Genomic DNA, 56,335 nt, shown 5'->3' with positions numbered 1-56,335 from the left:
CCAGGCAACGCGTTGCGCCACAAGCTCACAGATATCGGCTTGCGTGAGCGGGTGGACGTGATTCTGAGCAATCCGCCCTTCGGCGGCGAGGAAGAAAAGGGTATTCAAGGCAACTTTCCTGACGATAAGCAGACCTCGGAGACTGCGCTTCTCTTCCTGCAACTCATCATGCGGCGCCTGCATCGCAAGCCCAGCAGTGCAGGGCGCGCGGCGCGCGCGGCGGTCGTTGTTCCCAACGGCACGCTGTTTGGTGACGGCGTGTGTGCGCGCATCAAGGCTGAATTGCTGCGTGACTTTAATCTGCACACGGTCATTCGCTTGCCCAACGGCGTGTTCTCGCCCTACACCACCATCCCTACCAATGTGCTGTTCTTCGAGCGTGGCGGGCCGACGCAGGACGTTTGGTACTGGGAACACAAGCTGCCTGAGGGGCGCAAGAACTACACCAAGACGCAGCCGCTGCAGTTTGAAGAGTTCGCGCCGCTGATGGCGTGGTGGAGCGACCGGCGGGAAGGCGAGCAGGCCTGGAAGGTGCCGGCGGTCGAACTGTTGGCGGCCAACTGCAACCTAGATCGGAAGAACCCGCGTGCGGCGGATGACATCAGGCATCGCGCGCCGGAAGAGCTGGTGGCGAGCATCCTGGAGAAGGAAGCGGAGATCGCGCGAATCATGGGACGGATTCAGGGCCTCTTGAAGCAGGAGGTCGCGTGAGTGCCGAACAATCGTCTTGGGAGCTGGTAAAGCTGGGGGAGGTGCTGCGTCATGTTGCGCGCCCGCTGACAGTGAAAGCGGGTGTCACATATCGCGAGATTGGGATTCGTAGCCACGGTAAAGGGCTGTTCCACAAAGCGCCAGTGTCTGGCGCCGCCCTCGGAGACAAGCGTGTTTTTTACGTCGAGCCTGGCGACTTCGTACTGAACATCGTATTCGCTTGGGAAGGTGCTATCGGCGTGGCGTCCGAGGGCGAGCGCGGAATGATCGCGTCACACCGGTTTCCCTGCTTTCGTGCAGTTGAAGGCCGTGTGGACCTGCATTATCTTGAGCGGTTCTTCCATACCCCCGCTGGGCTAGAACTACTTGGTCGGGTCTCGCCCGGCGGCGCTGGACGAAATAGGACGCTCAATCGCACATCTTTTTTGCAGCAGGTGATTCCGCTTCCACCGCTACGCGATCAGCAGCGCATCGTTGGTGAAATCGAATCGGTGCACTCGTTGCTCGACGACGCGCTTGCGCGACGCCGACGGGCCGATGCCGAAGTGAAGGCGTTGAGGTTTGCTTTCCTAAATGCGCGCATCGGACTTGAGCCGCAACCGAACTGGGTGCCCCTGACGAGCGTCATTTCCGGGTTTGAAGCGGGGTCCAGTCCGCAGTGCGAGGCGCGCCCTGCGTCCGCAGACGAATGGGGTGTACTAAAGGTCGGTGCGGTTTCGTTCGGTACCTTCGACGAACGACAAAACAAGGCGCTCCCTCAGGGCATGGTTGTGGATCACCGTGACGAGGTTTGTGAAGGTGACTTCCTGGTGAGTCGGGCCAACACGCCTGAGCTGGTCGGCGCTTGCTGCATCGTGGGCGATGTGAGAGCACGCTTGTTGCTGAGCGACAAGACGCTTCGAGCAAAGTTCAGGTCTTCCGCGCCCGTGTCGCCAGCTTGGCTAAATTGGATCCTAAAGTCGCCGGCGCTACGAAGCCAGATCGAACGCTCGGCGAGTGGCACCTCTCCGACAATGAAGAACATCTCGAAGGCCCGAATACTGGCCCTTCTAGTTCCGGCGCACACCGAGGTTGAGCAACGGAAATTGGTGTCCGAAGTTGACGAATTGGACAAAGAGACGGAGCAACTCAAGCGACTACAGGCGCGCACCCGTACTGAACTCGATGCCCTTCTCCCCGCCATCCTCAATCGCGCGTTCGCCGGCGCACTTTAGCGCCTTCGCCCGTCAGCGCTTTGGGCCGAGATCTTTGCTGGCGCTGAGTGTCGGGCCTCGCGCCAAGTGGCTGGCGTGCAGTGCCAACGCTTGTAGCGAAGGCAGCAGCCATGCAGACTAAAGCAGCATGACTGTAGGAGCTGGCCAAGACCTATCCGGCAGGATCCAGGCGTGAAGTGACATCGACAAAGCTTTGCAGGTCCGAAACGCGCCAGCGAGTGATGCCCGCAATCTTTACCGGCTGGGGAATCTGCTTGAGCTTCACCTTGTTCCAGAAAGTGGAGCGGCCCATGGACAGCATCTTTGCGGCCTCTGCCGCGGGGACGAGAAGTTTTTCGTTCATTTGAGTTTCCTGATTCTTGATTGAGGTTGGGATGCGCGGCACGCGCACAGCGGGAAACGGCTTCGTTGCGATGAATTCGGGTGGACTCATGAGGGTTCCTTGCTCGCAGGCAAGCTCAGTGAATGGCGAAGGGCTGTGTCGGTATTGGTCGTCGCCAATCCTGCGAGGGTGCGCTGCACCTGCAACTCGAGAAAGCGACTGCGGAACTGCTCGCGCCAGTCCTTCCACGTTGCTGCTTCGCGCTCGGGTGTGTCGAGACGAACCCAATCGGCGGGTGCCACGGGTTGCACCGTGTCGTCGCCCAGCACCGCCCACGGCAGATGTCGCGCCGGATTAAACGGCGTGAGATCGCGCCGCGCGGTGGCGAGCGCCTGCGAGTCGATAGAGCGCAAAAGCGTCCTGTGTCCGGCGAACACGGAAAGCAGCTTGAAATGCTCACGAACGGTCTTCGCGTGCTCGGCTTCGAAGAGCCCCCATGCGGCGACGCCGCCAGCGCCCATACTGAAGCTGTTCACGGCGAGCTTCGCCGGGCTAATCAGATCGTTGGTGTATGCCTCGTGCGCGTCATGCATCAGCGCGGCCATCTCCACAAACACCGAGGCGCCTGCACGGCGCGCGATGTCGGCACAAAGCAAGCTGTGTTCCGCGACGCTGTACGGGCGCGAGGTCGCGCCGTTGAACTGGGCCACGATGGCGAGGTGGTGGGCAACGTCCTCGATCTTCACGGGCCGCCCGCACGCGGCGAGCGAGGTAGGGCCGGCGAGGTGGTACTCGGCGCCGCTGGCAGTAAGCATCCACGTCATTGGGGCACCTCCGAGGCGAGCTGCGGCGTCGCGCCTTTCAGGGCTGCGCGGTGCTCGTTGTAGATGCGCATGAACGCTTCGCCGGCCGGGTCGCCGAAGGGGTAGCGGCATGCTTCGTTGGGGGTCTGGCCTTTCTCGGCGGCGGCCTTGGCCTCGCGCTCGATGGTGGCGAGTGGGGTGATGGGGAATGGCATGTTGTTGCGCTGGTGGTGCAGGGTTAGGCGGCTTGGGCCGCGGCGCGTGCGCGTGCGGGCTGCAGCTCGCACGCGCGAATGGCGGCGTGGATTTCCGGCTGGTGAACGCCGGGCATCGAGCGGGGATTGATGAGCTCAAGGCGCAAGGCATCGCCGGCCTTGAGGCTGCTGTGCTGGGCGCGCCAGGCGGCGGCCTCGGGGCCGACCCAGCGCACGACGTAACCCTCGACTGCGCGAGGGCCTTGGTTGTCGATAACGCGCATCTTCAGCACGAAGTCGCCGGCATCGTTCTTGTGCTCGCTGATGGCGGGGCGCGAAGGGTAGTCCTTGCCCACGAAGAAAAGTCCGGTGGTGGTCGTCGTCACGCCTGGGCACCCCTCTGCTCGGCGCGGATGCGCTTGAAGGTCTTGCTGATGTCGGTGGCGACGGCCGGCGTGTAGCGAAAGCGGCTGTCGGAGAGGCCGCCGATGGGGCCGGCATGCTGCGGCTGTTTGGGGCGCCGCGGGCGAGGGGAGGTAATCACGATCATGGAGTGCTCCAGCCGTAGACGCACATCGCGGCGAGCACGATGGGCAGGACGATGAAGTCTGTTCGTCAAGGGCGGCTATCGGGCCGAAGAGTACGTGCGTAACCCCCGAGGGCTGAGCATGCTCCGCTACAAGGGCTTCCACGGCCGCGGCCTTATCCAGCTCACCTGGGAAGATGCCTATATCGCCGCGGGCCATGCGCTCGGCGTTGACTTCCGCCGCAATCCCGCGCTGCTGCTGCGGCCGCAAGACGCGGCGCAGTCGGCGTGCTGGTTCTTTGCGGTGTTCAAGGACTGCTTGCCGGCGGCCGAGCGGGGCGATGTCTACGACGTGACGGGGCGGGTCAACGGTCCGGCGCGGCTGAAGCTCGCCGAGCGCAAGGCGATCACGGCGCGTGCGTACAAGGTGCTGAGCCAATGAAGATCCTCGACATCGTGCCGTCGTGGCTGTGGGCACTGCTGCTGGTACTGGCGCTCGCCGCGGCAGGTATCGAGCGCACGCAGGTGCTCAAAGCGAGGGCCGATGAGTCCAAGGCGCAGAAAGCCGTCTCCGATGAAAAGCTCGACCGTCAGGCCGAGAACACCCGCCGCGCGCTCGCCGCGCTCGAAGACCTGCAGCGCGTGCTCGTGATGCAGGCCGCCCATGCCAAAGCCCAAAAGGAAAACGTCGATGCCTACGAAAAGAAGCTGGCCGTGCTCGACGGCCGCCGCCACGCTGCTGCTGGCGATGCTGAGCGGATGCGCAAGCAATTCGCCGACTTCGCCACCCGTGACCGTGACCAAGCCGCAAGCGACCCCGCTGCCTGCCAGCGTGTCGCGGATCGATCCGCAGTCCTCGCAGACCTGGCTGCGCGAGGCGCAGAGCTACTTCGAAGCGGCCGAATCATCGTTGAGCAGCGAGACGCCGAAGTAGATCTGCTGCTGAGCATTGTCGGGAATGATCGAGCGCTCATGGCTCCAGCGCCTAATTTCGCAGGATCGCCGTGATCTTCTCGATCTTCGTCTCGTCCGAGAGGTTCTTGCCACTAACCACTGCCCTCACCTCGGCCAGTTTTGTCTGCTGCCCAGCTAAGTGGGCCACGAGCCCGTTAATCATAGGCATGAGGTCGGCGTCCTCGAAGCGAGCGGTACACACTGACTGTCGCTCGGGGCCGTCCTTCGTGACGTTAAATCGGATCAACGCGCCCGACTTGACGCCTGCTTCAAGCTGTTTCGACGTGATTGTCGAAACAAGTTCGTGCGTGTCGTCGTAGAAAGGCTTTGATTTCGGGCCTCGATATACCTTCACGGTGTTTCCTTCACTTTTGTAGATTGGCGCGCAGCGGGGTCATATTGCGAGCACATGATGACCTATGCCAAGCGCAAATCACTAGGGATATACGCATCTACTAATGACAGTCGTCGTAGCTGACATGGAAGCCTGACGGAGTTGCGTGCGTTTTTGCATGCCCGCGCCTCAAAGACGCGCCGAATGTCACGAGGTCACGAGGTCACGAGGTCACGCGGCCAAGCGGCCAAGCGGCCAAGCGGCCAAGCGGCCAAGCGGCCAAGCGGCCAAGCGGCCAAGCGGCCAAGCGGTCGGCTGCCCGAAGAACATGGCGGGTGGCTGGAGGACACTCGCCCCCGCATTGCTGTACCAAGAGCCATGGTCCGTACGGGGCTACGAGCGACGCCTAGGGTTCATTTGCGAACTTCTCGACGATATTCTTAACAAAATTCTGAATATCGTCGGAATGCTTGGCGTACTCAGCTGAAGCTTTGAATTCGGTGTAGCAACGATTGCGTGCGTCCAAAGCATCGGCAGCTAAGCCGAGTTGAACCATGTAGTCAAAAAGCAGGTGGTGATCCATATGCTCAAGAGCAGCTTCCAAAATCTCGTTTTGATTGGTAGCCAGGTAAGCTCTTATTAAAAACTTCTCAGGCTTGTCGTACGGATAAAGAAAGCTTGTGCCTTCGGCGGGATTCAAGTAATAGTTTGAATAGTGCGCGTCGTCCTTGTAGTCTCCGTCAAAGATCGCGCAAAATCCCAATTTGCTTCTAAGGAATGAATAATTTCGCTTGTGGCGTTCGTAATCGTTTTTGACCTGATCTATGGGGCCTGAAGGGACGATGTTTATTAAGCGCCCGAAATAAGCGTCTGCCCGCGTAAGCTCAACGAGTTGTTGAGAAATCAGAAAATCGGCTAGATCGTCTTCGCAGTAAAGCTGCACTAATGGATATCCCACAGAATCCATTTTGCTGCTAGCTGCTTGAACGGATATGTCCGACAAGCACCGATACAAGCCGCCAGAAATTTCCAGAAACTTCCTGGAGGATTTTTCGACGCTTGAAAGTACGGTTGGGGAATGCGTCGTAAAGACGACCTGCTTTTTGTCTGTCCAAGAAATGATATGGACGATATCAAGAAGCTTCCTCTGAACTGACGGATGAATCCCTGCTTCTATCTCGTCAATTAAGATCAAACTCCCCTTGGGACTTTCAATTAAGTCCTTTAATAGGTAGATGACTGCTTCTTCCCCTGAAGCAGCGTTATAGGTTGAGTAAGTGTTCCCGGCTCGTTCGATCAGAAAGCAACGCCTATTAACGTGTCCGCCCGCCTCGGAAATAGAAGTTATGGGCGTATCGAACACGTATGCAAACGCTTGCGCGATATGTGCGTGCAGCGGCTGTGCGACAGCCAAATTCGCTTTTCGATAGAGAGAATCAGAAAATGCACGGGCCGGAAGTAACCGTTCAAGATCGACTAGTCGAACTTCTCGCCCTCGGATTTTTGCATTGATTCGTTTAGCGTCGCTGCTTTTCTTGCCTAGGCCGCTCCACGCGCGGGATGTATGAAGGCGCTTTCCGATGCCAGAGCGATGGGCTTTTCCTTGGCGCCAATCCATCTCATACTGGTAGTCGACTAATACGGTTTCGTGCGAAGTAAAAGAGAGTACGTCGTTCCATGCGTGATCTCTCATCCCTACGGCTGACGAGCTTGCATCGAGTCGACGAAAATCTTCATGGCTACATGCCAGTAGCAAAAGTACGCTCGTTTTGCCGATCCTGTTTGAACCCGCTATGGCAGTTACTGGATGAGAAAAATTGATCGGTAAGTTTCTTATGTGGCGAAACTGAGTGATGTTCAGCCTTCGTGTAAACCATACAAAGCTATTGTCGATATTCTCGAACGTACTCGTGTCGCAATTCCTCAGTTTGATTTTTGTGGTATTTAGATTTTGGATTTGCAGTGCCACGATTCCCTCTACTTTGGTTGGTTATTTTTTAGTGCGAGGCCTCTCTCGCGCGCGCCATTGTTTCTCAATGTAATCCGTTCGGAAAGGGGGTATACGCGAGGTGCATTACGGAGTTCTTTCGCCCAGCCTAGGTGGAGTCCGCAGCTCTTTAATCTCGCACACTACCGCGCCTGCGGAAACGAAGCCAACGAAGGAGCACGACATCGGTGCTTGGGCTGGCTTTTTCCGAACGGCCCGCCATGGGACCAGATCTCTGGACCATCAGGGGCTGAAAAGCCGCATTTCCCAGCGTTGTTGCTGCAGCTGCGGAAAAGTGCCCCGCTGGCTCATGTTTTTTGAATGCGCAGGCGGAGTCGATAGGTTTTTTTGTCCCGCGCCTGTCCCGTCAAATAAAAAAGCCCTTGGATATCAGCGGCTTTCTGGTGCCTTCGATAGGAATCGAACTGTCATTTTGGGAAGGGGATTTCCGTTCGGTTTCCGGTCCTGAAGGTGCTGCTGTCAATATCCATTTTTGTCATTAGGTCATGGATAAAGTGCGAGAATACTGTGAAAAAAGATCAGAGCAAGTAATTGAGGGGAGAGTTATTTGCAAAGGGCTGCCGAGTCGATCATTGAGGTCATCCGATATGACTTCAATGTCGCTGTTTGATAGCCCGAAAGCAGTTCCCACGACCCTTTGCATTTGATCTTCGCTGGCGGTTCCTTTGGGAGCCAAAAGCTCCATATTTAAAGGGTGAAAGGCAAAGCCCAAAAAGAATATTCGACTGCTTTGCTGCATCACTTGCCGGATGCGGATAATTTCGCTTGCTGCTTCATCGGTGCCTTCTGTGAAGGTTTTTATCTTGGACGCGATAGCTAGTAAATTTGATCCATGTAATTCTTCGCCAAAGGGTGTTTCATTCTCGTGATTTTTTTCTATTTCTGGCAAAACGCCCACAGAGCCATATGGATAAAGAATTTCTAATTTGTTAATTATTGGTTCAATCTTTTGTCGAGATGCCTGATAGTAGTTTTGCATGCTGTGCAAAAGAAAGTGCCGCAGGCATCTGTCGTAGTTAAAGCTAATAATTGAAACTGCACTGATTCGCTCGGGCATATCGTCGAGCCTGCAATTTTCCGTTAGTACTTGAAAAAACTTGTTATACCAGGTTCCGTCGAGGTTGCCGAAATTTAATTGAGAGTTGACGCGATTTACGTAAAGCTTGCTTTTTGATTCGGCCGCAAGTATTGCGCGTGTGATAGCAATCTTCCCTGCTATTTCAATTAAAATATTTCCCCGGTGGGCGTCTAGAAAATTGTCTATCGAAATGGCTTGTGGCATCGCATCTCTAATGCCCCATGCGGCGCGAAGTAAGTTGTTTACATCGATGCGATTTTCGCGACCGTAAGACCTGAATGCTTCCATTACGGCGTAATCGCCAGTGTGATCGTGATGCCCTCCGCTAAAGCGAATGTCAATGAGTTTGGCGATTCGATTTTTCAGTTCGGCGCCAACTGGCAGCCCAGCTTCAAAGCTCGCGCCGGCGCCAAGGACGAAAACGGTATGTGGTTTTTTTTCTGAATCGATGGTCATGGTGGATAGGCCGAGATGATGGCGTGATAGTGGCGCAATTTTCCCAAGACTGCTACTCGTTTGAGTGGCTTTGGCCTTAGCCCGATCTATAGCGTTGGCATTTGCGGATCAATGCGGTCTTGCTCCCGCCTCCGCTACAGGCGTCCACTATCGTGGGGCGTTTCTATGATCGCGCTGGAATTTCCACGACTTCGGCTTCGATGTAGTTTGAGATGACTTGTCGGGCGAGGGCTATAGCGGGCTCGAAGAGGGTGGTTGCCTCCGGGGTGAACCGGCCGTGCCGAATTCGAGTGGCGATTGGCTGCAAGGCGCTGAGCGCCCAGGCCCGCTTCGGGTCACTCGACAGCCCCACACGATCCCAGAACACGGACCAGTCGGCGTGGCTAAGAGAAGCCTTGTCTTCATCCGCCACGTAGCGCCACGCCAATGTCTCCAGCAGGCGGTGCACGAGCATCGGCGCACGTTCACGCTGCGTGAGGGCTTGGCGGAAGTCGTCCAGGGCGCTTTGTAAGCATCGAAGCGCTTTCCCGTCGAGCTTTTGCATCAACGACCAGTCAACATCGACTCGATCCGTCGCCTCCGTGATTCCGTGAACGTCGGCACCAAAGAACCACCGTGTTTCCGCATCGTCCGCGGCAAGAATTTCGACTTGGAAGGTCCGGAGTGCGAAGAAGCCGAGAAGGTTTGTGATCGTCAGTGAAAGACGAAAGGCAATGTCCTTGACCTTGTCGATCGCTGGGCGCTCTTCGCCTGAAAACACTGCGGAGATCATCAGTTGCGACCCGTGGCCGTAGATGGCCCACGTGGAGTCATTCACGTTTGCTGTGGGCGATTTCACCAAAAACTGGAGTGGAGGAATGACGACGGCCGCTTGTTCCGGATAAACTCTGCCGAAGAGTTTGATGCTGTAGCTCATTCGCATTCCTTGTTGGAGGGTAGAGCTTGCCACCAACTGCTGAATCACCTTGGCGGCTCCCCTAGCTCACCTAGCGATGCAGCCTACAAGGAAACGGCAAACGCTCGCAGCCAGAGGGGGTTCATGGTATTTCGAATGGTATCCATGGTCTAAGTAATTGCGATATTGAGAGATTCCGCTCTCACACTCTCCGCCAGATCGCCATTGAAAATCAACGACTCAGGTTGATTTTGGAGTTGGCCCACATCAAAGCCGCTGCTCTCAGGAGCAGCGGCTTTTCTTTTTGGACCCTCGCATGAGTCCAGCGCGCCTCAGTTCAGCCGCTGCCCACCCGCCGCATCGAAAAGATGCGCCTTCGCTGCCACGGGCCACAGCGGCAGCCGCTCGCCGGGGCGGGCGTCGATGCGGTCGCGGAAGGCGGCCATCACCGGGTGGCCGCCCAGGCGCAGCGCGACTTGCGTTTCCGAACCCGTCGGCTCGACCACCACCACGTCGGCGGGCAGGCCCTGGCCGGCGTCGAGGGTGAAGTTCTCCGGGCGCGTGCCGTAGAGCACGCGGTCACCGTGTGTGCCGCTCGATGCGTTGGCCAGCGGCAGCCGCAGGCCGTCGTCCGTCAACACATGCGGTGCGCCGTCGAGCTGCAACCGGCCCGGAATGAAGTTCATCGCGGGCGAGCCGATGAAGCCGGCCACGAAGGCGTTGCGCGGGCGGTCGTACAGGGCGAGCGGCTCGCCGATCTGTTCGACCTTTCCGTCCTTCAGCACCACGATGCGGTCGGCCATGGTCATCGCTTCGACCTGGTCGTGGGTGACGTACACCGTGGTCGTGCCCAGCCGCTGGTGCAGTGCCTTGATCTCGGTGCGCATCTGCACGCGCAGCTTGGCGTCGAGGTTCGACAGCGGCTCGTCGAACAGGAAAGCCTGCGGCTGCCGCACGATGGCCCGGCCCATGGCCACGCGCTGGCGCTGGCCGCCCGAGAGCTGGCGCGGGTGCCGCTGCAGCAGCTCGCCCAGGCCCAGCGTGTCGGCCGCCTGCTGCACGCGGCGGGCGATCTGGTCTTTTGCGATGCCCTGGATCTTCAGGCCGAAACCCAGGTTCTGCGCCACGGTCATGTGGGGGTAGAGCGCGTAGTTCTGGAACACCATCGCCACGTCGCGCTCGCGCGGCGCGGTGTCGTTGATGCGGCGGTCGCCCAGCAGGATGTCGCCGCCCTCGGCAGTTTCCAGTCCGGCAATCACGCGCAGCAGCGTCGACTTGCCGCAGCCGCTCGGACCCACGAGCGCCACGAACTCGCCGTCGCGGATGTCGATGTCGATGCCGCGGATCACCGGCGTGCTGCCGAACTGCTTGAAGAGCTTGCGGATGCTGATGGAGGCCATGAGGTTCTTGTCTGTCTGTGTTGCTGTTCGCGAAGGCCTGCATCAGTCCTTGACGCCGCCGGCCGTCAGCCCGCGCACGAGGTACTTGCGCACCAGCACCGTGAAGACGATCACCGGCAGCATCACCAGCGTGCCGCTCGCGGCGATCTTGGTCCACTCCCAGCCTTCGTACTGCAGGAAGTTGACGATGGCCACGGGCGCGGTGATGGCGTTGGTGCGCGTGAGGATCAGCGCGTAGAAAAAATCGTTCCACGAGAAGATGAAGCACATCACCGCGGTGGCCACCAGGCCCGGCGCTGTGAGCGGCAAAGCCACGCGCCAGAACGCCTGCCAGACGCCGCAGCCGTCGATCCACGCGGCCTCTTCGAGCGATGCGGGCACCGCCTCGAAGAAGGTCTGCATGAGCCAGATGACGATCGCGAGGTTGAACGTGAGGTACACGATGGCCAGCCCGATCACGGTGTCCTGCAGCCCGAGGTACTGGTAGGCCAGGAAGAACGGAATGGTGAAGGCGATGGGCGGCGCCATGCGTGTCACCAGGATCCACAGCGCGATGCGGTCGCGGCCCTTGAATTTCCAGCGCGTGAGTGCATAGGCCGCGGGCACGCCGATCACCAGTGAGAAGCCGGTCGACAGCGTGCTCACCAGCAGGCTGTTGCCGAACGACTTGAGGAAGTTGCCCTGCAAGAGGCTCGCGAAGCCGTCCAGCGTGGGCACGAAGAGCAGGGCGTCGTCGAAGATGTCGGCCGCGGGCTTGAAGGCGAGCTGCACCAGCCACAGGAAGGGCGACAGCACGAGCAGCACCAGCAGGGCGACCATGAGTGAGCGGCTGTGGGTGTGCCACCACGGCGCGCGGCGACGGCCCGCGGTGCCGATGCCGGCGAAGCGCGCGCGTTCTGCGCCTTCTTCGTGCGCGCCCGCCAGGTCGGCGGCGGCTAGCGTGCGGCTAATGCTGTTCATGGTCGCTCCATCCGAGTTTGCCGACCAGCCAGCTCAACACGAACACGCCCACCAGCATCACAGTGGCGATGGCGCTCGCGTAGCCCCAGTACGAGAAGTTGAAGGCCTGGATGAAGCCGTAGTAGTTGGTGACCTCGCTCACGTTGCCCGGCCCGCCGTTGGTCAGCACGTAGATGAGCGGAAAGGCCTTGAAGCTGTCGATGAGCCGGAAGAGGCCGCACACCACCAGCACCGGCCGGATGTAGGGGAGCACGATGTAGCGGAACAGCTGCCAGCGGTTGGCGCCTTCGAGCCGTGCGGCTTCCAGCGGGTCGTCCGGAATCATCTGCAGCGAGGCCAGCACCATCAGCATGGTGAACGGAAACCATTGCCAGGTGTCGGCCAGCGAAATGGCCCAGAGCGCCGTGTCGGGGTTGGCGATGAGCGAGCGCACCGGCCAGCCCAGGTGCTCCAGCACGCGGTGCATGGGGCTCACGTCGGGCGTGTACATGATCTTCCAGATCAGCGCGACGACGATCGGCGGCAGCACCATCGGAATGAGGAACAGCGTGCGCGCGCCGTCGAGCACGCGCGACTTGCCGTTCAAGAGCAACGCGAGCCCAAGTCCCACCAGCAGCTGCAGCACCACGCTCGATGCCGACAGCTTGAACTGCACCGCGATGGAGCCGAGGAAGCGGTTGTCGTGCAGCAGCTGCCGGTAGTTGACCAGCGGATCGTCGAAGCGGAAGGTGGCCGCCGGGTCGGTGAGGCTGAGCGGCGTGAAGCTCGCCACCAGCAGCGCCACGGCCGGCACCAGCGTGATGACGAGCAGCACCGCCAGCGACGGCGACAGGCCCAGCAGGAAGGCCCGGCGCCGCTCGGCCTGCCAGCCCGGCGCGGAAAGAGCGAAGGCCATGGCTCAGGGCCTCACAGCTTGATGCCGGCGCGCTTGAGTTCGGCAATCGAATTCGCCTGCGCCTGCTGGAACGCCTGCTTGGCCGACAGCTGGTTGCTCGCGATCAGTTCGATGGCCTTGTTCAGTTGCTGATCGATCTGCGGATAGACCGACACGGTGCGGTACTTCATGTGGCCCGTCTTCGAGGCCAGCTCGATGGCGTCGAGCGAGAGCTTGGCCAGATCGCTGCCGTTGATGACCTGCTTCTGGCGGAACTCTGCCGAGTCGATGTCCGAGCGCCGTGCCGGCGAGCCGTAGCCCGCGGCCACCGCCTTGCGCGTGGTCTGCTTGCTCAGCGCCCATTGAATGAAGGCCCACGCCGCTTCCTTGTTCTTCGAGCCGGCCGGAATGCCCAGGCCGTGCACCGCGGTGCCCGGAAAGCGGCCGGCCGGCCCCTTGGGCACCTGGCCGAACTTGACGGTCTTCAGCGTCTTGCTGGTCGCCGCATCGCCCAGTTGGGCGAGGTGCAACTGCCCCGCATCGGTGAAGTTCACGCGGCCGAGCTTTAATGCTTGCGTGACCTGGTCGGGCTGGTAGGTGATGGCGCCGTCGGGGCCGAACTCGCGCAGCAGGTTCGCGTAGTACTCGCCGGCGGCAATCGCCTCGGGCGTGTCGAGCGTGGGGAACAGGTCGTCGGGCGCCTTGCGGAACACGTCGCCGCCGAACGCGTGCAGGTAGGGCACGAAGGTCCAGCCGTAGTGGTTGTCGGCCACGAAGCCGGCCACGCGCTCTTTCTTGTGGACCGCGCGCAGCACCTTCACGAGGTCGTCGGTGGTGTCGGGGAATGCGAAGCCCGCCTTCTCCAGCAGGTCGAAGCGCGACGAGGCCGTGAGCAGCGCCTCGGCGGTCCAGGGAATGCCGTAGAGCTTGCCGTCCTTGCCGGTTTCGGGCGCGCGTGCGCCGGGCAGGAAGTCGTTCAGGTCCCAGTCGGTGCCGGTGAGGTTGGGGTTGCGGATGTAGTCGTCCAGCGGCGTGAGCCAGCCCGAGTTGATCCAGCGGCTCGAGTAGATGAAGGTGACGTTGACCACGTCGTAGGCCGAACCGCGCGTCGAGAGCTCCAGGTCCACGCGCTGGTTGTAGACGGGGAATGAAGGCGCATCGAAGTTCACCTTGGCGCCCGTGAGCGCCTCGAACTCGGGCAGCCATTGCTGCAGCAGCTTGGGGTAGGTGGCGCTGAAGGTCGACACGTTCAGCGTGACGCCGGCAAATTTCTTCGCGCCGCCTTGCGCTGCGGCGAGGCCCGAAAGTCCGGGGAGCAGCGATGCGGCGCCGAGCGCGGCCGAGGTCTTGAGCAGGCTGCGCCGCTGCAGGCCGATGAGAGAGGGGTGTGTCATGGGATGCGGTGACTTCATTCAGGCCGTGGCGGAAATCACTGCGTCGATGCGCGCGTCGTTCGTCGCCTCGGGCCGGCTGCGCGTGCGGCTGCGTTGACCGTCGATGGCCACGGCGGCTTCGCCATGCACCGTCACGCGGCGCACCAGGCGCGCCTGGTTGCCGTAGTCGTTGATCGCGAAGTGCTGCGTGGCGCGGTTGTCCCAGATCGCCACGTCGTCCTGTTGCCAGCTCCAGCGCACGGTGTTTTCCAGGCGTGTCACGCGGTTCTGCAGCAGCTCGAAGAGGCGCGCCGACTCGGCACTCGACAGCCCCACCAGCTTCTTCACGAAATGCCCGAGCAGCAGCGCACGCTCGCCCGACACCGGATGCACATGCACCACCGGATGCTCGGCCTCGTACACGGCCGAGACGAACACGTTGCGGTGGTGGCGCAGGCGCTCTTCTTCCACCACCACGCGGTCGGCGCCGTAGTCGTAGTCGTTGCTGTGCACGGCCCAGAGCTGGTCGGCCAGTTGCTTGAGCTGCGTGGGCAAGCGCTCGTAGGCGACGGCCGTGTTGGCCCACACGGTGTCGCCGCCGTAGGCCGGAATCTTCACGCCGCGCAGGATCGATATCTTGGGAAATGCATCGACGAAGGTCACGTCGGTGTGCCACGAATCGGCGCGCCCGCCGCCCTTGGAGGCGTCGAGCTCGAAGAGCTTCGTGCCCGTGGGCGAGGGCACCGTGGGATGCGCCACCGTGCGGCCGAAGCGCACGCCGAAGGCCTGGTGCGCGGCGTCGTCCAGATGGTCCTGGCCGCGGAAGAACAGCACCTTGTGCTTCACGAGGGCGGCCTCGACATGCGCGATCTCTTCCGCAGACAAATCGGCCGAGAGCTTCAGGTTCTGCACCTCGCCGCCGATGTGGCCCGCCACGCGCCGGATGCGCAGATCGCCAAAGCGCGTGTCGATGGATGAAGGGGGCGCGCTGTCGCTCATCGGGGACTCCTCTGTTCGTTCGTGACGTGGGCAGGCAATGCCGGAAGCCGCAAATTCTGTGGTGGCGTGCGGCAAGCGCGAACAACGGAATCGTTGTTTCGACATGCGTGAATCTTCTTTGGCGCTGCGGCATCTGCCGCACATTGCTTGCAGTCGGGCTTCCGGCCCGATGCGCTTGTGGTCGACTTGCGGCTCGGCGCGCAGGCGAGCGGCATCCAGGCCATCGCAGATCTGCGCCTCGCATTGAACGAGGCGGAACTGCCTGCGTTGGTCGTGACCGGCGATGTGGGCGGCGATTACCTGGCGGGGGCGCTGCCGGTACTCGTCAAGCCCGTGCGGGCCTTCCTGGGCCATGCGCAGGCCCGCAGCCGCGAGCGCATGCCCGACTGATCAACCGGCCGATCGATCAGCGGGCCGCAACCGCGTGCCCCGCAATCGCATCGATCACCGGCGTCCACGTCACTTTCGGCAGCGCATGCCCCATGCCCTCGATGGTCACCATCGTGGCGCCGGGCACATGCCGCGCCACGTCCTTCCCGCACTCGATCGGCACCAGCGGATCGACATCGCCATGGATCACCAGCGTCGGCACCTTTAGCGACGCGAGCCGCTCCCTGCGGCTGCCTGAGGCGATGATCGCCGCGAGCTGGCGCGCGTAACCGGCCGGGTGCAGGCCGCGTTCGAAGGTGCGTTCCGCGCGTGCGGCATCGAGCGCTTCTTCGTCCGGGTGCGACCCGGCGCGCAGCACCTTCATCACCTGCTGCTGGCGCGCGATGTAGCCGGCGCGGTCCAGCGGCGTGGGCGTGAGCAGCACCTGCAGCGCCTGGGGGTGGGGCGGCGGCAGATCGGGGGCGCCGCTGGTCGCCATGATCGACACCAGCGTGCGCACGCGCGCCGGGTGGCGCAGAGCGATCTCCTGGCCGATGGCGCCGCCCATCGATGCGCCGACGATGTGCGCGCTTTCAATGTCGAGCGCATCGAGCAGGCCGACGGCATCGTCGGCCATCTCGGCCAGCGTGTACGGCACCTGCGATGCGCTCACGGGCACGCCGGCGAGGGCCTGCCCCAGCAGCTTCGCCACGTCGGGAATACCCGCGAAGGTCAGGCGCGTGGACAGCCCGATGTCGCGGTTGTCGAAACGGATCACGCGGTAGCCGCGCGCGGCAAGGCGTTCGCAGAAGGCCTCATCCCACGCAATCATCTGCGTGCCCAGGCCCATGATCAACAGCAGCGGTGGCGCGGCCGGATCGCCGAAGCAGTCATACGCCAGCTCGATGCCATTGGACGAAGCGAACAGGGTGGAGGCGAGGTCGCGGTGCATGGTGCGTGGAAATGAAAAGGAAGGGGAGAGAAACGAAGAGAAGCGAAAGGCAACCGTCGCGCGTTGCGCTTTGAGCCCTGCGGCCGCGCCGGTGGTTCGCCAACGATCTTTCCGTGGCGTGCCGCAGCGAGAAAGGTTCGTACAGACCATCCGCGAGTGACTTCGGGACAATTCCGCACCATCGGGAAACTCCGAGTCTGCGCGGGCAGAACGCTTCGATATCCTGCGACGACCTTGGAGTGCGAAGCCAGTGGCGGCTTTGCAATCGAAGGCACGTGTTCTGAAGGGATTGAATCGCCGTGCATCGTTCGCCACCCGACTTCGCGTCACGCGTCTACGGACCCCAGCGCGTCGCAGCCATCGTCGCCACCCTGGTCGAAGAAGGCATCACACCGGGACACACCCTGAGCGGAAGCGGCCTGACGGAAGAACAACTGCGCGCACCCGCGACGCGGATTTCCTACGAGCAAGCGGCCATCGTCTTCCGCAATGCGGTGCGTCTTGCGCCCGGCCCCACCATCGCATTTCGCGCGGGCATTCGCATGCACCTCACGGCCTACGGCATGTACGGCTACGGGTTGCTGAGCAGTCCCACGCATGCCGACCTGATGGACTTCAGCATCAAGTACAACCGCGTTATGGGCCCCGTGGCCGGGCCGGTGTCGTACACATGCAGCGGTGGCACCGCGGTGCTGCCCTACGAGGTGCTGCTGTCGTCCGATCCGCAAGACCCGCTGTACCGCTTCGCGCTCGAGTTCGCCTTCGCGGTGCACCTGCGGCTGGGCCGCGATCTCTTCGGTCCTTCGTTCGGGCTCTCTGCATTGCATGTGCGCTTTGCCGAGCCCGAAGACCTGAGCGCCTACCGCACCCTGTTCGGATGCCCCGTGGCGTTCGGGCAGCCGCGCGACGAACTGCGCATCGGCTCGCCGTGGGTCGACCATCCGCCGCGGCTGCCCGACTCGGTCACGCATGCGATGGTGAGCGAGATGTGCCAGCAGGTGCTGACCGACCTGCCGCGCTCGGGCGGTGTCTCGTCGGTGGTGCGGCGCACGCTCATCGACCACATGCCGTGGCGCTTTCCCACCATCGAGCCGATGGCCTCGGAGCTGTCGATCCATCCGCGCACCTTGCGCCGGCGGCTCGAAACCGAGGGTACGACCTACCGCGGCATCCTGGCCGATGTGCGACGCGTGCTGGCCATCGAGTACCTGCGCACCACGCGCATGACCACCGAGGAAATCGCCGAGCGACTGGGCTACAGCGACGCCTCGAACTTCCGCCACGCCTTCGTGCGCTGGACTGGCCGCAGCCCGCAGGACTACCGCGCGGCAAAAGCCTGAGCTTCTGCTGGCGATGCCGCATCGGGCATCGCGAACTTCCACGCTGATCCCCATGCGAGCGCCTTCGTGCGGCGTTCGCGTGTCGCGCATGTGGCGGTCGGTCCACACCTCTGTTCGCAGTGGTGAGCCGCCCCTGCGCGTCGTTTCCACACGCGTCCCGAAATCACCGCGAAGTGGTCGCATCGCACCTTTTCTTGTCGACGCCGTCGCGAAAAGATGGCGCCCGGAGCAACCAAAACAAAGTGCCCGATCCGAGCCTCGTTGAAGGCCCGGACGAGGCCGACAGGAGACAGACCACACATGGATGCACCTCGCGCGTGCCGGCATGCCCGGCACGGACTGGACGTACGCGGCGGGTTCACACCATGCATGCGAGCCGACTCACTGGCAGGGCGCCGCCGTTGCGCGTCGCCTGTTCCTTCCCTTTTCCCCGACCTCGATCCTCTCTCGAACGACCGCCCGACCGGGCAGCCGTGTGCATCGCGACTGCACGTCGGGCTTTTTCTTCCTCTCTTTTTTTTCTCCCTTTTTCCTTTCCCTCCACTCCCGAGATGACCATGACCGAATCTTCTTCGATGGCCCCGCCGTCCCGTCATTTGCTGATGCTCGAGTGGCGCGCCGTGGCGGAGCTGTCCGCGTTCTTCACCATGGCCCCGATGCTGCGCATGGCGCCCGCGGGCGACGGGCACCCGGTGCTCGTGCTGCCCGGCCTCTCGGCGAGCGATGCATCGACGCAACCGCTGCGCGCCTTCCTGCGCGACCGCGGCTACCGCGCGCACGGATGGAAGCTCGGCCCCAACCTCGGCCCGCGCCCCGGCGTGGAAGACCAGATGCAGGACCGCCTGGCCGAGCTGCACGAGCGCTACCAGCGCAAGGTGAGCATTGTCGGCTGGAGCCTGGGCGGCGTGTTCGCACGAGAGCTGGCACGGCGTGCGCCCTCGCAGGTGCGCAGCGTCATCACGCTCGGCAGTCCGTTCGCGGGCGAGCCGCGCGCCAGCAATGCGTGGCGGCTGTACGAGAGGGTGAGCGAGCGCAAGGTCGAGGACTGGCCCGAGCGCGAACGCATGCGCACGCCGCCGCCCGTGCCGGCCAGCGCCATCTACAGCCGCAGCGACGGCATCGTGGCCTGGCAGGGCTGCCGCGAACGCGAGACCGCGACTTCGGAAAACATCGAGGTCGAGGGCAGCCACTGCGGCCTCGGCCACAACCCCGTGGTGCTCTATGCCATTGCCGACCGGCTCGCACAGCCCGAGGGCGAATGGAAGCCCTTCCGCCGCGAGGGCCTGCGCCGCCTGCTGTACCTCGACCCGCACCGCGACGTGCGCAAGGCCGCCTGACCCGCTTCATCAGTCACTCACTCACTTTCTGGAGACGCACATGAACAGCAAGCCCTGGCTGGCTTCCTACCCCGAAGGCGTGGCGTGGGACCACGAGATCACGCCCACCTCGGTCCAGCAGATATTGACCGACGCCGTGGCCGGCTTCCCCGACCGGCCGGCCATCGACTTCATGGGCAAGCGCCTGAACTACCGCGAGCTAGGCGCGCTGGTCGATCGCGCGGCCAAGGGGCTGCAGGCCCTGGGTGTGCGGCCCGGCGTGCACGTGGGCCTGTTCCTGCCCAACACGCCGCACTACCTGGTCGCGCTGTTCGGCGTGCTGCAGGCGGGCGGCACGGTGGTCAACTACTCGCCGCTCGATGCGGCAAGAGTGCTCGAACACAAGATCCAGGACAGCCAGACCGACTTCCTCATCACGCTCGACCTCGCGTCGCTGTACCCGCAGATGGCCGCGATGCTCGGCAAGACACGCCTGAAGAAGCTCATCGTCGGCAACCTCGCCGAGATGACCGGCGCGCCCGAGCAGGTGGCGGCGCAGATGAAGGCGAAGAACGAAACGGTCGAGATCTCCGGCGACGAGCACCACCTGCGTTTTTCCGAGCTGCTCGACAACGATGGTCGCTACACGCCGCACCCTATCGACGATCCGCGCGAGGCCTTGGCCATCCTGCAGTACACGGGCGGCACCACCGGCCTGCCCAAGGGCGCGATGCTCACGCACGCCAACCTGTCGTCGGCCTGCGAGCAGGTGGTGATCACGCAGTCGGGCACGCCCCCCGTGCTGCAGATGGGCACCGAGCGGCTGCTCGCGGTGCTGCCGCCTTTTCACATCTACGCGCTCACGGTCAACCTGCTGCTGGGCGTGCGCCTGGCCGCCGAGATCGTGCAGCACCTGCGCTTCGATCCCAAGGCCGCGCTGCGCGACATCGCCGAAAAGAAGCTCACCACCTTCTGCGGCGTGCCCACCATGTTCACCGCGGTGATCAGCGATCCCGACACGCCGCAGTACGACCTGCACTCGCTCAAGCTGTGCAACTCGGGCGGCGCGCCGCTGCCGATGGAAGTCGGCGAGCGCTTCCGCGCCGTCACCGGCACCTGGCTCGCCGAAGGCTGGGGCATGACCGAAACCTCGCCCACCGGCACCTTCTCGCCCGCGCACGGCCAGCGCAAGGCGGGCTCGTGCGGCATTCCGCACCCGGGCGTGGTCATCAAGATGCTCGACCTCGAAGACCCGTCGCGCTACGTGCCGCTGGGCGAGAAGGGCGAGCTGTGCATCCAGGGCCCCAACGTGATGAAAGGCTACTGGAACAAGCCCGAAGCCACGGCCGACAGCACCACCTGCGACGGCTTCTTTCGCACCGGCGACGTGGGCTACATGGACGACGACGGCTTCGTCTTCATCGTCGACCGCTGCAAGGACATGCTGCTGTGCAGCGGCTACAACGTCTATCCGCGCGTGCTCGAAGAAGCCATCTACCAGCACCCCGCGGTGAACGAGGTGGCCGTGATCGGCGTGCCCGACGAGTACCGCGGCCAGTCGCCCAAGGCCTTCGTGATGCTCAAGGCGGGCGCCGAGCCCTTCACGCTGGCGCAGCTGCAGGCCTTCCTCAAGGAGCGCGTGGGCAAGCACGAGATGGTGCAGGCCCTGGAGATCCGCGCCGCGCTGCCCAAGACGGCAGTCGGCAAGCTCTCGAAGAAAGACCTCGTGGACGAAGAGCTGCGCAACCAGGCCGTCGCTGCAGCCACGGCCTGAGCGACACCCATCATCCCATCCCACCGACGAAAAAGGCCACGCCATGGACCACCTGAGCAGCATGGACGCGTCGTTCCTGCACCTTGAAACCCCCGAGACGCCGATGCACGTCGGCAGCCTCATGCTCCTGGACCTGCCCGAGGGCTACCGGGGCGACTACTACGAAGACGTGAAGGGCATGCTGGGCAAGCGGCTGCACCTGGCGTCGGTGCTCACGCGCAAGCTCGCGCAGATGCCTTTCGAACTGGCCGAGCCGGTGTGGATCGACGACGACGACATCGACCTCGACTACCACGTGCGCAGCCTCACGCTGCGCCGCCCCGGCACCATGGAGCAGCTGCACCACCTGGTCGCGCGGCTGCATTCGAGCCTGCTCGACCGCAGCCGTCCGCTGTGGGAGATGTACGTCATCGAAGGGCTGGAGAACGGCCAGGTCGCCTTCTACACCAAGGCCCACCACAGCGGCGTCGACGGCAAGGCCGGCACCGAGCTGGCCAAGGTGCTCTACGACACCACGGCGCAGATGCGCGAGGTGCGGCCCGCGCGCCGCAAGCGCGGCGGCGGCAACCACTACCAGCTCGGCGTGGCCGAGCTGCTGCAGGCGGCGGTGTCCAACTCGGCGCGCCAGTACCGCAAGCTCGCCGAGCTGCTGCCGGCCGCCGCGCGCGCGCTCACGGCGGCCGGCAGCGTGCTCGCGAGCCAGCAGACCGGCAAGGGCCAGCGCCGCCTGAGCCTGGGCATGGCGCCCAAGAGCATGTTCAACGACGCCATCACCAACCAGCGTTCGTACAGCACGATGTCGCTGCCCTTCGACGAACTGAAGGCGCTGGGCAAGCGCGTGGGCGGCACCGTCAACACCATCGTGATGGCGATGTGCAGCGAGGCCCTCGCGCGCTTTCTCAAGGAGCGCAACCTGCTGCCGAAAGAAGCGCTGATCGCCGGCGTGCCCGTGAGCCTGCGCGCGGAGGGCGACGATTCGATGAACAACCAGGTGTCGATGGTGCGCGTCGACCTGGCGACCGACATCGGCGATGTGGCCGAGCGCTTCAAGGCGATCCATGCGTCGTCGGAAGCGGCCAAGGCCGTGGTGCGCGAGCTCAAGCCGGTGCTCGGCGTGGACATGCCGATCACCGGCTCGCCCTGGCTCATGACCAGCCTGGCCTCGCTGTACGGCCGTTCCAACCTGGCGCGCCGCGTGCCGCCCGCAGCCAACGTGCTGATCTCGAACGTGCCGGGCCCGGGCGCCACGCTCTACGTGGCGGGCGCGCGGATGATGCACTTCTACCCCGTCTCCATTCCGTACCACGGCAGTGCGCTGAACATCACGGTGCAGAGCTACGCGGGCTCGCTCGACTTCGGCCTCACGGCCTGCCGCCGCATCCTGTCGCAGGAAGAGTCGTACGAGCTGATCGGCCACCTGCGCGCGGCGCTGCGGCAGATCGAGCGGCTGCCGAGCATCGAGGCCGCGGCCAAGCCAGCGGTCGCGAAGGAGGCCGAGGCCGAGGTCGTGCCCGCCAAGGCCCCGCGCCGTGCGAAGGCCCCGGCCGCGTCCAAGCCGCGTGCGGTCGCTGCGACTGCAGCGCCCGCCAGCAAGAAGCCCCGCGCGCCGCGCAAGCCGGCCACCGCTGCCAAGGGCAAGCGCGCCACCGCTGCTGCTGCCTAGCCTTCCCGACGATCCCTTCATCGACCGACCCCCAAGGAAGCAAGACCATGACCCCCACTTCTGCGCAGGCCCCCGCCCGCGCGCCGTACAACGCGGCGGACGAGGCTTTGTTTTCGAAAGTCAGCTGGCACCTGCTGCCGCTGTTGATCCTCTGCTACATCGTCGCCTTCATCGACCGCATCAACATCGGCTTCGCGCAGCTGCAGATGAAGCAGACGCTGGCCTTCAGCAACGAGGCCTATGCACTGGGCGCGGGCATCTTTTTCATCGGCTACTTTCTCTTCGAGGTGCCGAGCAACCTCATGCTCGAGAAGATCGGCGCGCGCAAGACGCTGCTGCGCATCATGTTCTGCTGGGGGCTCGTGGCCTCGGCCATGATGTTCGTGGAGACGACCACGCAGTTCTATGTGCTGCGCTTCCTGCTCGGCGCGTTCGAGGCGGGCTTCTTCCCGGGGATCATCCTGTACCTCACCTACTGGTACCCCTCGGCGCGGCGCTGCAAGGTGATCTCGATCTTCATGACGGCCACGGCCATCGGCTACCTGCTGGCCGGCCCGCTGTCGGGCTGGATCATGAAGTACATGAACGGCCTGGGCGGGCACCATGGATGGCAGTGGCTGTTCGTGGTGCAGGGCCTGCCGGCCTCGGTGCTCGGCATCGTCGCGTTCTTCTACCTGAAGGACAAGCCCGAGCAGGCCAATTGGCTCTCGCCTTCCGAGAAGCTCGCGCTGCGCCACCACCTGGACAACGAGCCACATGCTGTGGAGACCGCCTCGCACGGCTCGTTCTGGGCGCTGCTGCGCGACCCCAAGGTGTTCACGATGGCCTTCGTGTATTTCCTGTTCCTGGGCGCCAATTACACGCTGGTGTTCCTGGTGCCGACGCTCATCAAGAACTGGGGCGTGGGCGATGTGTTCATGGTCGGCTTGTTGTCCGCGATACCGGCGGTCTTCGGCGCCGTCGGCATGGTGTTCGTCGGCCGAAGTTCCGACAAGCACCTGGAGCGGCGCAAGCACTTCTTCTTCTGCGTGGCGCTGGCCTCGGCCGGCCTGCTGGTGGCCGTCTTCAGCGGTGGCAACCTGGTGCTGGCACTGGCAGGGCTCGCGGTGATGAGCATCGGCCAGTCGGCCAACACGCCGATCTTCTTCGCGGCCATCAGCGAGTACCTGCCGCGCAAGTCGGCGGCCGGCGGCATTGCGCTGATCAGCAGCCTGGGCAACCTCGGGCCCGCCGTGATGCCGGTGATCACCGCGTGGATCACCACGGCCACTGGCAGTTCGAACAACAGCATGTTCCTGGCGATCGGGCTGTGGCTGTTGTCCGGCGTGGTGCTGCTGCGCGTGATGCGGCCTGCCGCCGCCGCGCGCACGCAGTTCGCGCCGGCCTGATTTTTTTCCGCTATTTCATTCACCCAAGGAGATGCAATTCATGGCAACCAGCAAGACCGCAGCCAACACCAGCCCTCTCTTCCCCACGGCACTGCCGTCGATGGAAGATTTCGGCAAGCTGATCGAACAGCTCAAGCTGCCCGGCGTGGACGTCGGCGCGCTCGTGGAGTGGCAGCGCAAGGACATGGAAGCACTGGCCGAGGCCAACCGGCAGGCCTACGAAGGCATCCAGTCGCTGGCGCAGCGGCGCGGCGAGATCCTGCGCGACACGCTGGCCCAGTGGCAGGACGCACTAAAGGACGCCACCGGCAAGGACGCGATCTCCAAACAGACCGAGGCCGCGCAGCGTGGCGTGCAGCAGGCCGTCGACAACTTCCGCGAACTGGCACAGCTGGAAGCGCAGGCGCGCAACAACAGCTGGAAGGTGGTGCAGGACCGGATGAACGAGAACATGGCGAACCTGCAGCAGCTGCTGCAGCCGAAGAAATAGGGCGCCATTCCTGCGGGCGCAATGTCCGCGCAACGACTGCTGGTAGCCTTGCCGCATTGTTCAGGCGCGCCTCGACCTGCGAGGTCGCGTGATCCGGACGATTCAGAAAGGACTCAGCGCGTGGTTGTGACAGGGAGAAGATGGGGCGCATGCGCCGCGTTGATGGCGGCATTGCTGGTGGGCGCATGTTCCACCACGCCGAGCACGCCGGTGGCGGGCCCCGGCGAATACGTCGTGCAGACGGGCGACACGCTCTACCGCATCGCGCAGCGGCACGGCCGCACGACGGCCGAGATTGCCCGCTGGAACCAGATCAAGGACCCCGACCAGCTCGAAGCCGGCCAGGTGCTGCGCGTGGTGCCGCCGGGCGGTGCCGCGTCGGCGGGTGCAACGCCCGCGCCGCGCAGCAGCAGCGGCAGTGCAGAAAAAGCCAAGCCAGCGCCCGTCCCTCGCGAGCGCGACCCTGTCGTGCCGCCCGCATCGCGGCGCAGCGATTGGAGCTGGCCGTCGCAAGGCGCGGTCATCGCCGGTTTCAACGGCAACAGCAACAAGGGCCTCGACATCAGCGGCAGCAGCGGCGAGCCTGTGCACTCGATCGGCGCCGGCTCGGTGGCTGCGACCGAAACCATGCGCGGCTACGGCAGCGTGATCATGGTCGACCACGGCGGCTCGTACATGTCGATCTACACCAACGTGGGCACCGTGGGCGTGAAGCAGGGCCAGCGCGTGCAGCGCGGCCAGAAGCTCGCCGAGATCGGTCCGGCCGAAGGCGGCCGCGCCAAGCTGCATTTCGAGATCCGTTACCGCGGCAAGGCGGTCGATCCGCGGCTGTACCTGCCGGCGAAGTAAAGCGTCAGCCCTGCGGCCGGGTGAGCAAATCGAGTTCGGCCCGCAGGCGCCGCACCGCCACTTCATGGCGCAGCGTCTGCGGCCCGCGCCCATGCGTGCCGGCCTTGAGGATGAGCCGCAGCTGCTCGCGCTGCAGCTGCGCCTTCAGGCGGCGGGCGCGCTGGCCGAACTCCTTGCCCATGTCGCGCCGCACGCGATAGCGCAGCAGCGGCGCGCCCAGGCGCACCCATTCGTCGTCGCGGATCAGCTCGCGCTCCGGCACGAAGTAGGCGGCCAGCGCATGCAGGTAGGTGCCGTTCTCGCGCGCGGCGGCGCGCCACACGAAGGCGGCGGCGATCACCACCGGGATGCCCTTGACGATGAGCAGCAGCGCGATGCCGACGAAGCCGTCGTCGAAGCGGTCTTCGAGCAGCGGCGAGTTCCAGATGAAGTGCATGGCCCAGGCCAGCACGAAGTAGAAGAGCGCGCAGCCGATGCGCGCGGCCATCGAACGCTGCGGGTTCAGCAGGAACCACGCGACGCCGAACGAGGCGATCGTGGTGTAGGCCGCATGGCTCCACAGCCCACTCAAAAGCCCGCGCATGAGCAGGTGGTAGAGCACCGGATACACCTGGTTCTCGAGCGGAAAGTTCACCGCGCTGTTCACCGTGTAGCTCAGGTTCTCGATCACCTGAAAGCCCAGCCCGGCCATGGCGCCGACGATCAGCACCGACAGGTAGGTTTCGAACTGGTTGCGCGCAATCAGCACCAGCAGGATCACGCCGGCCAGCTTCAGGAATTCTTCGGTGATCGGCCCCGCGATGGCCGGCCCCCAGACCGCGACGAACTCCGGCGACACCAGCTTGGCGCACAGGCTCTGGATGGCGATGTTGGCCGGCGCGGCGAAGTACACCGCACCGAGCCCGCCCCATGCAAAGGCCAGCACGTAGGCCTCTGGCGGGTGCTGCTCCAGCAGGTCGAGCGTGCGGAAGAACAGGACGAACGCCGCCGTGTAGCCGCCCCACACCAAGAGGCCCAGCAGCGCGGTGACGGGCACCACGCGAAAGCCCAGCGAGAACATCGACACCGTGTAGAACAGACCGTTGAGGATCAGCGCCGCGAGCAGCCAGAACGCGGCGCGCTGCGGCTGGAAGAACGAGTCGGTGCCGATCGGCCAGTCGGCGTCTTCCTGCGTGGCGATGGCTTCGGTGGGGGCTTCGGTCGTGGTGCTCACAGCGGTGCCTCCAGGTCCATCGAGTCGAGCATCCTGCGGGCGTCGGCCAATGCTTCGTTGAAGCCGTCGGCGGGGCCGTACACGTCGATCTGCACCAGCGAGCGGCGCTGTGTGTCGACCACCTGCCAGAAGCGGCCGGCGAGCTTGGCGCCGTAGTAGGCGAAGGTCTTGCCCTGCAGGCCCCAGCCGGTGACGAAGTCGGACACGTCGCCCTCGACCGTCAGGCCCTGGCCGCGCTCCATGAGCCGCTGCTGGCGCACCATGGGGCCGCCGGGCCCGCCGATCCACAGGCGCGTGGTCACGAGGAACTTGTGGCCACCCTTGAAGAGCATGAGCGACTGCCCCGCCTTCGAGCGCGACACGTCCATCTGCCAGCCCGGTGCGGGTTCGAAGCGCGCGTGGCCGACCGACACCGTCTCGCCCGTGGGCAGCGGCCGGCTGCCGGGCGTGTGGTTGTTCCAGAAGGTCAGGCCGCCGACATACGCGGCAATGGCCAGGAGGATCGCGAGCGCGCCCGGCCAGGTGCGGTACGGGATGCGGCGGGACGGTTGAAGCATCCGTGGATCGTGCCACACCGAGGTGGCAGCGCCGCCGCGGTCAGACCGTCAGAACGCCATGCGGATGCCGACGTCGTAGCCCAGCGCGCGGTGCGGCTGCATGCCGTTGGTGGTCGCATAGGCCGGCTGCGGAAAGATCGCCGGCAGGCTCAGCACCAGCGGCGTCACGCCCATCACCGTCGGGTTGTTGCGGCCGTTGGCGATGTGGATGCGCGCCACCGAGGCATACAGCGCCGTGCGCTTGGACAGGTTGTGCACGTAGCCCAGCGCCAGCTTGTTTACCGACGAATTGCCGTCGGGCAGGCCCAGCCCGTTCACGAAGCGCACGCGCGCATACGAGGCGCGCACCACGCCCGCGCCCAGCGGCACGTTCACGCCGGCCATGAGGCCGTCGTAGCGGTCGCTCAGGCGCAGCGAGCCGCTGGAGAACGGCGTGGCGCTGTTGCGTACATCACGCACGCGCGACCATTCGCCGAACACCTTCACCACGCCGAAGTCGTACGAGGCGCCGACGTTCATGCTCTTGATCTTCTCGCTCTGCGCGGCGGCGCTGGCCAGCGTGCTCTCGCCGTAGCCCAGTGCCACGTCGGCCGGACCGCTGGCCCAGCCGATGCGCCCGCCCACGTAGCGCCCGCGCTTCGAAGGGCTGTCGGGCACGTTGCTGACCTTGGTGTTCTCGTGCAGCGCGTACTGCACCTGGCCGTAGAAGCCACCCAGGTTCGGCGGCAGGAAGTAGCTAATGGCGTTGCTCGTGCGCAGGTAGCTGTCGGTGCCCGCCGAAAGGCCGCCGTTGAGAAGACCGCCGGTCGCCAGCGCACGCGAAGCCGCGATGTTGCTGTTGACCACCGCGATCAGGTTGGTGCCCACGCCGTTGACGCTGAAGGGGTCGAACACGGCGTCGTTCCAGAACGAGGCCGTGTAGTCGCGGCCCAGGCGCACTTCGCCGAAAGCGCCGCTGAGGCTCAGCGTGGAGCGGCGTCCGAAGTTGGTGATGCCGCCGCCCGTGTCGTTGCTCAGCGGTGCCTCCAGCCAGAAGCTTGCGGCCAGCCCCCCGCCCAGGTCTTCGGTGCCGCGAAAGCCGATGCGGCTCGACGCATTGCCCGAGGGCGACAGCACGGTCTGGCTCTGGCGCAGCTCGGCCGGGCGCAGCGGGTTGTACGAACTGCTGGTGGTGCGGTAGTGGCTGACGCCCGCGTCGACCACGCCGAACAGCGTGAGCGACGACTGGGCGAGGGCGGGGCCGGTGGCCAGGATGGCTGCGGCGGCGATGAGGGTTTTCTTCTTCATGGTCTTGTCTCCTGCTCGTTGTGTTTATTCGTGGGGTGTTCAGGGCACGAGCACGGTCGCGCCGGTGGTCTTGCGGCCTTCGAGTGCGCGGTGCGCCTCGGCGGCGTCGGCGAGTGCAAAGCTTTGCTGCGGCTCGCTCACGATGCGACCGGCCAGCACGTGAGCGAACAGTTCGTCGGCCATGCTCAGCATGTGCGGGCGCGGATGGATGTAGTGCACCATCGCCGGCCGCGTGAGCCACAGCGAGCCCTTGCCCGCGAGCACCTTGGTGTCGAGGACCACGGACCCCGACGACGTGCCGTTGCTCACGAGCGTGCCGCGCGGCTGCAGGCAATCGAGCGAAGCCTCCAGCGTGTCCTTGCCGACCGAGTCGTAGACGACCGGCACGCCTTTGCCTTCCGTGATCTCGCGCACACGCTGGGCGATGTTCTCGCGCGAGGTCACGATGGTGTGCGTGCAGCCGTTGGCCTTGGCCACCGCCGCCTTCTCGTCGGTGCTCACGGTGCCGATCATCGTGACGCCCATTGCACGTGCCCACTGGCAGGCGATGAGGCCGACACCACCGGCCGCTGCGTGGTACAGGATCGTCTCGCCACCCTTCAATGGATAGACCTGGCGGAACAGGTACTGCGCGGTCATGCCCTTCATCATCAGCGTGGCCGCTGTGCTGTCCGAGATGCCATCGGGCAGCGGGATCAGCACATCAGCAGGCATCACGCGCACCTGCGAGTACGCACCCTGCGGCCCGAGCAGATACCCCACGCGGTCACCCACGCGGATGTCGGTCACGCCGGGTCCCACGGCCTCGACCACGCCGACTGCATCGGAGCCGAGGCCATTGGACAGTGCGAGCGGATAGCGCCCGGTGCGGAAGTAGATGTCGATGAAGTTGACGGCGATGAGGCTGTGGCGCACGCGCGCCTGGCCCGGACCGGGCTCGCCGACCTCGACGTGTTCGAGCTTCAGCACGTCGGCCCCGCCGGTCTCGTGGAAGCGGATGGCTTGGACCATGGGGAGTTTCTTTCTCGGTGTGAAGAGCAGGCGGGCAAGAAGAGGTTCAGCCCGCCGAGAGTTCGTCGATGAACGCCTGCGCGCCCGGCCATTCGCCGTAGCCCGAGGCGGGGTTGAGGTGGCCGACCTCGCCGAGGTCGACGAGGCGGCTGCCCCAGCGCTGCGCCATCTGCGCGGCGCGTTCGTACGAAGCCAGCGGGTCGTTGCGACTCGCGGCCACGATGCTCGGGAACGGCAGCGTGCCGGTCGGCACCGGCAGCCAGCCGCTGGCGCGCAAGGCCTCGACGCTGGGGTAGCCCTCGGGCATCGGATGTTCGAAATCGGGCGGCGTGGCCAGCAGCGCGCCGCGCACCGGCCGGCGTGTGCGCTGCGCCCAGTGCGCCAGCATCACGACACCGCCGCTGTGCGCCACGATGACCAGCGGGCCGTCGACCGCCTGCGCCTCGCGTTCGATGGCTTCGACGCGCGCGGCGCAGTCGAGGTCGTCGCGGCCCATGGGCGGCACCGCGCGCACGCGCGGCAGGCGTGCGGCGAGCAGGGTCTGCCAGTGGGTGGCGACGGCGTCGCGCAGGCCGGGAACGATGAGGACGGTGGGAGCGGTCATGGCAGCCTGCACGCTCACTGGTTGAGCTGGATGTTGTAGGTCTTGACGATCCGCGCGTTGCGCTCGTACTCGTCATGCGTGATCTTCGCGAGCTGCTCGGGGCTCTCGCTGGTCATCGGCATGAAGTTCTGCGCGATGAGCCGCTCTCGCACCTTCGGCGAGGAGGCGGCCTTCGTGAGGACCGCATTGATCCGCTTGACGAGCTCGTCGGGCATCCTGGCCGACACGATGGCGCCGGCCCAGTTCGAGAAGTCGATCTCGTCGAATCCCTGCTCGGCCATCGTGGGCACATCCGGCAGCTGTGCCAGCCGGGTCTTGGCCCCGACACCGAAGACCTTCACCTTGCCGGCCTTGATCAGCGGCAGCGAGGTGACGATGCCGTCGAACAGGATGTCGACCTGGCTGCCCATCAGGTTCTGCAGCGCCGGCGGCGAGCCCGGGAACGGCACATGCTGCAGGTCCAGCCCCGCTTTCCTCGCAAAGATGGCGCCGGCGTAGTGCGAGCTGGTTCCCGCGGAGTACGAGGCGTAGCTGCCCGGGCTGCCCTTGCCGGTCTTCAGGTAGGCGATGAGGCCTTTCAGGTCGTTGGCCGGCACCGTCGGCGCGCTCACCAGCACCATCGCCGAGCGCGCCACCATGGTCACCGGCTTCACGTCCTTGACGGGGTCGAAGCTGGTCTTCATCACCAGCGGAATCTCGGTCAGGATGTTGCTGACCATGAACATGATGGTCTGCCCGTCGGGCGGCGCGCTGTTGAGCGCCTGCACCCCGATGGCGCCACCGGCGCCCGGCTTGTTGTCGACGATCACCGGTTGCCCGATCTCGGCCGAAATCGCCTCGGACAACACGCGGGCCACGACGTCCATGGTGCCGCCCGCGGGCGCCGGCACCACGATCCGTACCGGCTTGGTGGTCCAGGCATGGGCGAGCACGGGCGCGGCGGCCAGGGCGACCGCCCATGGCCTCAGGCGGCGAAGGATGTTGTGAGTCTTTTTCAACGCGATGTCTCCAGGTGTTCTTGTTTGTGCCGGCGGTGCGTGGTGCTCAGGCCGCCTTGCGCAGGAAGCCCTGCTGCGCGCCGTTGCGATTGGGCGCAAAGCCGTTGGCGAGCAGCGTCTCTTCCACGGTGTCGTAGAAGACCCCGATCTTGGAAATCTCGCGCGCCTGTTGCGCCGTCGCGATGGGTCGGCCGAACTGGCGCGAGATGGCCACCAGCTGCTCGATCTGTGCCACGGTGCCGATCTTGGCGGTGCGCGACTGGTTCCAGAGGTTGTCCTCGGTGCCGGTGCGCACATGCAGGCCCATGGCAATGCCGATCATGTTGACGGGCAGCACGTTGAGCACCGAGCTTTCCACCGTGAGCACCGCGCCGTCGGGCACGGCACGTGTCATGTTCGCCAGGTTGTAGATGTTGGGCGCGTCCATGCCGCCGCCGATGGCCACCCAGTTCATGACCAGCGGGCCCTTGTAGATGCCGCGCCGGATCAGCCGCTCGACCGACTCGAAGCTGTTGATGTTGTAGCACTGGAACGCGCTCTGAATGCCGGCCTTCGTGAGGCGGCGGATGTGCTCCTCGGCCCAGCCGGGCTGGGCCGGCACCGTCATCTCCTTGTAGGCATTGAACACGGCGGGGTCTTCCATCGAGGTGCCCTGGATGTCCCGGATGTCGAACTGTTCCAGCACATTCATCTGCGAGGTGTTGATCGTCACCGTGACCTGGTCGGGCTTGGGGTCGAGGTCGGCCAGCATGTGGCGCGTGTCGTCCGAGAGCCACTTGGCGGCCGCACCGTCGGTCTCGGGCGCGAAGCTGATCGAGCCGCCGACCTGGATGATCATTTCGGGCACGCGCGCGCGCACGCCGGCGATCAGTTCGTTGAACTTCGACAGGCGTTTGCTGCCCCGGCCGTCGAGTTCGCGCACGTGCAGGTGCAGCACGGTGGCGCCGGCGTTGTAGCAGTCGACCGCCTTCTGGATCTGCGCTTCCATCGTGACCGGGATGTCTTCGGGGAAGTCGGAGGGCACCCACGACGGCGCATACGGCGCGGCGGTGATGATCAATGGCTGCTGGTTTTCGGGGAACAGATGGCCGTCGAGAAAGTTCATGGCAAGACCTCGGGAGAAAGGAAGAGAAGGAAGACAAGGGCGCAGGACGCGCCCGCTCAGAAGACCGCTTCGCCGACGATGCCGGCGCGTTCCATCTTTCGATGGCAGGGCGGGTAGTCCATGACCGCGTAGTGCTGGGTCGAACGGTTGTCCCACATGGCCACATCGCCCGGCTGCCAGCGCCAGCGCACCTGGTACTCGGGGATCTGCGCCTGGCTCACGAGGTAGGCCAGCAGCATCGCGGCGCCAGGCTGGTGGTCCTGCCCGTAGCGCACGTTGGCCGGCGTGTGGAAGTTGGTGAAGTGGGTCGTGAAGCCGTTGACGAACAGGATCTTCTCGCCCGTGTCGGGGTGCGTGCGCACCACGGGGTGCTCGGCATCGGGGAACTGGGCCTTCAGCGCCAGGCGCTTCTCGATCGGCATCGCGGCGCCGAAGGTGGACTCGATGCTGTGGCGCGCGCGCAGCCCCGCAATCTGCTGCTGGATGTGCGCGGGCAGCTTCTCGAAGGCCAGCACCATGTTGGCCCACATCGTGTCGCCGCCCACGGGCGGGCATTCGACGCAACGCAGCACGCAGCCGAAGGGCGGTTTCTCGCGCCACGTGGCGTCGGTGTGCCAGCTGTTCTCGTAGCGGTCGACCGGCGTCTCGGGGTTCTTGTAGATGCGCACGAGTCCCGGGTGCTCGGGGTCGCTGCCGACCACGGGATGGTCTTCAAGCGCGCCGAAGTGGCGGGCGAAGGCGACGTGCTCGGCGCGCGTGAGTTCCTGCTGGCGAAAGAACAGCACCTTGTGCTGCACCAGCAGCGCGCGGATCTCGGCCGCCAGGCCCGCGTCGCGCGAGGCCTCGGCCAGCGACACATGGCGCAGCTCGGCGCCGATGGCGCAGGTCACGGGGTGGACCTGGATGCCGCGCGTGTGCACGGCGGGTGCGACCCCGTTCGAGGGGCCTGGCTGGATCGTGGAACCCATGTGTCTTGTCTCCTGTGCCGGTCGTGAATTGCCGCTGTGCGGCGGTGACCATGCTGGGAACAAGAATAGGTCGGGGCCCCTGCGCGCGCCCCCTCCTCGCAGGAGGGGGAACCGCCCCGAAAGGGGAGGGAGAAACCCTCAGTGCTCGGCGGCGAGTCCTCAGTGCCCCGCGGCGAGCAGTCCCAGGATGCGCGCGCGCTGGACCACCTGCGTGCGGGTGCCCGCGTCCAGCTTGGAAAACAGGTTCTTCACATGCCACTTGATGGTGGTTTCGCCCACCTGCATGGCGCGCCCGATCTCCTTGTTCGACAGGTTGCGCGCCAGCAGCGCCAGCACCTCGCCCTCCTTGGGCGTGAGCACGGCGCCGTGCGGCATCGGTGCTGCGGCCACAGGCGCGGGCGGCACCGGCGGTGCGATCGCGATCTCGGGCTGCGCGCCCTCGGCCGCGAGCGTGCCGATCCAGGCGCCCAGCTCGGGGTGCGCGTCGGACAGCACGCGCTGCAGGCCGAAGGCGCGCGCCAGGTCCATCGCCTCGCGCAGCAGCGCCTGCGCGGGCTGGCCGCAGCGCTCCAGCGCCAGTGCGCGCAGGCCCAGCAGCTCGATGTGCAGGCCGCCCTGCTTGCGCTGTCTCGCCTGTTCGTCGGCACGCGCGAGTTGCGCCAGGGCGTCGGGCCAGTCGCGCGCGGCGATGGCCGCGTGGGCGCGAGCCACGTCGCGCAGCGCTTCCACGCTGCGCCGCCACAGCGGGCCCTGCGGCAGCGTGGGGTCGGCCAGTTGCGCGTCGATGCGCTCGCACAGCTCGCGGCAGGTCTGGGCGCGGTGGCGCTGCGCGTGCAGGCGCACCTGCTCGGCCAGGCTGGCGATGCGCAGCCGCGGCAGGCGCCGCGCGGCACCGGCCGCGTCGAGCGCGTTCAGCAGCTCCAGCGCGCGGTGCTCCGCGCCTTCGGCCGCCGCGATGCGTGCTGCCGTGCGGTAGGCCTGCAACAGCGATTCGGGCAGGCCGCTGTGCTCGAGCACGTCGAGGCGGTCGGCCAGCAGCGTGGCGGCGTCGCCCGGCAGGTCGCGCTCCCAGGCCACCGACGCGAGCAGCGCGGCCAGGTTGCAGCTGAAGCGGTGGCGCCGGCCCATCTCGGCCTCGGCGCCGGCCACGGCGGGCCGCAACAGCTGTTCGGCCAGCAGCACCTGGCCTTCCCACGCATAGCTCAGACCGATGACCAGTTCGCTCCAGCGCCGGATGTAGTCGACGCCGTGGCCCGGGTGCCCGCGCAGGGCCTGCTGCTGGCGCAGGCGCGCGAGGGCCGGTTCGCCTTCGAGCAGCGCGCGGTAGGCCATGCGGTTGGCATGCGACTGCAGCAGCAGCGGATCGGTGAGCGGCACGGCCTCGGTCCACGGCGCGTGCAACTCCACGAAGCGGTCGGGGTCGTCCGCGAACACGGCAGCGCCGCCGAGGATCAGCGCGCATTCGCAGCGCAGGGCGTCGCCCACATCGGGCTGCGCGAGGATGCGTGCTACGAAGCGGCCGGCTTCTTCGTGCCGCTCGCTCGACGCCAGCGTCCACGCCGCGGCCAGCAGCAGGCGCGGGCGGCGGTCGAGTTCGTCGGCGCGCATCTGCGCCATCCATTCGAGCACCGTGGCCTGCCGGCCGCGCCGCATGAGGGATTCGTACAGGCTGCGCTCCGCAAGCTCGTAGGCGGTCTGGTGCTGGCCCGCGCTCAACGCATGGTGGGCGGCTTCGTCGAGCAGGTCGTGCGCGGCCAGCCACTGCGCGGCGCGCGCGTGCGCCGCCACCTGTTCGGCGGCATCGAGCGCGGCAAAACGCTGGCGCAGCACGTCGCGCGCCAGCGCATGCATGCGCAGCCACTCGCCCCCTTCGGCGGCAGCGAACACCGGCGTGTCGTTGCTCAGCCGGGCCAGCCGCGCCGCGGCATCGTCGACGCCGGAGACGGCGCGGCACAAGTCGGGATGCAGCAGGTCGAGCACGGCGATGCGGGCCAGGAAGTCGCGATCCTGGGGGTCGAGGTTGACCAGCAGCAGCCGCACCGGTTCGCCCTGCAGTTCGCCGGCGGCGGCCGTCATGTCGGACAGCGCCGCGTGCGCATCGGCCCCGCGCGAGATGATTGTCGTCGCCAGCTGCAGGCCCAACGGCCAGCCCTCGGTCAGCTCGTGCAGCCGCGCGGCCGTGTTGCGGTCGACGCGCGCGCCGAAGCGCGCCTGCACCAGCTGCAGCGTCTCGTCGAGGCTGAACTTCAGCAGCGCCGGGCCGATCTCCACGCACTGTCCGTAGGCCACGAGGTCCTCGATGTCGAGCCGGCCGTCGGGCCGCGTGGCGATGAGCGTGCGCACGTTGGGCGGCGCGTTGCGCAGCAGGTAGGCCAGTGCCTCGCGCGTGGCGGGCGGCAGGCGGTCGGCCTCGTCGATGACCAGCACCACGTTCAACGCCGCCTGCGCCAGCTCGGCCAGCAAAGCGGTGACGCTGCCGAGCGTGCCGGGCCGGTCGTCCTCGAACACGCTGCGCCCGAACGTGGGGCGGCCCATGGCGACGCGCAGTGCCAGCGCCAGGCTCTGCACCAGCCGGCCCGGATCGTCCTGGCTTTGCGCCGAGACCCAGCCGACCGGCACGCCCTGGCCCAGGTACTCCAGGCGCCACTGCGCGAGCAGCGAGGTCTTGCCGAAGCCCGACGGCGCCTGCACCACGAACACGGCGTGGTCGCGCAAGGCGTCGGCGCTGGACAGCAGCCGTGCGCGGGAAACGAGGTGACGCGGGACACGGGGCGGCGTCACCTTGAGCAGCAGGTCGCGCGGAACGCCGGTCGCATCGGGGGGCGGGAAGGTGGCCAAGGCTCGCTCTTGCTCGTGGGAGGAAGAGCGATTCTCCTCGTCAATCGCGCGAGGCCGAAGCGGGGCGCCGCGCACCCCGCTGCGCGCGGCGGTCCTTCGCGCTGCAACCGTACTGCGCATGGAACCAGCGCGACAGCCCGCTGGGCGCACAGAAGCCGAGCAGGCCCGCGACCTCGGCCAGCGGACGGTCGCTTTCCAGCACATGGCGCACGGCGAGTTCCTTGCGCACGTCGTTGACGATGGCCGAGAAACTCTGACCGTCGTCCGCGAGCCGGCGCTGGATCGTGCGGCACTCCACGCCCAAGTGCGCCGACACCTGCGCGATGCTGCAACGCCCGGTGGGCAGGAGCAGCAGCACCGTGCTGCGCACGTCGTCGGGCAGCGCCTCGCCGGGTGGCTGCACTGCCGCATCGAGCAGCTGCCGCGCATAGCGCGCCATGGCCGGGTCGGCCGAGGGGTTGGGCGTGTCCAGGTCTTCGCGCGCGCAGACGATGCCGTGGAAGTCCTGCTCGAACGCGACGGCCGGGCCCATCACGCGGTGGTGCGTGCGCAGGTCGCGCGGCGCGGGATGCGCCAGGCACACGCGCCGGGGTTGCCAGTCGGCGCCGAGAAACTGTCGCATGAGGCGCAGCATCACGCCCAGCGCGAGCTCGATGCGCTGGCGCGTGGCGCGGTTCGCCTTGCCGGGCTTCACTTCCTCGCGGATGAGTACCACGGAGTCGAAGTCCTCGACCATCAGCGACAGCGCGCCGTTGAGCAGCGGCAGGTAGCGCATCAGCACGGCCAGCGAATCGCGCAGCGTCGGTTGCTCGCGCATCAGCAGGCCGACGGCCCCGAGGTTCGACAGCCGCCGCCCCTCGGCCATGCACAGCCCGAAGCCCTCGTTGCCCGACTGCTCGGCCGATGCCTGCAGCAGCGCGGCGAGGCGGTCGACCGGAATCATCAGGTCGGGTTCGTCCAGCACGCGCGGGCTCAGGCCGGCGTCGAGCAGCATGCGCGCCGGGTCCAGTCCGCTGGCGCGCGCGACCTCGCGGTAGTGGGTGAGACTTGCTGCGCGGACCAGGCAAGACACGGTGCCGCACTTTCTCAGGGCACGAGCACGGTCGCGCCGGTGGTCTTGCGGCCTTCGAGTGCGCGGTGCGCCTCGGCTGCATCGGCGAGTGCGAAGCGCTGCTGCGGCTCGCTCACGATGCGACCAGCAAGCACATGGCCGAACAGCTCGTCGGCCATGCTCAGCATGTGTGGGCGCGGATGGATGTAGTGCACCATCGCCGGCCGCGTGAGCCAGATGGAACCCTTGCCCGCGAGCACCTTGGTGTCGAGGACCACGGACCCCGACGACGTGCCGTTGCTCACCAGCGTGCCGCGCGGCTGCAGGCAATCGAGCGAAGCTTCCAGCGTGTCCTTGCCTACCGAGTCGTACACGACCGGCACGCCCTTGCCGTCCGTGATCTCGCGCACGCGCTGAGCGATGTTCTCGCGCGAGGTCACGATGGTGTGGGTGCAGCCGTTGGCCTTGGCAACCGCGGCCTTCTCGTCGGTACTGACGGTGCCGATCATCGTGACGCCCATCGCGCGGGCCCACTGGCAGGCGATGAGGCCGACACCACCGGCCGCTGCGTGATACAGGATGGTCTCGCCGCCCTTCAGCGGATAGACCTGGCGAAACAGGTACTGCGCCGTCATGCCCTTCATCATCAGCGTGGCGGCGGTGCTGTCGGAGATGCCATCGGGCAGCGGGATGAGCACGTCGGCAGGCATCACACGCGCTTGCGAGTACGCACCCTGCGGCCCGAGCAGGTAGCCCACGCGATCGCCCACGCGGACGTCGGTCACGCCCGGCCCCACGGCTTCGACCACGCCCACCGCATCGGAGCCGAGGCCATTGGGCAGTGCGAGCGGATAGCGTCCGGTGCGGAAATAGATGTCGATGAAGTTGACGGCGATGAGGCTGTGGCGCACGCGCGCCTGGCCCGGGCCGGGCTCGCCGACCTCGACGTGTTCGAGCGTGAGCACGTCGGCGCCGCCGGTTTCATGGAAGCGGATGGCCTGGTTCATGGTGCGTCTCCTGGGGTGTCTGAATGCGGGATGGAACGGATTCTTGCGGCGCACCGCCACCGCGGGAAGCGTGGTCTTGGCGATGTCCCAAATCGACAAGCGGACGTCCCAATAAAGCAAGAACCGAGGGCGAGGTGCGCCGGATACTGGCGGCGTTGGCCCACCGAGGCCTGCGTGACACAAGAACCGGAGACACCCTATGAAACTGCTTCACTTTGTTCGCACCGCCGCTGTGGCGCTGGTCGGATGCTCGATGGCCCTCGGGGCCTGGGCACTGGGCGACAAGCCCCTCAAGCTCATCGTTCCCGCGCCGCCGGGCGGCACGATGGACATCGTCGCCCGCGTCGTCGGGCAGCAGATGGCGCTGGACATCGGCCGTCCCGTGATCATCGAGAACCGGCCCGGCGCTGGCGGCTCGATCGGCCTGCAAGCCATGCTGCAGGCACCGGCCGACGGCCACACGATCGTGATGGCCGCGAGCAACGTGCTGGCCGAAACGCCGCAGCTCGTGAAGATGCCCTTCGATCCGCTGAAGGACGTGGTGCCCATCGCCTCGGTGGCGCGCTCGGGCGTGGTGCTCGTCACGGCCGCGAACTTTCCGGCCAAGGACTTCCAGGGCCTGGTCGCCGAACTGAAGAAGCGCAAGGGCAAGAGCAGCTTCGCCAGCTACAGCCCCGGCACCGTGTCGCAGTACGCCGGCCTGATCCTCAGCGACCGCGCCGGGCTGGACATGCAGCACGTGGGCTATGCGGGCTCGCCGCCCGCGCTGCAGGACCTGCTGGGCGGCCAGGTCGACGTCATGTTCGACGGCATGCTCACCTCGATGCCGCTCATCAAGGCCGGCAAGCTGCGCCCCTATGCCTTCACCGGCAAGACCCGCTCGCGCTTCCTGCTCGACCTGCCGACCACCACCGAGCTCGGCTACCCCGACCTGCAGTTCCGCGGCTGGGTCGGCTTCATCGGCTCCGCCAAGTTGCCGGCGGACGTGCTGGCCAGGCTGCAGGCCACGATCGAGAAGGCCGCGCAGGTGCCTTCGGTGCTGCAGAAGCTGAACGACGTGGGCCTGGAGCCCGAGCTGAGCATCGACACGCCCGCGCTGATGGTCGAAACCCGGGCGCTGTCCGAGCGCAACGCCGCCATCGTCAAGAAGTACCGCATCCAGGCGAACTGAACGGCACCCGCCATTCCACCGGAGACCTCTCATGAAGATCAGACCCATCACGCCGTCGATCGGCGCAGAAATCACCGACGTCCACCTGGGCGAGGCCGCGCGCGATGCAGAGCGCTTTGCACCGATCCGCGCCGCGCTGCTCAAGCACAAGGTGCTGTTCTTTCGCGGCCAGGACATCACGCGCGGCGAGCACGTGGCGTTTGCGAAACGCTTCGGTGCGCTGGAAGACCACCCGGTGCTCGGCTCCGACCCCGACCATCCGGGGCTGGTGCTCATCCATCGCAGCGACAACAAGCACAGCTACGAGAACACCTACCACTGCGACGGCCTGTGGCGCACGACGCCGCCGCAGGGCTCGGTGCTGCGCTGCATCGAATGCCCCGAGATCGGCGGCGACACCATCTGGGTGAACATGGTGCAGGCGCACGACGAGCTGCCCGAAGAGATCAAGCAGAAGATCGCCAAGTTGCGCGCCAAGGCCAGCATCGAGCATTCGTTCGGCGCCGTGATGCCGATGGAAGCCCGCCTCAAGCTGGGCCAGGACAACCCGCCCGTGGAGCACCCCGTGGTGCGCACGCACCCCGAGACCGGCGAGAAGGTGCTCTACGTGGGCAGCTTCACCACGCACTTCGTGAACTACAGCACCCCCGAGAACGTGCGCCACGGCATCGACAAGACGCCGGGTGCGGCGCTGCTGCTGAACTACCTGCTCAGCCGCGCCACCATTCCCGAGTACCAGGTGCGCTGGTCGTGGCAACCGGGCGACGTGGTCGTCTGGGACAACCGCTGCACGCAGCACTACGCGCTGAACGACTACTGGCCCGCGCCGCGAAAGATGGAACGCGCCGGCATCGTCGGCGACGTGCCGTACTGAGCCGTGCGCTCCCTTCCGACCTTCGCATCGCAACCAGACAGACGCACGCCATGAACTTCCTCGACGGCCACCTCTTTCCCGAAAACCAGCAGCCGCTGATCATCACCGCCGCGCCCTATGCACCGGGCTGGCTGCCTTCCGACTTCCCGGGCGAGATCCCGGTCACGATGGAAGAGCAGATCCAGAAGGCGGTCGATTGCTACAACGCCGGCGCCACCGTGCTGCACCTGCATGTGCGCGAACTCGACGGCAAGGGCAGCAAGCGGCTGTCGAAGTTCAACGAGCTGATCGCCGGCGTGCGTGCGCGCGTGCCCGAAATGATCATCCAGGTCGGCGGCTCCATCAGCTTCGCGCCGGAATCGGAAGGGGCGGCGGCCAAGTGGCTCAGCGACGACACGCGCCACATGCTGGCCGAGCTGGAGCCCACGCCCGACCAGGTGACGGTGACCGTCAACACCTCGCAGATGAACGTCACGGAGCACGCCGAGCTGGCGGACTTCAAGGGCACCTCGCGCGAGATTCCCGCCATCTACGAGGCCTACAAGGAGATGACGGTGCCGGCGCAGCCGGGCTGGGTCGAGGAGCACATCCGCCGTCTCACGAAGGCCGGCATCCAGAGCGCCTTCCAGTGCTACAACATCAACAGCTTCGAGTCGGTCGAACGGCTCATGCGGCGCGGCGTCTACAAGGGCCCGCTGGTGATGAACTGGGTGGCGATCAGCGGCGGCATGGACGCACCGAACATCTACAACCTCGCGAACTTCGTGCGTGCGGTGCCCGACGGCGCGGTGCTCACGGTGGAAAGCTCGGTGCGTAACGTGCTGCCCGTGAACATGATGGGCATTGCGATGGGCCTGCACGTGCGCTGCGGCACCGAGGACGTGCTGTGGAACCAGACGCGCTCGGCCAAGATCGGCACGGTGGCGCAGATCGCGCAACTGGTGGCCATTTCGCGCCAGTTCGGCCGACCGATCGCCACGGCGCAGCAGGCGCGCGAGATCTCGAAGATCGGCGTGTTCTACGAGACGGCCGAAGAATCGCTCGCGGCCAACGGCTTCGCACCGAACCGCAACGGGGGCAATCAGGGCTTCCTGCGCAAGGCGGCTTGAGCGTGGTGATGAAGGCGCGTTTCACTCACGGCTTCTGGCGCTTGCTCGAGAGCCTCTCGCATGCTCTGCGCTTCGAAGATATCGCGCCTCAGAACGCGCGCACCGCGCCCTGAGCCACCGCGCCGGCCGTCTGCTTGCTCCACTGCGAAGCGCTACAGCCGAACTGATTGCGAAACCAGTGGCTGAAGCTGCTGGGCCCTGAAAAGCCCAACAGCTCGGCCACCTCGCTCAGCGGCAGGTCGCTGTCGCGCAGGTGGCGCTTCACGAGGTCGGAGCGCACATGGTCGAGCAGGCTGCTGAAGGTGAAGCCTTCGGCCTCGAGCCGGCGGTGCAGCGTGCGGCGGTCCACGCGCAGGTGCCGCGCCACTTCCTGCGCCGTGCAACCGCCGCCGGGCATCAGCGCGAGGATGAGTTCGCGGCAGGCTTCGCGCGTGCTCTCGCCGCGGTCTTTCAGCGCCGCATCGAGGTACTCGCGCGCAAAACGCGCCGCGCCCTGGTCGCCCGATTCGCGCGGCTTGCGCAGGTCGGCCGCCAGGCACACGAGGCCGTTGAAATCCTGGTTGAACTTGACGTGGCGCCCGAAGAAGGCGCGGTGCGCCGACACGTCCGCCGGCGGGCGGTGCGTGAAGCACACCTGCTGTGGTCGCCACTGCGGATCGATGAGTTCGCTGAGGATGCGGAACATGATGCCCACGGCCAGCTCCATCGACTGGCGCATCGGCAGCCCGGGGCTGGGCAGCAGGTCTTCCTGGATGATGACCATGTCGCCCGTGTCCTCGAGGCGAAAGCTCAATGAGGCGTTCACCAGCTTGAGGTAGCGGCCCAGCGTGTCGAGCGCGTCGCGCGGTGTGGGCTCCTCTTTCAGCACGACGCTGATGGGCCCCAGCGCCGAGAGCTTGCGCTGCGCCGCCAGCCGCAGCGCGAAATCTTCGGTGCGCGTGGCGCGCGCGGTGATCTCGAGCAGCTCGCGCACCGCGTCGCCGGGGATCAGCGTCTCGGGGTGTTCGAGCAGCTGGGCCTTCAGCCCCACAGTGCGCATGAAGGCATGCGGGTCCCGGCCGAGCGACTGCACCAGCTCCACGTAGCCGCTGAGGGTCGCGCTGCGCATCAGTCGACCGAGGTGTTTCATGGTGGCTTGTGCAGAGGCCCCGCGCTCACTCGGGGCTGATCTTGAGTTTCAGTTTCTCGATGATGGCCCGATTGTGGGCGGTCGTGGCGTCCAGCGCTTGGCGCCACGCGTCGGCGACTTGCCGGATCGCGACAGCGCAACCCGTTCCGGCACGCGCCGTTCCAATGCCCCAGAAAGACAAAACCGCGCCCCCGATGAGCAAGAAGTTTTCGCAGGTGCGCCAGAAACTGGGGGTGCAAGAACCACCATCCCACCGGAGACACCCCCTCATGAACTTCCTCGACGGCCACCTCTATCCCGAGAACCAGCAACCCCTGATCATCACGGCCGCGCCCTATGCGCCGGGGTGGATTCCCGCCGACTTTCCGGAAGACATTCCGGTCACGATGGAAGCGCAGATCCAGAAGGCCGTCGATTGCTACGAAGCCGGCGCCACCGTGCTGCACCTGCATGTGCGCGAAGCCAACGGCAAGGGCAGCAAGCGCCTGTCGATGTTCAACGAGCTGATCGCCGGCGTGCGTGCCCGCGTGCCCGAGATGGTCATCCAGGTGGGTGGCTCGATCAGCTTCGCACCCGAGGACGACGGCTCCGCCGCCAAGTGGCTCAGCGACGACACGCGCCACATGCTGGCCGAGCTCACGCCCAAGCCCGACCAGGTGACCGTGACCGTCAACACCACGCAGATGAACGTGACCGAGCACGCGGGGCTGGACGACTTCAAGGGCCTGTCGCGCGGCGACCCGCGGCTGTATTCGACCTACAAGGACATGATCGTTCCTTCGAACCCCAGCTGGGTCGAGGAGCACATTCGCCGCCTCACGGCCGCGGGCATCCAGAGCGAGTTCCAGTGCTACAACATCAACAGCTTCGAGACCATCGAGCGGATGATCCGCCGCGGCGTCTACAAGGGCCCGCTGGTGATGAACTGGGTGGCGATCAGCGGCGGCATGGACCAGGCGAACATCTACAACCTGGCCAACTTTTTGCGAGCCGCACCCGACGGCTCGGTGGTCACGGTCGAGAGCTCGGTGCTCAACGTGCTGCCCGTGAACATGATCGGCATCGCCCTGGGCCTGCACGTGCGCTGCGGCATCGAGGACGTGCTCTGGAACCAGACCCGCACCGGCAAGATGAGCTCGGTCGAACAGATCAAGCAACTGGTGCGCATCTCGACCGAGTTCGGCCGCCCCATCGCCACCGCGCAGCAGGCGCGCGAGATCATGAAGATCGGCGTGTTCTACGAAACCACCGAAGAGACGCTGCAGGCCAACGGCTTCGCGCCCAACCGCAACGGCGCCCAGCAGGGCTTCCTGCGCAAGCCGGCCTGATATCGCTGTCCCGGGGGCGGTTGACGTACCGACTGGTCAGTCGGTAGACTGGTTCGATCGCGCGGCTCGTTGGGCCGCATCGCATCGCACAGAAAGCCCCCCGATGAGCGAGAACTTCGCAGCCGAACTCCATCGCCGCGCCACCACGGCCCTGCAGGCCGGGCGCGCCGACGCGCAAGGGGAGGGCGAGCGCGTGCCGGTCGGCCAGTACACCGACGAGGCCATTGCGCGCGACGAGCGGCGATTGATGCAGCGGCATCCGCAGCCGGTGGCTTCCAGCGCATCGATTGCCTCGCCGGGCGCGTGGCTGTCGCTCACGCACACCGGCGTGCCGCTGCTGCTGGTGCGCCAGGAGAGCGGGCAGGTGCAGGCCTTCCTGAACGTGTGCCGCCACCGCGGCGCGCGCGTGGTGCCCGAGGGCAGCGGCAGCGAGGCGCGTGCCTTCGTCTGCCCGTACCACGCGTGGACCTACAAGCCCGATGGCGCCTTGCGCGGCGTGCCCGAATCGTTCGGCTTTCCCTGCCTGAGGCAGGAAGAGTCGGGCCTGCGCCAGCTCGCCACGGTCGAGCGCGCGGGCGTGGTCTGGGTCGTGTGCGATCCGTCGCTGGCGGACAGCGACCCCGGCGCGCACCTGGGTGCGCTCATGGACAACCTCGAATCGCTGGCCGGGCTGCGTGCGCCCGTGGCCTATGCGCCGCGCACTTATGAGGTCGAGGCCAACTGGAAGCTGCTGGTCGACGGCTCCTTCGAGGCGTACCACTTCAAGGTGGCGCACCGCGAGACCATCGCCCACATGTTCCTTCACAACCTGCAGGTCATCGACGAGTTCGACCTGAACCGGCGGCTGTACCTGCTCAAGGCGAAGTTTCAGGAACACGCGCCCGACGCCGCCGGTTTCGATCCGCGGCGTTTCGGCAACCTGACCTACTTCTTCTTTCCCAACACGACCATCCTCGTGCAGCCCGACCACGCGCAGCTCAGCATGCTGGAGCCGCTGGGCGCCACGCGCACGCGGGTGCACGAGCTCACGTTGATTCCTGAAACGCCAGCGTCGGAGAAGGCAACGGCGCACTGGGACGCCAACGTCGCGCTGTACCGCCGCACGCTCGCGGAAGACTACGCGCTGGCCGAATCGATCCAGGCCGGGCTCGCATCGGGCGCGAACGACGCGCTGAGCTTCGGCACCTTCGAGTACGCCGCGCCGCGCTTCCATGCGCAACTGGCGCAGCAGGTGGCGGCCATGCCCGCCGCACGCTGACGCGGGGCGGTGTCGCGCGTGCAACAACCAGACCACAAGACACAAGAAAGAATGGCGCGCATCGCGTCTGATCGCCGGTCGCGTTGTCGCGGCATGCGCGCTTCAGCGTGACGCTCTCCAGAACCGACCGATGGCCACCCTTGCCCTTTCCCGCAAAGAAATAATCCTCGCGCGCGCGGAGCAGCACTTTGCCGACCACGGCTTCCAGGGCGCGTCGCTGTCGGCCATTGCGCGCGACTGCGAGGTCGGCAACCCGGGGCTGCTGCACCACTTTCCGAGCAAGGAGGTGCTGTACCGCGCCGTGCTCGAAAAGCAGGCGGAGGACCTGACGGCGCGCATCTGCAGGCGCGTCGAAGCGGCCCCCGACCTGCCCGCGCGGCTGCAGGCGTTCGTCGCGCTGCAGGTCGAATGGATGCACGCGCGGCCCACGGGCTTCAAGCTCGTCACGCGCGAACTGCTCGACAACGCCGAGCGCATCCAGCATGCGCAGACCCGGCCGCTCGAAGGCTTCCTGCAGGCCAGCCTGGCGCTGGTGGCCGCGGCGCAGAAGGCCGGCCTCGTGCGCGACGACCTGTCGGCCGTGGTGGTGCTCACGCTCATCTTCGGCACGCTGAACTACGCAAAGATGGCGCGGCCCACTTTTGCCAAGACCTTCGCCGAGCCCGCGCTGAAGAGCGACGCGGCCTGGATGAAGGCGATGGCGCGCGATGTGTTGCGCGTCATCTCGCCGCCCTGATTTTTTTCTTTCTCTCTTCCCAGCAACCCCGACCAAAGGACGTTCCCTTGAAAACCCGCATCACCGAACTCTTCGGCATCCGCCACCCGATCATCCAGGGCGGCATGCACTACGTCGGCTTTGCCGAGCTGGCTGCAGCCGTCTCCAACGCCGGCGGCCTGGGAATCATCACGGGCCTCACGCAGAAGACGCCGGAGCTGCTGGCCCGCGAGATCGCGCGCTGCCACGAGATGACCGATAAGCCCTTCGGCGTGAACCTCACCTTTTTGCCGACCTTTGCCTCGCCGCCGTACCCCGAGTACATCGCCGCCATCGTCGAAGGCGGCATCAAGGCCGTGGAAACCGCGGGCCGCAGCCCCGAGGCCTACATGCCCGCGCTGAAGGCCGCGGGCATCAAGGTGATCCACAAGTGCACCTCGGTGCGCCACGCGCTCAAGGCCGAGCGCATCGGTTGCGACGCGGTGAGCGTCGACGGCTTCGAGTGCGGCGGCCACCCCGGCGAAGACGACGTGCCCAACATGATCCTGCTGCCGCGCGCGGCCGAAGAACTGAAGATCCCGTTCGTCGCCTCGGGCGGCATGGCCGACGGCCGCAGCCTCGTGGCCGCGCTCGCGCTGGGCGCCGAGGGCATGAACATGGGCACGCGCTTCATCGCAACCAAGGAAGCGCCGGTGCACGCCAACGTGAAGCAGGCCATCGTGAACGCTTCGGAGCTCGACACGCGCCTGATCATGCGGTCGCTGCGCAACACCGAGCGCGTGATCAACAACGCGGGCGTCGAGCGCCTCATCGAAATCGAACGCATCAAGGGCGACGCGCTGAAGATCGACGACATCATGGACCAGGTCGCCGGCATCTACCCGAAGGTGATGACCGAGGGCCACATGGACGCCGGCGCCTGGAGCTGCGGCATGGTGGCCGGCCTGATCCACGACGTGCCCAGCTGCGCCGAGCTCATCGACCGCATCATGGCGCAGGCGGATGAACTCATCGCCAAGCGCCTGGCGGGCATGCTGAACGGTTGAGCTTTCAGTAGGTCACGGTCACCGTGATCGTGCTGCTGTAGGCGCCCGGCGCCACGTACTGAGCGGCCGGAATGCGGCCGTAGACGGTGTGGGGGCGCAGCGTGGTGACGCCACCGAGGGTCGCCAGCGCGCTGTAGCTGTCGCTGATGCTGTTGAGGCCCCAGACGGTGCTGCGCGCGTTGGTGGTGTAGAGGTTGTAGCCCAGCGGTGTGGCACCGACCGGGCCCACCATCTGCCGGCTGGTGATGTTGCCGGCCGAGCCCGCGTCCAGGCTGATCGTGAACGACAGCGTCACCAGGATGCCCAGGCCCGTGACCGTGCCGGCGACGGTCACGGTCGAGGTGTTGTCCTTGGGCGTCGCGACGGCCGGGTCGTAGTTGCCGAAGGCCAGCGCTGTCGCACTGACGGTGGCGCTGCAGCTGAACACGCCCACGCCCGAGCACGCGGCCAGCGACGCGCCCGGGGCCAGCAGGCCCGCCAGCGCCAGTGCAACGGTCAGCGCGGGAACGACGACACGGGTTCGCATCGGTAAGGTCCCATTGAAGGCAGGGCGCCGGCAGCGCGGTCGGGCGCGCCCAGCGTGAAGCGGCAATGCCCGCTCTTCCATCGAGCCTCGAAGCGCTCGTGCGGTTGCGGATCGTCCACCGACACCAGCCCGTTGAAGCCCGACAGCAACGACGTGCCGCGCGCCGGCCGCATCACATCGATGCCCGGCGGCAGCGGGTTGCCGTCGGGCAGCAGCACCGTCACGTTCGCCACCACGTCGCGCGCGATGTCGAAGCTCGCCTGCGCCACGCCCTTGTGGCGCGGCACCACGCGCAGTGCGTCGCTGCGCACCTGTGCCTGGATCGGCAGGTCGGCGTTGTCGATGCTGATGTGGTTGGGCTCGTAGGCGCGCAGGCCCGAGACGACGGCGCGGCCTTCGCTGTTGGTGGTGGTCCAGGGCTGGTTCTCGCGGTAGACCTGCACGTTCGCGGCGCCGGGCACGGTCACGAGCGCAAAAGCGTCGTCCGACTGGCGCGTGGCAAAGGCCAACCCGCCCGCGAAGCCAACGGCACCGCTGGCGCGCACGCGTGCCGCGGTCTGGCCCTGGGCGCGCGCGGCCTCGGCCGTCAGCATGCCGTAGCGACCGCGCCAATCGACACTGGCTTCGCTGCGCGCGTTCTCGCCGCCGGCCGCGCGCAGCCGGTAGCCCCAGCCCGTGTCCCCGGGCGGCTGCTGCACCCACTCGGCCACGGCCGAATGGCCGCCCGGCTTCTGCTGCTGCACCGAGAGCGTGGCGTGCTGGCGCTCGCCGGGCGTGAAGGTGAGGCTCACGCTCACCGAGGTGACGGAAGGCTTGCCGTCCTGGCGCGTGTGGGCCACCGAGGTGCCGAGCCATGCATTGCCGCCGATGCCGATCGACCAGCTGGCCGTGGTCACGCCGATGTGCTCGCCGGTGTTGTAGCGCAGCCGCGTGTGGCTCGCGCCCAGCGTGCCGTAGCGGCCCAGCGAGCGGCCCGCGAACAGCTGGGTCTGTGCGTTGGTGTGCACCGGGCTGTCCTGCCAGGCGATCTGCGTGAAGCCGCGGCTGGCCACCTGCCGGCTGGCCGAAAAATTCCACTCGTCGCTGGTGCGCGTGTAGGCGGCGCGCCAGAGGCGGCCGCTGCCGCCGTCGCGGTTGCGGCTCGCGGCGCCGTGCATGGACAACTCGCCCAGCGTGCCCCAGACCCAGGTCACGCCGCCGCCCGCGGTCTGGCTGCGCGCGCTGGCTTCGCCGCGCGCCTCGACGGTCACGCTGTCGTTCACGCCATGGCGCCAGGTGCCGGCGACGAACGGCGGGCCGTAGTCGAAGCTGCGCTCGCCGTAGCGCAGGCGCGTCCAGCCCGCTTCGAGCGAGTAGTCGGAGAGCCCCGCGCGCAGCAGGTTCGAGCTCACGTAGTACGGCGTGGTCACGGTGCGCTGCACGCCGAGCGCGTCGGTGACGGCGAAGCGCATCTCGCCCGCGCCTGTGAGCACGGGCACGTCGCTGAGCGCGAACGGGCCGGCGTCGACGCGGCGCTGGTAGCGCAGCGTGTCGTTCACGTACACCTCCACCGCCGACGGCACGGCCGCGCCGCCGCGCAGGGTCGGCATCGGGTAGCTGATGTAGCCGGGCTGCAAGCCGAAGCGGGTGCCGAACTGCACGCCGCCGAAGCGAAAGGGCGTGGACCACGCAGCCGCCTGGGTGACCGCGTCGCCCACGGTGAGGCGCGTGAGCCGGGCCGGGTCGTCGCGGCGGAAGTAGCTGTCCAGCCGATTGGTGCCGCGCCCGCCGAACGCGGACTGGCCTGCGACGAAGCTCGTGCCCGCCAGCCCCCATTCGCCCGAGGCCGCCGCATCGAAGTAACCCGAGGCACGCGTGCCTTCGCGGTCGTGCTGCAAGGCCAGGTCGTAGTTGAGGAAGGCGCCGAAGGCCGAGGGCGACAGCGGCGGGCGGTCGCCCGCATGCGCGTGCACCGTGCCCAGCGTGAACGCCTCGGCGGGCACGCTCAGGTCCACGCTTTGCGCGCCTTCGTCGAGCTGCAGCTGCGCGCCCGGCAGCGTGCGCAGGTCGTAGTAGTCGGTGCCCTCGCGGCGCAGCGCCGCGGTGGGAGGCCGCACCAGGCGCCAGGCCGCGAAGTTGGGCTCGGACGCCAGCAGCTGGGTGCCGCGCCGCAGCAGCGGTCGCGGCGCCGGCTGGCTCAGTCCGTTGATGCGCACGTCGAGGATCGCCGGCTGCACCTCGCCCGCCGCATCGATGGAGGCGGTCTGTGCGCAGGCCACGCGCAGGCCCAGCCAGCCGCAACAGGCCCACAGGTTAGCGTGGCGTGGCAGGCGCACGGGGCACGCGCACGGTAGCGCCGGACGAGGCCTCGGGTGCATCGGTGGCGGCCTCGATCTGCAGGCGGGTGTCGGGCGGCAGGGCGGGCAACTCGATGTCGATGCCGGCCGACCGCCCGGCCAGCGCGTACTGTGACAGGCTCTTGCGCAGCAGCTCGGTGCCGTCCTCGCGGCGCACCACGAGCTGCGTGACCTGGATGTGCTCGCTGCCCTGGTTGTCGAACACCAGCTTGTAGCGTCCGCCGCGGTCGGCCTGCAGCGACCATTGCAGCGCGCGGCGCGGCTGCAGCGGCGGCACGAACACGGGCACGCCGATGCGCAGCAGCGTCTGCACTTTCGCGCCCTCGCCGCCGTCCGCCGGCAAGGCCTGGTCGCGCGGCAGCTGGCGCAAGAAGATGCGGTAGCTGCGCTCCGCGGCCTCGGCCGGCACCTGCAATCCGAGGCGCACGATCTGCCGCCCGCCCGGCGGCAGCCGGAAGATGCTCGGGTTGACCAGCACGTCGCGCGTGGGTTCATAGACATCGCGCCCGTCCTGCTGCGACCACGCCACCACCTCGGCCTGCACCGCGACTTCGGTGTCTTCGGCGTTGCCCATCGTGAGCGAGGCGACCGGGCGCTGCGGTGTGAGCACGATGCGCAGCGGCGCCACGCTGAGGCTGGTGGCGGCAGCGGGAAAGGGCGCCATCAGCAGGCCGGCCCACAGGGCGAGCCCCAGCAGGAATGCGCGGCGCATGCCGGTCAGGCGTGCAGTCAATCCGGTCAGTAGGTCAGCGAGACGGTGATCGTGTCCGTGTAGTCGGTGGCCGGCGCCGCGGCGTACTGCCCTGTGGGAATCTGGCCGTAGATCGTCTGCGTCTGGGGCAATCCGCTGCCGGTGTAGCCGGTGCCCGCGACGCTGTCGTCCCAGTTGGTCAGGTGGCCGCTGTCCTTGAACAGGCCATAGCCCAGCGTGTTGTTGCCGGCGGCCGACGAGCCGCTGGTCATCAGGCGGTTCGCTACCGTCCCGCCGCCCGCGCTCAGGCCGATCGAGTAGGGCGTGCCGAAGGTGCAGGTGACGTTGAGGCTGGTGGTGCCGTTCAGCGAGGCGGCCGACGGGTCGTAGCTGCCGAACGCCAGTGTGGCCGGCGTCGTCATGAGGCAGGCCTTGAGCACGGTGGCCGTCACCTGGAAGGTCGTGGTCGTGGTGACCGCCAGTGCGGATGGTGCCAGTGTCAGCAAGGCGCCGACGGGCAGCACGGTACGGGCCAGGGTGCGAAGGAGGGAGCGAGGCAGGTGGCGCATCGGACGGGACCTTTCATCGGTGGACTGGAAACCCAGGAACGACAACGAAAATCCACCCACCGGTTTCGGTAGCGGGCGATCCCTTTCTACCCAATCTCTCCCCGACGGGACAGGGGACATGCACCACCGTCCCAAAGCGGCTACAGATTTTTCTGATACCGGGAAAACCCATGAGTCATTTCGGTCTACAACCCGCTCGCGGCACAGGCGCTTGCCGGCATGCGACGCGTCTGTTGTCTGCCGATGGTTGCACCTGCTGTGTATAGAACCGTTTACATTTACGCCCTGGGAGGCGCCACCCGACGCCGTTGCAATCTTGCCTGCGAGGTCCACCAACCGTGATCACCGAAATTCATGCGGATGCCGCGCCTGCGGGCCTCGCCTCGGGGTTCACCATGGCGTTCCAGCCCATCGTCGACCTGGGCCGGCACGAGATCTATGCCCATGAGGCGCTGGTGCGCGGCCTGTCGGGCGAAGGCGCCGCCGAGGTGCTGGGGCGCATCGATCCGGTCGACCGCTTCGCCTTCCACGAAGCCTGCCGCGTCAAGGCCATCGAGATCGCCTCGGGCCTGGGCATGAAATCCCGCCTCAGCCTCAACGTCATGCCCAACGACGTCGCGGGACAGGCCGAGTGCTTCCGCACCGCCATGGCTGCGGCCAGGCGCTGCAGGTTTCCGGTGCGCCAGCTGATGTTCGAGGTCACCGAAGGCGAGCGCGTGCGCGACCTGCACGGCCTGGCCGACACCTTCCGGGTCTTCAAGCGCCACGGATTCACCTCGGCCATCGACGACTTCGGCGCGGCCTACGCAGGCTTCGAACTGCTGGCCGCGTTCCAGCCCGACGTGGTGAAGCTCGACATGAGCCTGATCCGCGGCATCCATGCGGACCCGGTGCGGCTGACCATCGTGCGGGGCTTTGTCGCCACCTGCGACGAGCTGCAGATCCGCGTGATCGCCGAAGGCGTGGAGGCGGCCGAAGAGGTGCGCGCGCTGCGCGAGCTCGGCGTGGAGCTGTTCCAGGGCTACCTGTTCGCGCGGCCGGCCATCGCCATGCTGCCGGCGGTGGCGTGGGACGCCGCCGCCTGAGCTGAGCCTGCTCCCGCGTCAGACGTTGCTGGTCGCGCGCACTTCCTCGAGCGTGGTCCGGCCCGCCAGCACTTTCTCGATGCCGTCCTGACGCAGCGTGCGCATGCCTTCGCGCATGGCGGCGTCCTGCAGTTCCTCGGCGCGCGCGCCGCCCTGCACCAGCCGGCGCAGCCCCTTCGACATCACCATGAGTTCGTGGATGCCCACGCGGCCCTTGAAGCCGGTGTCGTTGCAGTGCTTGCAGCCGGTGCTGCTGTAGGTCTGCAACTGGCCGTCGCGCCCGTGGCGCTGCAGCCACTCGGCGCGCACCGCGTCGCGCGCGGCCGGCGTGTCTTGTGTGCCGAAGGCGTGCATGTAGTCGGCCAGCAACTCCTCGACCGCCTCGCTCGTCGCGGGGCGGCTCTGCACGCACTGCGGGCACAGGCAACGCACCAGCCGCTGTGCCAGCACGGCCAGCAGCGAGTCGGCAAAGTTGAACGGGTCCATGCCCATGTCGAGCAGGCGCGTCACGGTTTCGGGGGCGCTGTTGGTGTGCAGCGTCGACAGCACGAGGTGGCCGGTGAGCGAGGCCTCGATGGCGGTCTTCGCGGTCTCGGCATCGCGGATCTCGCCGACCATGATCACGTCGGGGTCGGCGCGCACGAAGGCGCGCAGCGCCTTGGCAAAGGTCCAGTCGATGCGCGGGTTGACCTGCACCTGGCGCAGGCCCGGCTGCGTGATCTCGATGGGGTCTTCGGCCGTCCAGATCTTGCGCTCGGGCGTGTTGATGCGCATGAGCGCCGAGTGCAGCGTGGTGGTCTTGCCCGAGCCGGTGGGGCCCACGCACAGCACCATGCCGTAGGGCCGGTCGACCGCCTGCGACAGCTGCGCCAGGTTGCGCTCCGACAAGCCCAGCGCATCGAGCGCAATGGGCTTGGCCGAGGCCAGGATGCGCATCACCACGTCTTCCAGGCCGTTGTTCGTGGGGATGGTGGCCACGCGCAGCTCGATGCGGTGCTGCGGCGAGTACTTCGAGAAGTTGATCTTGCCGTCCTGCGGCTTGCGCTTTTCGCTGATGTCCAGGTCGCACATGATCTTCACGCGCGCGACCACGGCGTTGCGGTAGCTGGGCGGCAGCTCCAGGTAGGTGTAGAGCCGGCCGTCGCGGCGAAAGCGGATGCGCGTTTTTTCCTGGCCCGGGTCGCTCTCGATGTGGATGTCGGAGGCGCCCTCGCGGTGCGCTTCGAGGATCATGCTGTTGATCATGCGCACCAGCGAGTTGTCCGACTGCTCCACGGGCGGCTCGCCGGCGGCGGGCGCGGCGGCCGATTCTTCCTTCTCGAGCGTCTTCAGCAGCGTGCTGGTGCCCGTCATGTCGAACTCGAGCGGACGCATCGGGTCGTTCATGTCGACCACCGGGCGGTCGGCCGCCACCTGGCCGACCTTCTCGTAGGCCTTGTGCAGCACGCCGTCCAGGTCCAGGCACTGGCCCAGCACGGGGATCACCTTCATCTGCGCGATGAACTCCACTTCGTCGATCACCGCGTGCCGGTTGGTCGGATCGTCGAGCGCCAGCACCAGGCGCCCGCCGTGCAGCATGAGCGGCATGACCTGCAGGCGCCGCGCGGCTTCGTGGCTCACCTTGCGCAGCGCGTCGGTCGCGGCCGGAAACACATGCAGGTTCACGAGCGGGTAGCCCATCTTGCGCACCAGCGCGGTCTGCAGCTGGCCGCGGCTCACGACGCCCATGCGCACCAGCGTCTCGCCCAGCGGCACGGTGGGCTCGCGCTGCTGCTGCTTGAGTGCGGCGTCCAGCTGCGTCTGCGTGACCATGCCCAGCGACATCAGCGCCTGGCCGATGCGCGCGATCGGCATGCGGCTTTGCAGTTCGAGCTCCTGCACGAGCTGTTCGGGCATGACGACTTCGGTGGCGGCCATGGATGGATCTCCTGGTGGTGTGGGGGCGGCGAGGTCTCGACGCTAACGGAAAAACGCGAACCGGTTGCGGCCCTGCGACTTCGCATCGTAGAGCGCCGTGTCCGCGCGCGCGAGCAATTCGCCGGCGCCGACGGTGGCATCGACCGTCTCGAGGAACACGACGCCGATGCTGGTCGTGACGTCCAGCCGCCGGCCGTCCACATGGAACACCGGCGCCTCGATGTGCGCGACGATCTTCTGCGCCACGCCCGCCACCGCGTCCTTCGAGCGCACGTTCTCGAGCACGATCACGAACTCGTCGCCCGCCAGGCGCACCACGGTGTCGGTCTCGCGCACGCTGCAGCGCAGGCGCCGGGCGTATTCGGCCAGCACGCCGTCGCCGATGGCGTGGCCGAGCGTGTCGTTGATCGATTTGAAGTGGTCGATGTCCAGGAACATCAGCGCCATGCCGCCGTCGGCGCGGCGCGCGCGCGACATCGCCGCGGGCAGCTGCTCGTTGAAGGCCAGCCGGTTCGGCAGGCCGGTCAGCACGTCCATGCGCGCCAGCTCGATGAGCTTGCGCTCGGCCTCCTTCAGCGCCGTGACGTTGAAGGCCATGAGATAGAAGCCCACCACCTGGCCGTTCAGGTCCTTGTCGGGAATCAGGTTGGCCTGGAAGTGCCCCTCGCGGTCGTGCAGCGGCGCCTGCACCGGATAGTGCGTCGGCTTGCCGGCGAACACAGTCGGCAGATGGGGCAGGTGCTGCACATACATGGCCTCGCCCAGGGCCGAGCGCATCGTCACGCCGTCCAGGGGCTGGCGTTCGCCCAGGCCGGCCATCTGCCGCGCGCGGCTGTTGCCGTACAGGCAGTTCTCGTCGCGGTCGAAGTAGCCCACCAGCGCCGGAATGTTGTCGGTCACGTCGCGCAGGCGCTTTTCCTGCTGCGTGAGGGCGCGGCGGATGTTCACTTCGTCGGTGATGTCGAAGGTCATCGCGAACACGCCGTGCACCATGCCCTCGGCGTCCTGGTCGGGGATGTAGTGGGCCTTGAAGGTGCGCTCGCCGATGCCCAGCGCCGGGTCGCCGACCTTCTCGATGATCACCGTCTCGCCCGCCAGGGCGCGCTCGATGTGCGGGCGGACCACCGCGAAATCGGCCTCGCCCCGGATGCCCGGCATCCACCGGCCGACCAGCGGATTGCCGTTGTGCAGCGCCCGCACCTTGGCATTGACGAAGGTGTAGTACAGCCCGGAATCGACGTGCGAGACCAGTGCGGGAATGTTGTCGGCAATGGTGCGGATCTGCGCCTCGCTGTGCGCCAGCTCGAGCTCGATGCGCTTGCGCTGGGTGATGTCGAAGGTCATCGCGTAGTAGCCGCGCACCTGCCCCTGCGGGGCGACATCGGGAATGAAGTCGGTCTGGAAGAAGTGCTCTTCCTCGTCGCGGTGCGCGGCGCCGCGCCGCTCGAACGACACGGCTTCGCCCGCCAGCACCCGCTGCAGGTTGCTCTCCAGCGTCGGGTCGTCGTGCAGGCCGCTCATGCTCTGCACGGGCTGGCCCACGAGTTCCTCGACGGTGTAGCCCAGTTCCTCGCACAGCCGCGCGTTCACGAAGGTGTAGCGGCCCTGCGCGTCGGCGTGCGAGATCATGGCCGGCAGGTTGTCGGTGATGTCGCGCAGGAATTTCTCGCTCGTCTGGCGCTGCTGCATGAGCCGGTCGAAGGTGCGCGACAGGTCGCCGATCTCGTCGTCCGGGTAGGTGCGCGCCACGGCCGCGCGGTCGGGGGCCGCGTGGGCGTCGAGCATGTGGCGGTGCAGTTCGGTGACCGGGCGCAGCAGCCGCCGCGCCACGGCCAGCGCCAGCGCACCAGCCAGCAGCGCCAGCACGATGGCGCCGATCCACGCGGTGCGCTCGATGGCGTCGATGCGCGCGAAGGCCTCGTGGCGCGGGTACATCGAGCCGATGATCCAGTCGGCCTGGCGGATGCGCTTGAAGGCGTACAGGCCGGGCACGCCCGCGTGGTTGATGCCTTCGAAGGTGCCTTCGAAGCCCGCCAGCGCGCGGCCGAGATCGGGGGCGTCGTCGGCCATCGCCGCGTTGGCCTGCTTGAGCACGCGGTCGGCCAGCGGGTGGTCGATCACGATGCCGTCGGCGGTGGTGATGAACACGTAGCCGGTCTGGCCGAAGCGCACGTCGGCCAGGTCGCCCAGGATGTTGCGGTCCTTCAGGTTGATGGAGCCCGAGATCACGAAGCGCACCCGGCCGTCGCGGTCGCGCACGGGCTCGGTGATGGCCACCTGCGCCAGGCCGCTGAGCCGGTTGCGGTAGGGCTCGGAGATCAGGCCGGTGCCGGTGGACACCGTGTCCTTGAAGTACGTGCGGTCCTTGATGTTCAGCTTGTGCAGCTGGTCGGGGCCGTTCATGTTGGCGATCAGGTCACCGTCGGTGTCGAGCATGGCGACGTTGTCGAAGGCCGCGCGCAGCGAGGGGTGCTGCGTCAGAAAAGCCTGCAGCGGCGCGTCGCTGGTGAAGCCGTGGGTGGCCACGCTCTCCGCCAGTGTCTTCAGCAGCACGCGCCGGCTGGCGAACTTCTGGTCGACCGCGCTCGCGATGGCCGACAGGCGCGCGAACTCCTCGTTGGCGATCGAGGCCTGCATGCGGTCCTTGACCAGGTGCAGCGCCACCGTGGCGATGAGGAAGGTGGTGGCCAGCACGATGGC

53 protein-coding genes (2 of these 53 only partly in view) are annotated in these 56,335 nt (G+C 66.4%); 20 read left to right on the top strand and 33 right to left on the bottom strand.

Features of this window, described 5'->3' with window-relative positions; translation table 11 throughout:
• Positions 1-711: the end of a class I SAM-dependent DNA methyltransferase gene (locus RZE79_RS25145; RefSeq protein ID WP_319357307.1), read on the top strand. The gene continues 843 nt to the left of window position 1, outside the view; only the last 711 of its 1,554 coding nucleotides appear in the window; its start codon lies beyond the left edge, outside the window; it ends in the stop codon at positions 709-711.
• Entirely contained in the window at positions 708-1,925 is a 1,218-nt protein-coding gene (locus tag RZE79_RS25140; RefSeq protein WP_319357306.1) for a hypothetical protein, read from the top strand. The genes RZE79_RS25145 and RZE79_RS25140 overlap by 4 nt, the downstream gene beginning before the upstream one ends.
• A 151-nt stretch (positions 1,926-2,076) precedes the next feature.
• On the opposite strand, the gene RZE79_RS25135 is transcribed toward RZE79_RS25140, so the two are convergent.
• From RZE79_RS25135 to RZE79_RS25115, 5 genes are read right to left on the bottom strand one after another with little or no spacing between them, the layout of a single operon-like run.
• On the bottom strand, positions 2,077-2,358 hold the full coding sequence (locus RZE79_RS25135) for a hypothetical protein (protein ID WP_319357305.1): 282 nt from the start codon (positions 2,356-2,358) through the stop codon (positions 2,077-2,079).
• Positions 2,355-3,071: an HD domain-containing protein gene (locus RZE79_RS25130; RefSeq protein ID WP_319357304.1), complete on the bottom strand. Its 717-nt coding sequence runs from the start codon at positions 3,069-3,071 to the stop codon at positions 2,355-2,357. The genes RZE79_RS25135 and RZE79_RS25130 overlap by 4 nt, the downstream gene beginning before the upstream one ends.
• Positions 3,068-3,265, bottom strand: a complete 198-nt coding sequence (locus RZE79_RS25125) for a hypothetical protein (RefSeq protein WP_319357303.1) — start codon at positions 3,263-3,265, stop codon at positions 3,068-3,070. The genes RZE79_RS25130 and RZE79_RS25125 overlap by 4 nt, the downstream gene beginning before the upstream one ends.
• A gap of 23 nt (positions 3,266-3,288) precedes the next feature.
• Positions 3,289-3,630 (bottom strand): hypothetical protein, encoded by a 342-nt coding sequence (locus tag RZE79_RS25120; protein WP_319357302.1) that lies wholly within the window; start codon positions 3,628-3,630, stop codon positions 3,289-3,291.
• Positions 3,627-3,794, bottom strand: coding sequence for a hypothetical protein (locus tag RZE79_RS25115; RefSeq protein ID WP_319357301.1), 168 nt, complete (start codon positions 3,792-3,794; stop codon positions 3,627-3,629). Before RZE79_RS25115 ends, RZE79_RS25120 begins: the two co-directional genes overlap by 4 nt.
• A gap of 118 nt (positions 3,795-3,912) precedes the next feature.
• Between RZE79_RS25115 and RZE79_RS25110 the strand changes: the two genes are divergently transcribed.
• Entirely contained in the window at positions 3,913-4,212 is a 300-nt protein-coding gene (locus RZE79_RS25110; protein ID WP_319357300.1) for a glycoside hydrolase family 19 protein, read from the top strand.
• Positions 4,209-4,778 (top strand): hypothetical protein, encoded by a 570-nt coding sequence (locus tag RZE79_RS25105; RefSeq protein WP_319357299.1) that lies wholly within the window; start codon positions 4,209-4,211, stop codon positions 4,776-4,778. Before RZE79_RS25110 ends, RZE79_RS25105 begins: the two co-directional genes overlap by 4 nt.
• Here RZE79_RS25105 and RZE79_RS25100 read toward each other — a convergent pair.
• The 9 genes from RZE79_RS25100 to RZE79_RS25060 all read right to left on the bottom strand — a co-directional run bounded on the left by RZE79_RS25100 (position 4,756) and on the right by RZE79_RS25060 (position 15,101).
• Entirely contained in the window at positions 4,756-5,079 is a 324-nt protein-coding gene (locus RZE79_RS25100) for a hypothetical protein (RefSeq protein ID WP_319357298.1), read from the bottom strand. The genes RZE79_RS25105 and RZE79_RS25100 overlap by 23 nt on opposite strands.
• A 385-nt stretch (positions 5,080-5,464) precedes the next feature.
• Entirely contained in the window at positions 5,465-7,027 is a 1,563-nt protein-coding gene (locus tag RZE79_RS25095) for an AAA family ATPase (protein WP_319357297.1), read from the bottom strand.
• A gap of 517 nt (positions 7,028-7,544) precedes the next feature.
• The gene (locus tag RZE79_RS25090; RefSeq protein WP_319357296.1) at positions 7,545-8,600 is read right to left on the bottom strand and encodes a hypothetical protein; all 1,056 of its coding nucleotides are present in this window, start codon (positions 8,598-8,600) and stop codon (positions 7,545-7,547) included.
• A gap of 163 nt (positions 8,601-8,763) precedes the next feature.
• Positions 8,764-9,516, bottom strand: coding sequence for a hypothetical protein (locus RZE79_RS25085; protein WP_319357295.1), 753 nt, complete (start codon positions 9,514-9,516; stop codon positions 8,764-8,766).
• 311 nt (positions 9,517-9,827) lie between these two features.
• A complete protein-coding gene (locus tag RZE79_RS25080) occupies positions 9,828-10,895 on the bottom strand; it encodes a sn-glycerol-3-phosphate ABC transporter ATP-binding protein UgpC (protein WP_319357294.1) in 1,068 nt (355 codons plus the stop codon).
• 42 nt (positions 10,896-10,937) lie between these two features.
• A complete protein-coding gene (locus tag RZE79_RS25075; RefSeq protein ID WP_373696505.1) occupies positions 10,938-11,855 on the bottom strand; it encodes a carbohydrate ABC transporter permease in 918 nt (305 codons plus the stop codon).
• The gene (locus tag RZE79_RS25070; RefSeq protein ID WP_319357293.1) at positions 11,842-12,750 is read right to left on the bottom strand and encodes a sugar ABC transporter permease; all 909 of its coding nucleotides are present in this window, start codon (positions 12,748-12,750) and stop codon (positions 11,842-11,844) included. Before RZE79_RS25070 ends, RZE79_RS25075 begins: the two co-directional genes overlap by 14 nt.
• Before the next feature lie 11 nt (positions 12,751-12,761).
• Entirely contained in the window at positions 12,762-14,123 is a 1,362-nt protein-coding gene (locus RZE79_RS25065; protein ID WP_319357292.1) for a substrate-binding domain-containing protein, read from the bottom strand.
• 18 nt (positions 14,124-14,141) lie between these two features.
• Positions 14,142-15,101, bottom strand: coding sequence for a TauD/TfdA family dioxygenase (locus RZE79_RS25060; RefSeq protein WP_319357291.1), 960 nt, complete (start codon positions 15,099-15,101; stop codon positions 14,142-14,144).
• A gap of 147 nt (positions 15,102-15,248) precedes the next feature.
• Here RZE79_RS25060 and RZE79_RS25055 point away from each other — a divergent pair, with 147 nt between their 5' ends.
• A complete protein-coding gene (locus RZE79_RS25055; protein WP_319357290.1) occupies positions 15,249-15,491 on the top strand; it encodes a hypothetical protein in 243 nt (80 codons plus the stop codon).
• A 16-nt stretch (positions 15,492-15,507) separates the two neighbouring features.
• On the opposite strand, the gene RZE79_RS25050 is transcribed toward RZE79_RS25055, so the two are convergent.
• Positions 15,508-16,422, bottom strand: coding sequence for an alpha/beta fold hydrolase (locus RZE79_RS25050; protein ID WP_319357289.1), 915 nt, complete (start codon positions 16,420-16,422; stop codon positions 15,508-15,510).
• 299 nt (positions 16,423-16,721) lie between these two features.
• Here RZE79_RS25050 and RZE79_RS25045 point away from each other — a divergent pair, with 299 nt between their 5' ends.
• From RZE79_RS25045 to RZE79_RS25015, 7 genes are all read left to right on the top strand, one after another.
• Positions 16,722-17,762 carry an AraC family transcriptional regulator gene (locus tag RZE79_RS25045; protein ID WP_319357288.1) on the top strand — a complete coding sequence of 347 codons (1,041 nt, stop codon included), beginning with the start codon at positions 16,722-16,724 and terminating at the stop codon, positions 17,760-17,762.
• Between the two features lie 557 nt (positions 17,763-18,319).
• On the top strand, positions 18,320-19,099 hold the full coding sequence (locus tag RZE79_RS25040) for an alpha/beta hydrolase (protein WP_319357287.1): 780 nt from the start codon (positions 18,320-18,322) through the stop codon (positions 19,097-19,099).
• Positions 19,100-19,139: 40 nt separating this feature from the next.
• On the top strand, positions 19,140-20,852 hold the full coding sequence (locus RZE79_RS25035) for a long-chain fatty acid--CoA ligase (RefSeq protein ID WP_319357286.1): 1,713 nt from the start codon (positions 19,140-19,142) through the stop codon (positions 20,850-20,852).
• Between the two features lie 43 nt (positions 20,853-20,895).
• Positions 20,896-22,515, top strand: coding sequence for a wax ester/triacylglycerol synthase family O-acyltransferase (locus RZE79_RS25030; protein ID WP_319357285.1), 1,620 nt, complete (start codon positions 20,896-20,898; stop codon positions 22,513-22,515).
• Between the two features lie 47 nt (positions 22,516-22,562).
• Positions 22,563-23,903 carry an MFS transporter gene (locus RZE79_RS25025; protein ID WP_319357284.1) on the top strand — a complete coding sequence of 447 codons (1,341 nt, stop codon included), beginning with the start codon at positions 22,563-22,565 and terminating at the stop codon, positions 23,901-23,903.
• Between the two features lie 40 nt (positions 23,904-23,943).
• A complete protein-coding gene (phaP, locus tag RZE79_RS25020) occupies positions 23,944-24,393 on the top strand; it encodes a TIGR01841 family phasin (protein ID WP_319357283.1) in 450 nt (149 codons plus the stop codon).
• Between the two features lie 162 nt (positions 24,394-24,555).
• Positions 24,556-25,242 carry a peptidoglycan DD-metalloendopeptidase family protein gene (locus RZE79_RS25015; RefSeq protein WP_319357282.1) on the top strand — a complete coding sequence of 229 codons (687 nt, stop codon included), beginning with the start codon at positions 24,556-24,558 and terminating at the stop codon, positions 25,240-25,242.
• Between the two features lie 4 nt (positions 25,243-25,246).
• On the opposite strand, the gene RZE79_RS25010 is transcribed toward RZE79_RS25015, so the two are convergent.
• The 11 genes from RZE79_RS25010 to RZE79_RS24960 form a co-directional block, all read right to left on the bottom strand.
• Entirely contained in the window at positions 25,247-26,455 is a 1,209-nt protein-coding gene (locus RZE79_RS25010; RefSeq protein ID WP_319357281.1) for a PrsW family intramembrane metalloprotease, read from the bottom strand.
• Positions 26,452-27,012 carry a hypothetical protein gene (locus RZE79_RS25005; RefSeq protein ID WP_319357280.1) on the bottom strand — a complete coding sequence of 187 codons (561 nt, stop codon included), beginning with the start codon at positions 27,010-27,012 and terminating at the stop codon, positions 26,452-26,454. Before RZE79_RS25005 ends, RZE79_RS25010 begins: the two co-directional genes overlap by 4 nt.
• A gap of 48 nt (positions 27,013-27,060) precedes the next feature.
• Positions 27,061-28,299 (bottom strand): porin, encoded by a 1,239-nt coding sequence (locus tag RZE79_RS25000; RefSeq protein ID WP_319357279.1) that lies wholly within the window; start codon positions 28,297-28,299, stop codon positions 27,061-27,063.
• A 39-nt stretch (positions 28,300-28,338) separates the two neighbouring features.
• Complete coding sequence (locus RZE79_RS24995) at positions 28,339-29,310, bottom strand: quinone oxidoreductase (RefSeq protein WP_319357278.1); 972 nt, start codon at positions 29,308-29,310, stop codon at positions 28,339-28,341.
• A 46-nt stretch (positions 29,311-29,356) separates the two neighbouring features.
• On the bottom strand, positions 29,357-29,914 hold the full coding sequence (locus RZE79_RS24990; RefSeq protein WP_319357277.1) for an alpha/beta hydrolase: 558 nt from the start codon (positions 29,912-29,914) through the stop codon (positions 29,357-29,359).
• 14 nt (positions 29,915-29,928) lie between these two features.
• A complete protein-coding gene (locus RZE79_RS24985) occupies positions 29,929-30,912 on the bottom strand; it encodes a tripartite tricarboxylate transporter substrate binding protein (RefSeq protein ID WP_319357276.1) in 984 nt (327 codons plus the stop codon).
• 46 nt (positions 30,913-30,958) lie between these two features.
• A complete protein-coding gene (locus RZE79_RS24980; protein WP_319357275.1) occupies positions 30,959-32,017 on the bottom strand; it encodes a 3-keto-5-aminohexanoate cleavage protein in 1,059 nt (352 codons plus the stop codon).
• Between the two features lie 56 nt (positions 32,018-32,073).
• The gene (locus tag RZE79_RS24975) at positions 32,074-32,922 is read right to left on the bottom strand and encodes a TauD/TfdA family dioxygenase (RefSeq protein WP_319361285.1); all 849 of its coding nucleotides are present in this window, start codon (positions 32,920-32,922) and stop codon (positions 32,074-32,076) included.
• Between the two features lie 222 nt (positions 32,923-33,144).
• A complete protein-coding gene (locus RZE79_RS24970) occupies positions 33,145-35,823 on the bottom strand; it encodes a LuxR C-terminal-related transcriptional regulator (RefSeq protein ID WP_319357274.1) in 2,679 nt (892 codons plus the stop codon).
• Between the two features lie 40 nt (positions 35,824-35,863).
• Complete coding sequence (locus RZE79_RS24965) at positions 35,864-36,895, bottom strand: AraC family transcriptional regulator (RefSeq protein ID WP_319357273.1); 1,032 nt, start codon at positions 36,893-36,895, stop codon at positions 35,864-35,866.
• 14 nt (positions 36,896-36,909) lie between these two features.
• A complete protein-coding gene (locus RZE79_RS24960) occupies positions 36,910-37,881 on the bottom strand; it encodes a quinone oxidoreductase (protein WP_319357272.1) in 972 nt (323 codons plus the stop codon).
• A 199-nt stretch (positions 37,882-38,080) separates the two neighbouring features.
• Here RZE79_RS24960 and RZE79_RS24955 point away from each other — a divergent pair, with 199 nt between their 5' ends.
• The 3 genes from RZE79_RS24955 to RZE79_RS24945 are packed head-to-tail and all read left to right on the top strand — an operon-like array spanning position 38,081 to position 41,035.
• The gene (locus RZE79_RS24955; RefSeq protein ID WP_319357271.1) at positions 38,081-39,052 is read left to right on the top strand and encodes a tripartite tricarboxylate transporter substrate binding protein; all 972 of its coding nucleotides are present in this window, start codon (positions 38,081-38,083) and stop codon (positions 39,050-39,052) included.
• Between the two features lie 31 nt (positions 39,053-39,083).
• The gene (locus RZE79_RS24950; RefSeq protein ID WP_319357270.1) at positions 39,084-39,926 is read left to right on the top strand and encodes a TauD/TfdA family dioxygenase; all 843 of its coding nucleotides are present in this window, start codon (positions 39,084-39,086) and stop codon (positions 39,924-39,926) included.
• 50 nt (positions 39,927-39,976) lie between these two features.
• Entirely contained in the window at positions 39,977-41,035 is a 1,059-nt protein-coding gene (locus RZE79_RS24945) for a 3-keto-5-aminohexanoate cleavage protein (RefSeq protein ID WP_319357269.1), read from the top strand.
• Between the two features lie 88 nt (positions 41,036-41,123).
• On the opposite strand, the gene RZE79_RS24940 is transcribed toward RZE79_RS24945, so the two are convergent.
• On the bottom strand, positions 41,124-42,164 hold the full coding sequence (locus RZE79_RS24940; RefSeq protein ID WP_319357268.1) for an AraC family transcriptional regulator: 1,041 nt from the start codon (positions 42,162-42,164) through the stop codon (positions 41,124-41,126).
• Between the two features lie 269 nt (positions 42,165-42,433).
• Here RZE79_RS24940 and RZE79_RS24935 point away from each other — a divergent pair, with 269 nt between their 5' ends.
• The 4 genes from RZE79_RS24935 to RZE79_RS24920 all read left to right on the top strand — a co-directional run bounded on the left by RZE79_RS24935 (position 42,434) and on the right by RZE79_RS24920 (position 46,511).
• Entirely contained in the window at positions 42,434-43,492 is a 1,059-nt protein-coding gene (locus tag RZE79_RS24935) for a 3-keto-5-aminohexanoate cleavage protein (RefSeq protein ID WP_319357267.1), read from the top strand.
• A 103-nt stretch (positions 43,493-43,595) separates the two neighbouring features.
• The gene (locus RZE79_RS24930) at positions 43,596-44,750 is read left to right on the top strand and encodes an SRPBCC family protein (RefSeq protein ID WP_319357266.1); all 1,155 of its coding nucleotides are present in this window, start codon (positions 43,596-43,598) and stop codon (positions 44,748-44,750) included.
• A gap of 130 nt (positions 44,751-44,880) precedes the next feature.
• Positions 44,881-45,486, top strand: coding sequence for a TetR family transcriptional regulator (locus tag RZE79_RS24925; RefSeq protein ID WP_319357265.1), 606 nt, complete (start codon positions 44,881-44,883; stop codon positions 45,484-45,486).
• 47 nt (positions 45,487-45,533) lie between these two features.
• Positions 45,534-46,511: a nitronate monooxygenase family protein gene (locus RZE79_RS24920; RefSeq protein WP_319357264.1), complete on the top strand. Its 978-nt coding sequence runs from the start codon at positions 45,534-45,536 to the stop codon at positions 46,509-46,511.
• A 4-nt stretch (positions 46,512-46,515) separates the two neighbouring features.
• Here the strand turns inward: RZE79_RS24920 and RZE79_RS24915 are convergent, their stop codons facing one another.
• From RZE79_RS24915 to RZE79_RS24900, 4 genes are read right to left on the bottom strand one after another with little or no spacing between them, the layout of a single operon-like run.
• The gene (locus tag RZE79_RS24915; protein WP_319357263.1) at positions 46,516-47,037 is read right to left on the bottom strand and encodes a spore coat U domain-containing protein; all 522 of its coding nucleotides are present in this window, start codon (positions 47,035-47,037) and stop codon (positions 46,516-46,518) included.
• The gene (locus tag RZE79_RS24910) at positions 47,007-49,352 is read right to left on the bottom strand and encodes a fimbria/pilus outer membrane usher protein (RefSeq protein WP_319357262.1); all 2,346 of its coding nucleotides are present in this window, start codon (positions 49,350-49,352) and stop codon (positions 47,007-47,009) included. The genes RZE79_RS24915 and RZE79_RS24910 overlap by 31 nt, the downstream gene beginning before the upstream one ends.
• On the bottom strand, positions 49,330-50,106 hold the full coding sequence (locus tag RZE79_RS24905; RefSeq protein ID WP_319357261.1) for a fimbria/pilus periplasmic chaperone: 777 nt from the start codon (positions 50,104-50,106) through the stop codon (positions 49,330-49,332). Before RZE79_RS24905 ends, RZE79_RS24910 begins: the two co-directional genes overlap by 23 nt.
• Before the next feature lie 5 nt (positions 50,107-50,111).
• Positions 50,112-50,633 (bottom strand): spore coat protein U domain-containing protein, encoded by a 522-nt coding sequence (locus tag RZE79_RS24900; protein WP_319357260.1) that lies wholly within the window; start codon positions 50,631-50,633, stop codon positions 50,112-50,114.
• Positions 50,634-50,971: 338 nt separating this feature from the next.
• Here RZE79_RS24900 and RZE79_RS24895 point away from each other — a divergent pair, with 338 nt between their 5' ends.
• Positions 50,972-51,718, top strand: coding sequence for an EAL domain-containing protein (locus RZE79_RS24895; protein WP_319357259.1), 747 nt, complete (start codon positions 50,972-50,974; stop codon positions 51,716-51,718).
• A gap of 18 nt (positions 51,719-51,736) precedes the next feature.
• On the opposite strand, the gene RZE79_RS24890 is transcribed toward RZE79_RS24895, so the two are convergent.
• A complete protein-coding gene (locus RZE79_RS24890; protein WP_319357258.1) occupies positions 51,737-53,635 on the bottom strand; it encodes an ATPase, T2SS/T4P/T4SS family in 1,899 nt (632 codons plus the stop codon).
• A gap of 42 nt (positions 53,636-53,677) precedes the next feature.
• Positions 53,678-56,335 carry the 3' portion of a diguanylate cyclase domain-containing protein gene (locus tag RZE79_RS24885; RefSeq protein ID WP_319357257.1) on the bottom strand. Its footprint extends 66 nt past the window's final position, so 2,658 of the gene's 2,724 nt are visible here — the last part of the coding sequence; the start codon falls outside the window, past its right edge — the gene reads right to left on this strand; the stop codon is at positions 53,678-53,680.

Origin of the sequence: Variovorax sp. EBFNA2, from assembly GCF_033802765.1 — a bacterium.
GTDB lineage: Bacteria > Pseudomonadota > Gammaproteobacteria > Burkholderiales > Burkholderiaceae_C > Variovorax > Variovorax paradoxus_H.
The sequence above is the reverse complement of the archived record's forward strand: the minus strand, read 5'-3'. Positions and strand labels throughout refer to the sequence as shown.

What these genes read in the sequence shown, in the direction of transcription:
- RZE79_RS25005 (WP_319357280.1), bottom strand. Translation starts at nt 27,012, where the DNA reads ATGCTTCAACCGTCCCGCCGCATCCCGTACCGCACCTGGCCGGGCGCG.
- RZE79_RS25110 (WP_319357300.1), top strand. Translation starts at nt 3,913, where the DNA reads ATGCTCCGCTACAAGGGCTTCCACGGCCGCGGCCTTATCCAGCTCACC.
- RZE79_RS25125 (WP_319357303.1), bottom strand. Translation starts at nt 3,265, where the DNA reads ATGCCATTCCCCATCACCCCACTCGCCACCATCGAGCGCGAGGCCAAG.
- RZE79_RS25030 (WP_319357285.1), top strand. Translation starts at nt 20,896, where the DNA reads ATGGACCACCTGAGCAGCATGGACGCGTCGTTCCTGCACCTTGAAACC.
- RZE79_RS25090 (WP_319357296.1), bottom strand. Translation starts at nt 8,600, where the DNA reads ATGACCATCGATTCAGAAAAAAAACCACATACCGTTTTCGTCCTTGGC.
- RZE79_RS24990 (WP_319357277.1), bottom strand. Translation starts at nt 29,914, where the DNA reads ATGACCGCTCCCACCGTCCTCATCGTTCCCGGCCTGCGCGACGCCGTC.
- RZE79_RS25080 (WP_319357294.1), bottom strand. Translation starts at nt 10,895, where the DNA reads ATGGCCTCCATCAGCATCCGCAAGCTCTTCAAGCAGTTCGGCAGCACG.
- RZE79_RS25035 (WP_319357286.1), top strand. Translation starts at nt 19,140, where the DNA reads ATGAACAGCAAGCCCTGGCTGGCTTCCTACCCCGAAGGCGTGGCGTGG.
- RZE79_RS25085 (WP_319357295.1), bottom strand. Translation starts at nt 9,516, where the DNA reads ATGAGCTACAGCATCAAACTCTTCGGCAGAGTTTATCCGGAACAAGCG.
- RZE79_RS24890 (WP_319357258.1), bottom strand. Translation starts at nt 53,635, where the DNA reads ATGGCCGCCACCGAAGTCGTCATGCCCGAACAGCTCGTGCAGGAGCTC.
- RZE79_RS25075 (WP_373696505.1), bottom strand. Translation starts at nt 11,855, where the DNA reads ATGAACAGCATTAGCCGCACGCTAGCCGCCGCCGACCTGGCGGGCGCG.
- RZE79_RS24940 (WP_319357268.1), bottom strand. Translation starts at nt 42,164, where the DNA reads ATGAAACACCTCGGTCGACTGATGCGCAGCGCGACCCTCAGCGGCTAC.
- RZE79_RS25135 (WP_319357305.1), bottom strand. Translation starts at nt 2,358, where the DNA reads ATGAGTCCACCCGAATTCATCGCAACGAAGCCGTTTCCCGCTGTGCGC.
- RZE79_RS25000 (WP_319357279.1), bottom strand. Translation starts at nt 28,299, where the DNA reads ATGAAGAAGAAAACCCTCATCGCCGCCGCAGCCATCCTGGCCACCGGC.
- RZE79_RS24960 (WP_319357272.1), bottom strand. Translation starts at nt 37,881, where the DNA reads ATGAACCAGGCCATCCGCTTCCATGAAACCGGCGGCGCCGACGTGCTC.
- RZE79_RS24925 (WP_319357265.1), top strand. Translation starts at nt 44,881, where the DNA reads ATGGCCACCCTTGCCCTTTCCCGCAAAGAAATAATCCTCGCGCGCGCG.
- RZE79_RS25105 (WP_319357299.1), top strand. Translation starts at nt 4,209, where the DNA reads ATGAAGATCCTCGACATCGTGCCGTCGTGGCTGTGGGCACTGCTGCTG.
- RZE79_RS24995 (WP_319357278.1), bottom strand. Translation starts at nt 29,310, where the DNA reads ATGGTCCAAGCCATCCGCTTCCACGAGACCGGCGGGGCCGACGTGCTG.
- phaP (WP_319357283.1), top strand. Translation starts at nt 23,944, where the DNA reads ATGGCAACCAGCAAGACCGCAGCCAACACCAGCCCTCTCTTCCCCACG.
- RZE79_RS25040 (WP_319357287.1), top strand. Translation starts at nt 18,320, where the DNA reads ATGACCGAATCTTCTTCGATGGCCCCGCCGTCCCGTCATTTGCTGATG.
- RZE79_RS24955 (WP_319357271.1), top strand. Translation starts at nt 38,081, where the DNA reads ATGAAACTGCTTCACTTTGTTCGCACCGCCGCTGTGGCGCTGGTCGGA.
- RZE79_RS24915 (WP_319357263.1), bottom strand. Translation starts at nt 47,037, where the DNA reads ATGCGAACCCGTGTCGTCGTTCCCGCGCTGACCGTTGCACTGGCGCTG.
- RZE79_RS24950 (WP_319357270.1), top strand. Translation starts at nt 39,084, where the DNA reads ATGAAGATCAGACCCATCACGCCGTCGATCGGCGCAGAAATCACCGAC.
- RZE79_RS24900 (WP_319357260.1), bottom strand. Translation starts at nt 50,633, where the DNA reads ATGCGCCACCTGCCTCGCTCCCTCCTTCGCACCCTGGCCCGTACCGTG.
- RZE79_RS25060 (WP_319357291.1), bottom strand. Translation starts at nt 15,101, where the DNA reads ATGAGCGACAGCGCGCCCCCTTCATCCATCGACACGCGCTTTGGCGAT.
- RZE79_RS24935 (WP_319357267.1), top strand. Translation starts at nt 42,434, where the DNA reads ATGAACTTCCTCGACGGCCACCTCTATCCCGAGAACCAGCAACCCCTG.
- RZE79_RS25130 (WP_319357304.1), bottom strand. Translation starts at nt 3,071, where the DNA reads ATGACGTGGATGCTTACTGCCAGCGGCGCCGAGTACCACCTCGCCGGC.
- RZE79_RS25050 (WP_319357289.1), bottom strand. Translation starts at nt 16,422, where the DNA reads ATGCACCGCGACCTCGCCTCCACCCTGTTCGCTTCGTCCAATGGCATC.
- RZE79_RS25015 (WP_319357282.1), top strand. Translation starts at nt 24,556, where the DNA reads ATGGCGGCATTGCTGGTGGGCGCATGTTCCACCACGCCGAGCACGCCG.
- RZE79_RS24945 (WP_319357269.1), top strand. Translation starts at nt 39,977, where the DNA reads ATGAACTTCCTCGACGGCCACCTCTTTCCCGAAAACCAGCAGCCGCTG.
- RZE79_RS25025 (WP_319357284.1), top strand. Translation starts at nt 22,563, where the DNA reads ATGACCCCCACTTCTGCGCAGGCCCCCGCCCGCGCGCCGTACAACGCG.
- RZE79_RS24930 (WP_319357266.1), top strand. Translation starts at nt 43,596, where the DNA reads ATGAGCGAGAACTTCGCAGCCGAACTCCATCGCCGCGCCACCACGGCC.
- RZE79_RS24980 (WP_319357275.1), bottom strand. Translation starts at nt 32,017, where the DNA reads ATGAACTTTCTCGACGGCCATCTGTTCCCCGAAAACCAGCAGCCATTG.
- RZE79_RS25065 (WP_319357292.1), bottom strand. Translation starts at nt 14,123, where the DNA reads ATGACACACCCCTCTCTCATCGGCCTGCAGCGGCGCAGCCTGCTCAAG.
- RZE79_RS25070 (WP_319357293.1), bottom strand. Translation starts at nt 12,750, where the DNA reads ATGGCCTTCGCTCTTTCCGCGCCGGGCTGGCAGGCCGAGCGGCGCCGG.
- RZE79_RS25115 (WP_319357301.1), bottom strand. Translation starts at nt 3,794, where the DNA reads ATGATCGTGATTACCTCCCCTCGCCCGCGGCGCCCCAAACAGCCGCAG.